The 54,913-nt window shown below is 73.4% G+C and carries 58 protein-coding genes and 1 riboswitch (2 of these 59 only partly in view); of the genes, 24 read left to right on the top strand and 34 right to left on the bottom strand.

Annotation, left to right across the window (positions count from 1 at the left end):
- On the top strand, nt 1–767 hold the 3' portion of the coding sequence (locus ABZW32_RS11075) for a tryptophan 2,3-dioxygenase family protein (protein ID WP_356214117.1). Its footprint begins 37 nt before the window's first position; only the last 767 of its 804 coding nucleotides appear in the window; its start codon lies beyond the left edge, outside the window; the stop codon is at nt 765–767.
- Nucleotides 768–833: 66 nt separating this feature from the next.
- Here ABZW32_RS11075 and ABZW32_RS11070 read toward each other — a convergent pair whose 3' ends face one another.
- The 4 genes from ABZW32_RS11070 to ABZW32_RS11055 form a co-directional block, all read right to left on the bottom strand.
- Nucleotides 834–1,355, bottom strand: a complete 522-nt coding sequence (locus ABZW32_RS11070) for a histidine phosphatase family protein (RefSeq protein ID WP_356214115.1) — start codon at nt 1,353–1,355, stop codon at nt 834–836.
- A gap of 89 nt (nt 1,356–1,444) precedes the next feature.
- The gene (locus ABZW32_RS11065; RefSeq protein ID WP_356214113.1) at nt 1,445–1,672 is read right to left on the bottom strand and encodes a hypothetical protein; all 228 of its coding nucleotides are present in this window, start codon (nt 1,670–1,672) and stop codon (nt 1,445–1,447) included.
- Nucleotides 1,673–1,840: 168 nt separating this feature from the next.
- Complete coding sequence (locus tag ABZW32_RS11060) at nt 1,841–1,960, bottom strand: SGM_5486 family transporter-associated protein (RefSeq protein WP_254719129.1); 120 nt, start codon at nt 1,958–1,960, stop codon at nt 1,841–1,843.
- Nucleotides 1,961–1,965: 5 nt separating this feature from the next.
- Nucleotides 1,966–3,255 carry an MFS transporter gene (locus ABZW32_RS11055; RefSeq protein ID WP_356214111.1) on the bottom strand — a complete coding sequence of 430 codons (1,290 nt, stop codon included), beginning with the start codon at nt 3,253–3,255 and terminating at the stop codon, nt 1,966–1,968.
- A gap of 63 nt (nt 3,256–3,318) precedes the next feature.
- On the opposite strand from ABZW32_RS11055, the gene ABZW32_RS11050 reads away from it, so the two are divergent.
- The gene (locus tag ABZW32_RS11050) at nt 3,319–3,996 is read left to right on the top strand and encodes a FadR/GntR family transcriptional regulator (RefSeq protein WP_356214109.1); all 678 of its coding nucleotides are present in this window, start codon (nt 3,319–3,321) and stop codon (nt 3,994–3,996) included.
- Between the two features lie 27 nt (nt 3,997–4,023).
- On the opposite strand, the gene ABZW32_RS11045 is transcribed toward ABZW32_RS11050, so the two are convergent.
- The 3 genes from ABZW32_RS11045 to fabG all read right to left on the bottom strand — a co-directional run bounded on the left by ABZW32_RS11045 (nt 4,024) and on the right by fabG (nt 6,161).
- Nucleotides 4,024–4,317 carry a hypothetical protein gene (locus tag ABZW32_RS11045; RefSeq protein WP_356214164.1) on the bottom strand — a complete coding sequence of 98 codons (294 nt, stop codon included), beginning with the start codon at nt 4,315–4,317 and terminating at the stop codon, nt 4,024–4,026.
- 348 nt (nt 4,318–4,665) lie between these two features.
- Nucleotides 4,666–5,436 carry an enoyl-ACP reductase FabI gene (gene fabI / locus ABZW32_RS11040; RefSeq protein ID WP_030233506.1) on the bottom strand — a complete coding sequence of 257 codons (771 nt, stop codon included), beginning with the start codon at nt 5,434–5,436 and terminating at the stop codon, nt 4,666–4,668.
- A 5-nt stretch (nt 5,437–5,441) separates the two neighbouring features.
- Entirely contained in the window at nt 5,442–6,161 is a 720-nt protein-coding gene (gene fabG, locus ABZW32_RS11035; protein ID WP_030233503.1) for a 3-oxoacyl-[acyl-carrier-protein] reductase, read from the bottom strand.
- Between the two features lie 184 nt (nt 6,162–6,345).
- On the opposite strand from fabG, the gene ABZW32_RS11030 reads away from it, so the two are divergent.
- From ABZW32_RS11030 to tyrS, 3 genes are all read left to right on the top strand, one after another.
- Complete coding sequence (locus ABZW32_RS11030) at nt 6,346–7,869, top strand: TldD/PmbA family protein (protein ID WP_356214106.1); 1,524 nt, start codon at nt 6,346–6,348, stop codon at nt 7,867–7,869.
- A gap of 88 nt (nt 7,870–7,957) precedes the next feature.
- Nucleotides 7,958–9,346, top strand: coding sequence for a metallopeptidase TldD-related protein (locus tag ABZW32_RS11025; protein WP_356214104.1), 1,389 nt, complete (start codon nt 7,958–7,960; stop codon nt 9,344–9,346).
- 51 nt (nt 9,347–9,397) lie between these two features.
- Nucleotides 9,398–10,696 carry a tyrosine--tRNA ligase gene (gene tyrS / locus ABZW32_RS11020; RefSeq protein WP_356214102.1) on the top strand — a complete coding sequence of 433 codons (1,299 nt, stop codon included), beginning with the start codon at nt 9,398–9,400 and terminating at the stop codon, nt 10,694–10,696.
- Nucleotides 10,697–10,775: 79 nt separating this feature from the next.
- Here the strand turns inward: tyrS and ABZW32_RS11015 are convergent, their stop codons facing one another.
- Nucleotides 10,776–11,054 (bottom strand): GlsB/YeaQ/YmgE family stress response membrane protein, encoded by a 279-nt coding sequence (locus ABZW32_RS11015; RefSeq protein ID WP_356214100.1) that lies wholly within the window; start codon nt 11,052–11,054, stop codon nt 10,776–10,778.
- Between the two features lie 180 nt (nt 11,055–11,234).
- Here ABZW32_RS11015 and ABZW32_RS11010 point away from each other — a divergent pair, with 180 nt between their 5' ends.
- Nucleotides 11,235–11,567 (top strand): DUF3099 domain-containing protein, encoded by a 333-nt coding sequence (locus tag ABZW32_RS11010; protein ID WP_356214098.1) that lies wholly within the window; start codon nt 11,235–11,237, stop codon nt 11,565–11,567.
- A gap of 138 nt (nt 11,568–11,705) precedes the next feature.
- Entirely contained in the window at nt 11,706–11,969 is a 264-nt protein-coding gene (locus tag ABZW32_RS11005) for a hypothetical protein (protein ID WP_356214096.1), read from the top strand.
- A 71-nt stretch (nt 11,970–12,040) separates the two neighbouring features.
- On the opposite strand, the gene moaA is transcribed toward ABZW32_RS11005, so the two are convergent.
- The 3 genes from moaA to ABZW32_RS10990 form a co-directional block, all read right to left on the bottom strand.
- Complete coding sequence (gene moaA / locus ABZW32_RS11000; protein WP_356214094.1) at nt 12,041–13,030, bottom strand: GTP 3',8-cyclase MoaA; 990 nt, start codon at nt 13,028–13,030, stop codon at nt 12,041–12,043.
- Between the two features lie 177 nt (nt 13,031–13,207).
- Nucleotides 13,208–14,857, bottom strand: coding sequence for a cation acetate symporter (locus ABZW32_RS10995; RefSeq protein ID WP_356214092.1), 1,650 nt, complete (start codon nt 14,855–14,857; stop codon nt 13,208–13,210).
- Nucleotides 14,854–15,219: a DUF485 domain-containing protein gene (locus ABZW32_RS10990; protein WP_030233482.1), complete on the bottom strand. Its 366-nt coding sequence runs from the start codon at nt 15,217–15,219 to the stop codon at nt 14,854–14,856. The genes ABZW32_RS10995 and ABZW32_RS10990 overlap by 4 nt, the downstream gene beginning before the upstream one ends.
- A gap of 257 nt (nt 15,220–15,476) precedes the next feature.
- On the opposite strand from ABZW32_RS10990, the gene ABZW32_RS10985 reads away from it, so the two are divergent.
- Nucleotides 15,477–17,024: a S8 family serine peptidase gene (locus ABZW32_RS10985; RefSeq protein ID WP_356214090.1), complete on the top strand. Its 1,548-nt coding sequence runs from the start codon at nt 15,477–15,479 to the stop codon at nt 17,022–17,024.
- 71 nt (nt 17,025–17,095) lie between these two features.
- Here ABZW32_RS10985 and ABZW32_RS10980 read toward each other — a convergent pair whose 3' ends face one another.
- The 7 genes from ABZW32_RS10980 to ABZW32_RS10950 all read right to left on the bottom strand — a co-directional run bounded on the left by ABZW32_RS10980 (nt 17,096) and on the right by ABZW32_RS10950 (nt 24,126).
- A complete protein-coding gene (locus tag ABZW32_RS10980) occupies nt 17,096–18,139 on the bottom strand; it encodes a zinc-dependent alcohol dehydrogenase family protein (protein ID WP_285537510.1) in 1,044 nt (347 codons plus the stop codon).
- A 28-nt stretch (nt 18,140–18,167) separates the two neighbouring features.
- Nucleotides 18,168–18,875, bottom strand: a complete 708-nt coding sequence (locus ABZW32_RS10975; protein ID WP_356214088.1) for a lysoplasmalogenase — start codon at nt 18,873–18,875, stop codon at nt 18,168–18,170.
- Nucleotides 18,872–19,762, bottom strand: a complete 891-nt coding sequence (locus ABZW32_RS10970) for a sterol desaturase family protein (RefSeq protein ID WP_356214086.1) — start codon at nt 19,760–19,762, stop codon at nt 18,872–18,874. Before ABZW32_RS10970 ends, ABZW32_RS10975 begins: the two co-directional genes overlap by 4 nt.
- 167 nt (nt 19,763–19,929) lie before the next feature.
- Nucleotides 19,930–21,153 carry an amidohydrolase family protein gene (locus ABZW32_RS10965; protein ID WP_356214084.1) on the bottom strand — a complete coding sequence of 408 codons (1,224 nt, stop codon included), beginning with the start codon at nt 21,151–21,153 and terminating at the stop codon, nt 19,930–19,932.
- Nucleotides 21,150–22,433, bottom strand: coding sequence for an amidohydrolase family protein (locus tag ABZW32_RS10960; RefSeq protein WP_356214082.1), 1,284 nt, complete (start codon nt 22,431–22,433; stop codon nt 21,150–21,152). The genes ABZW32_RS10965 and ABZW32_RS10960 overlap by 4 nt, the downstream gene beginning before the upstream one ends.
- Nucleotides 22,434–22,444: 11 nt before the next feature.
- Complete coding sequence (locus ABZW32_RS10955) at nt 22,445–23,329, bottom strand: SDR family NAD(P)-dependent oxidoreductase (protein WP_356214080.1); 885 nt, start codon at nt 23,327–23,329, stop codon at nt 22,445–22,447.
- Nucleotides 23,329–24,126: an acetoacetate decarboxylase family protein gene (locus ABZW32_RS10950; protein WP_356214078.1), complete on the bottom strand. Its 798-nt coding sequence runs from the start codon at nt 24,124–24,126 to the stop codon at nt 23,329–23,331. The genes ABZW32_RS10955 and ABZW32_RS10950 overlap by 1 nt, the downstream gene beginning before the upstream one ends.
- 111 nt (nt 24,127–24,237) lie before the next feature.
- On the opposite strand from ABZW32_RS10950, the gene ABZW32_RS10945 reads away from it, so the two are divergent.
- From ABZW32_RS10945 to ABZW32_RS10925, 5 genes are all read left to right on the top strand, one after another.
- A complete protein-coding gene (locus ABZW32_RS10945) occupies nt 24,238–24,879 on the top strand; it encodes a TetR family transcriptional regulator (protein WP_356214076.1) in 642 nt (213 codons plus the stop codon).
- A gap of 81 nt (nt 24,880–24,960) precedes the next feature.
- Nucleotides 24,961–25,938, top strand: a complete 978-nt coding sequence (locus ABZW32_RS10940; protein WP_356214074.1) for a DEDDh family exonuclease — start codon at nt 24,961–24,963, stop codon at nt 25,936–25,938.
- 87 nt (nt 25,939–26,025) lie between these two features.
- Nucleotides 26,026–26,259: a hypothetical protein gene (locus tag ABZW32_RS10935; protein ID WP_078950449.1), complete on the top strand. Its 234-nt coding sequence runs from the start codon at nt 26,026–26,028 to the stop codon at nt 26,257–26,259.
- A gap of 90 nt (nt 26,260–26,349) precedes the next feature.
- Nucleotides 26,350–27,135 (top strand): SURF1 family protein, encoded by a 786-nt coding sequence (locus ABZW32_RS10930; RefSeq protein ID WP_356214072.1) that lies wholly within the window; start codon nt 26,350–26,352, stop codon nt 27,133–27,135.
- A gap of 10 nt (nt 27,136–27,145) precedes the next feature.
- A complete protein-coding gene (locus ABZW32_RS10925) occupies nt 27,146–27,901 on the top strand; it encodes an SDR family oxidoreductase (protein ID WP_356214070.1) in 756 nt (251 codons plus the stop codon).
- A 23-nt stretch (nt 27,902–27,924) separates the two neighbouring features.
- On the opposite strand, the gene amaP is transcribed toward ABZW32_RS10925, so the two are convergent.
- The 8 genes from amaP to ABZW32_RS10885 form a co-directional block, all read right to left on the bottom strand.
- A complete protein-coding gene (gene amaP, locus ABZW32_RS10920; protein ID WP_356214068.1) occupies nt 27,925–28,482 on the bottom strand; it encodes an alkaline shock response membrane anchor protein AmaP in 558 nt (185 codons plus the stop codon).
- Between the two features lie 4 nt (nt 28,483–28,486).
- A complete protein-coding gene (locus ABZW32_RS10915) occupies nt 28,487–29,017 on the bottom strand; it encodes a DUF6286 domain-containing protein (protein WP_356214066.1) in 531 nt (176 codons plus the stop codon).
- Nucleotides 29,014–29,361 carry a hypothetical protein gene (locus tag ABZW32_RS10910; RefSeq protein WP_356214162.1) on the bottom strand — a complete coding sequence of 116 codons (348 nt, stop codon included), beginning with the start codon at nt 29,359–29,361 and terminating at the stop codon, nt 29,014–29,016. The genes ABZW32_RS10915 and ABZW32_RS10910 overlap by 4 nt, the downstream gene beginning before the upstream one ends.
- Nucleotides 29,362–29,549: 188 nt before the next feature.
- On the bottom strand, nt 29,550–29,747 hold the full coding sequence (locus ABZW32_RS10905) for a hypothetical protein (protein WP_356214064.1): 198 nt from the start codon (nt 29,745–29,747) through the stop codon (nt 29,550–29,552).
- An 18-nt stretch (nt 29,748–29,765) separates the two neighbouring features.
- A complete protein-coding gene (locus ABZW32_RS10900; RefSeq protein ID WP_356214062.1) occupies nt 29,766–30,197 on the bottom strand; it encodes an Asp23/Gls24 family envelope stress response protein in 432 nt (143 codons plus the stop codon).
- Nucleotides 30,198–30,395: 198 nt separating this feature from the next.
- Complete coding sequence (locus ABZW32_RS10895; RefSeq protein ID WP_356214061.1) at nt 30,396–31,175, bottom strand: enoyl-CoA hydratase/isomerase family protein; 780 nt, start codon at nt 31,173–31,175, stop codon at nt 30,396–30,398.
- Nucleotides 31,176–31,340: 165 nt separating this feature from the next.
- On the bottom strand, nt 31,341–31,562 hold the full coding sequence (locus ABZW32_RS10890) for a helix-turn-helix domain-containing protein (protein ID WP_007263382.1): 222 nt from the start codon (nt 31,560–31,562) through the stop codon (nt 31,341–31,343).
- Nucleotides 31,563–31,916: 354 nt separating this feature from the next.
- Nucleotides 31,917–33,515 carry an ABC-F family ATP-binding cassette domain-containing protein gene (locus tag ABZW32_RS10885; RefSeq protein WP_356214059.1) on the bottom strand — a complete coding sequence of 533 codons (1,599 nt, stop codon included), beginning with the start codon at nt 33,513–33,515 and terminating at the stop codon, nt 31,917–31,919.
- A gap of 239 nt (nt 33,516–33,754) precedes the next feature.
- Between ABZW32_RS10885 and ABZW32_RS10880 the strand changes: the two genes are divergently transcribed.
- Nucleotides 33,755–34,645, top strand: coding sequence for a neutral zinc metallopeptidase (locus tag ABZW32_RS10880; protein ID WP_356214057.1), 891 nt, complete (start codon nt 33,755–33,757; stop codon nt 34,643–34,645).
- A 68-nt stretch (nt 34,646–34,713) separates the two neighbouring features.
- The gene (locus tag ABZW32_RS10875) at nt 34,714–35,109 is read left to right on the top strand and encodes a VOC family protein (protein WP_356214055.1); all 396 of its coding nucleotides are present in this window, start codon (nt 34,714–34,716) and stop codon (nt 35,107–35,109) included.
- 24 nt (nt 35,110–35,133) lie between these two features.
- On the opposite strand, the gene ABZW32_RS10870 is transcribed toward ABZW32_RS10875, so the two are convergent.
- Nucleotides 35,134–36,459: a hypothetical protein gene (locus ABZW32_RS10870; RefSeq protein ID WP_356214160.1), complete on the bottom strand. Its 1,326-nt coding sequence runs from the start codon at nt 36,457–36,459 to the stop codon at nt 35,134–35,136.
- Between the two features lie 220 nt (nt 36,460–36,679).
- Nucleotides 36,680–37,810, bottom strand: coding sequence for a prolyl oligopeptidase family serine peptidase (locus tag ABZW32_RS10865; RefSeq protein WP_356214053.1), 1,131 nt, complete (start codon nt 37,808–37,810; stop codon nt 36,680–36,682).
- 321 nt (nt 37,811–38,131) lie between these two features.
- On the opposite strand from ABZW32_RS10865, the gene ABZW32_RS10860 reads away from it, so the two are divergent.
- The 7 genes from ABZW32_RS10860 (at nt 38,132) to ABZW32_RS10830 (ending at nt 46,840) form a co-directional block, all read left to right on the top strand.
- Nucleotides 38,132–39,412, top strand: coding sequence for an inorganic phosphate transporter (locus ABZW32_RS10860; protein ID WP_356214051.1), 1,281 nt, complete (start codon nt 38,132–38,134; stop codon nt 39,410–39,412).
- 28 nt (nt 39,413–39,440) lie between these two features.
- Nucleotides 39,441–39,662 (top strand): hypothetical protein, encoded by a 222-nt coding sequence (locus ABZW32_RS10855; RefSeq protein WP_356214049.1) that lies wholly within the window; start codon nt 39,441–39,443, stop codon nt 39,660–39,662.
- 162 nt (nt 39,663–39,824) lie between these two features.
- Nucleotides 39,825–39,914: riboswitch (cobalamin riboswitch) on the top strand.
- A gap of 58 nt (nt 39,915–39,972) precedes the next feature.
- Entirely contained in the window at nt 39,973–40,956 is a 984-nt protein-coding gene (locus ABZW32_RS10850; RefSeq protein ID WP_356214047.1) for a cobalamin biosynthesis protein, read from the top strand.
- On the top strand, nt 40,953–42,473 hold the full coding sequence (locus ABZW32_RS10845) for a cobyric acid synthase (protein ID WP_356214045.1): 1,521 nt from the start codon (nt 40,953–40,955) through the stop codon (nt 42,471–42,473). Before ABZW32_RS10850 ends, ABZW32_RS10845 begins: the two co-directional genes overlap by 4 nt.
- 169 nt (nt 42,474–42,642) lie before the next feature.
- The gene (locus ABZW32_RS10840) at nt 42,643–44,772 is read left to right on the top strand and encodes a putative cobaltochelatase (RefSeq protein WP_356214043.1); all 2,130 of its coding nucleotides are present in this window, start codon (nt 42,643–42,645) and stop codon (nt 44,770–44,772) included.
- Nucleotides 44,772–45,371: a cob(I)yrinic acid a,c-diamide adenosyltransferase gene (gene cobO / locus ABZW32_RS10835; RefSeq protein WP_030233409.1), complete on the top strand. Its 600-nt coding sequence runs from the start codon at nt 44,772–44,774 to the stop codon at nt 45,369–45,371. The genes ABZW32_RS10840 and cobO overlap by 1 nt, the downstream gene beginning before the upstream one ends.
- Entirely contained in the window at nt 45,365–46,840 is a 1,476-nt protein-coding gene (locus ABZW32_RS10830) for a cobyrinate a,c-diamide synthase (protein ID WP_356214041.1), read from the top strand. The genes cobO and ABZW32_RS10830 overlap by 7 nt, the downstream gene beginning before the upstream one ends.
- Before the next feature lie 13 nt (nt 46,841–46,853).
- On the opposite strand, the gene ABZW32_RS10825 is transcribed toward ABZW32_RS10830, so the two are convergent.
- The gene (locus ABZW32_RS10825) at nt 46,854–47,579 is read right to left on the bottom strand and encodes a ZIP family metal transporter (RefSeq protein WP_356214039.1); all 726 of its coding nucleotides are present in this window, start codon (nt 47,577–47,579) and stop codon (nt 46,854–46,856) included.
- Between the two features lie 122 nt (nt 47,580–47,701).
- On the opposite strand from ABZW32_RS10825, the gene cobC reads away from it, so the two are divergent.
- On the top strand, nt 47,702–49,111 hold the full coding sequence (gene cobC / locus ABZW32_RS10820; RefSeq protein WP_356214158.1) for an Rv2231c family pyridoxal phosphate-dependent protein CobC: 1,410 nt from the start codon (nt 47,702–47,704) through the stop codon (nt 49,109–49,111).
- Between the two features lie 65 nt (nt 49,112–49,176).
- Here cobC and ABZW32_RS10815 read toward each other — a convergent pair whose 3' ends face one another.
- Together ABZW32_RS10815 and ABZW32_RS10810 are read right to left on the bottom strand one after the other, a co-directional pair.
- Nucleotides 49,177–50,094, bottom strand: a complete 918-nt coding sequence (locus ABZW32_RS10815; RefSeq protein WP_356214037.1) for an SCO1860 family LAETG-anchored protein — start codon at nt 50,092–50,094, stop codon at nt 49,177–49,179.
- A 307-nt stretch (nt 50,095–50,401) separates the two neighbouring features.
- A complete protein-coding gene (locus tag ABZW32_RS10810; RefSeq protein ID WP_356214035.1) occupies nt 50,402–51,496 on the bottom strand; it encodes an amidohydrolase family protein in 1,095 nt (364 codons plus the stop codon).
- 64 nt (nt 51,497–51,560) lie between these two features.
- Here ABZW32_RS10810 and ABZW32_RS10805 point away from each other — a divergent pair, with 64 nt between their 5' ends.
- On the top strand, nt 51,561–52,631 hold the full coding sequence (locus ABZW32_RS10805; protein ID WP_356214033.1) for an aminotransferase class V-fold PLP-dependent enzyme: 1,071 nt from the start codon (nt 51,561–51,563) through the stop codon (nt 52,629–52,631).
- Nucleotides 52,632–52,701: 70 nt separating this feature from the next.
- Here ABZW32_RS10805 and ABZW32_RS10800 read toward each other — a convergent pair whose 3' ends face one another.
- From ABZW32_RS10800 to ABZW32_RS10790, 3 genes are all read right to left on the bottom strand, one after another.
- Nucleotides 52,702–53,769, bottom strand: a complete 1,068-nt coding sequence (locus ABZW32_RS10800; protein WP_356214031.1) for an aminotransferase class V-fold PLP-dependent enzyme — start codon at nt 53,767–53,769, stop codon at nt 52,702–52,704.
- A 137-nt stretch (nt 53,770–53,906) separates the two neighbouring features.
- Nucleotides 53,907–54,614, bottom strand: a complete 708-nt coding sequence (locus ABZW32_RS10795) for a DsbA family oxidoreductase (RefSeq protein WP_356214029.1) — start codon at nt 54,612–54,614, stop codon at nt 53,907–53,909.
- A gap of 69 nt (nt 54,615–54,683) precedes the next feature.
- Nucleotides 54,684–54,913 carry the 3' end of a GNAT family N-acetyltransferase gene (locus ABZW32_RS10790; protein WP_356214027.1) on the bottom strand. 262 nt of this gene lie beyond the right edge of the window, so only the last 230 of its 492 coding nucleotides appear in the window; its start codon lies beyond the right edge, outside the window; the stop codon is at nt 54,684–54,686.

Raw genomic sequence — 54,913 nt, 5'->3', positions numbered from 1 at the left:
TGCCGGAGCTGCTGACGCTCCAGGTGCCACTGGCCGACGGGGTGGACGACGAGCTGCTGTTCATCGCCGTCCACCAGGTGCAGGAGCTGTGGTTCGGACAGCTGCTGCGCGATCTGTCGGGGGCCCGCGACCGGATGCTGGAGGGTGATCCGCGGGCCGCGCGGGCCGGTCTGGTGCGGAGCACGGTGATCACTCGGGCGCTGATCGCGGGGATCCACCCGCTGCGCGGGATGCCGCCGCGGGAGTTCCACGCCTTCCGCGGGGTGCTCGGCGGCAGCAGCGGGGCGCAGTCGGCGCAGTACCTGGAGATAGCGGGGCTGTGCGGCGCGGAGTGGGTGCGCGGGGAGCACGGGGCGCGGGCCGTCGCCGGGCTGAGTCCGCGGGAACGGGAGCGGGCGCGCGGGCGGCTCGCGGAGCCGACCGTGTGGGAGGCGTTCGTGTCGTTGCTGGCCAAGGCCGGTTTCGCGGTGGGGACGGCGGCGGAGCGGCGGGAGGCGTTCGGGCGGCTCGCGGCGGCGCCCCGGGACGGTGACCCGGTGGAGTTCGCGGAGCTGTCGGAGCTGGTGGAGGCCCTGGTGGACCACGACGAGATCTGGACCGAGTGGCGGGCCTGCCACGCGCAGCTCGTGGAGCGGCAGATCGGCGGGCGGCCCGGGACCGGGGGCAGCAGCGGTGTGGCCCATCTGCGGGCGGCCGTCCACCGGCGCTTCTACCCGGAGCTGTGGGAGGCGCGGGACGCGGGCATCCCGCCGCTGCCCGCCCGGTGACCTTCCCGGACGTGCGGTGGGCCCGGGGCGTGGCGGCGCCGGGCCCTGGGGCTCAGGCTCTGGGGCTCAGTGCTCCTTGGGCGTCCAGTAGTCCAGCAGCGTGCCCACACCGTGCTCGACGGACTTCCACGATCCGGTGAAGGAGACGACGGCCAGCGCCGCGGTCGGGAAGCCCGTACGGGTCATCCGGTCGAGGGTGTCGCCCTCCGCGCGCCCGGAGAGGGCGTCGGCGAGGGCGTGCATGCCGGGGTTGTGGCCGATCACGAGGAGGTCGGCCACGTCCTCCGGGGTCTCGTTCAGCAGGGCGATGAGCTCGCCCAGCGAGGCGTCGTAGAGCCGCTCCTCGTAATGGGTCTTCGGCCGGTGCGGCAGTTCCTGGACGGCGAGCTTCCAGGTCTCCCGGGTACGGGCGGCGGTGGAGCAGAGGGCCAGGTCGAAGGTGATGCCGGTCTCGGCCAGCTTCAGTCCGACGGCCGGCGCGTCCTTTCGGCCGCGTTCCGCCAGCGGGCGGTCGTGGTCGGACACCTGGGGCCAGTCGGCCTTGGCGTGCCGGAGGAGGACGATCCTGCGGGGTGTGTCGGCGCTCATGGCTCCCAGCTTCGCACGAAACGCGCCACGGGGCGCAGGGTGTTGGGCGGCCTCCGCGAGGACGGGGGGCACGCCTCGGCGCGCGGGGGTCAGCCGACGGCGCGCAGCAGTTGCCGGCCGACCTGGAGCAGCCCGGAGGCGTCCGGGGTGGCGGCCTGGGCCTCGCCCGAGCCGGCGAGGAGGAGCAGCAGGAGTCCGAAGGCCAGCGCGGGCAGGGCGAGGGCCCACCAGTGCAGCCGGGTGCCCGCTCCCGCGTGCGCCGCGGGACGGCGGCGCCGGGCGGCGGGGAGGGACGGGATCTGCGTGGGGGCCGACATGGCCGCCTCCGGGGTGTGGGCTGGGACGGGCTCGCTGCTTCGAATCTACGGATCCGTGGCGGCGGTTCCCATCGGGGTCACACCCCATCCGACCCTGAGCCTGACCCCCTAGGGGATGGTGGGGACAACCCCACCATCGGGGTCCGGGGGCCGGGCCCGGGCGGGCTCTCAGGGGGAGGCGAGGCTGGCGATGACGGCGATGATCACGGTCACGAGCAGCATCGCGCCGAGCACGAGGCCGAGCTTCTTGTGACCGTTCTGGGGGTTCGGTTCGAGTACGGGCGACATGCCCGTCAGTCTCGCATGCCGCATTCGTCCTCGATCGTGCGGTCCCGTCCCGCGAGGACGCCGAGGACGAGCTGCGGGACGAGCAGTCCGGCCATCAGGGCGAGCGGCAGGTCCCAGCCGCCGCTGTGCTGGTAGAGGGTGCCGATGACCAGCGGGCCGGGGATGGAGATCAGGTATCCGGTGCTCTGGGCGAAGGCGGAGAGCTTGACGACCCCCGCGGGGGACTTGGCGCGCAGTCCGATCATGGTGATGACGAGCGGGAAGGCGCAGTTGGAGATGCCGAGCAGGAGGGCCCAGGCCCAGGCTCCGGCGGCGGGGGCGAGGTAGAGGCCGAGGTAGCCGGCGAAACCGAACAGGCTGAGGGTGACGGCGATGGGGCCCTGGTGGCGCATGCGTCCGGCGAGGCCGGGGATGACGAAGGCCAGCGGGACGCCCATGACCATGGTGACGGCGAGCAGCACGCCGGCGGTGGAGGCCGAGACGCCGGCGTCGCGGAAGATCTGCGGGAGCCAGCCCATGGTGACGTAGGCGCCGGTGGCCTGGAGGCCGAAGTAGCAGGCGAGCGCCCAGGCGGTGCGGCTGCGGACGACGGAGGGTCCCTTGTCCTCGCGCACGGCCGCTGCGGGGGCGGCCGCCTTCTCCCGGCGGCTCGCGGCGGCGATCGGCAGCCAGGGCAGGACGGCGACCGCGGCGAGGACGGCCCAGACGAGGAGTCCGGTGCGCCAGTTGCCGCCGAGGGCGGAGGTCAGGGGGACGGTCGCGGCGGCGGCGAGGGAGGTGCCGGCGGCCAGGGCCATGGAGTAGAGCCCGGTCATGGTGCCGACGCGGTCGGGGAACCAGCGCTTGACGATGACCGGGAGCAGCACGTTGGTGAGGGCTATGCCCGCCAGGGACAGGGCGCTGGCGGCGAGGAACGCGGCGGCGCTGTCCGCGAAGGGGCGGATCAGCAGGCCCGCGGCGACGGCCGCCATGCCGGCGCAGACGACGACGGCGGGGCCGAAGCGGCGGGAGAGGCGGGGCGCGGTGATGCCGAAGACCGCGAAGCACAGGGCGGGCACGGAGGTGATCAGTCCGGCGACGGCGCCGCTCATGTGGAGGCCGGTCCTGGCCTCCTCGAAGAGGGCGCCGAGGCTGGTGATGGCGGGCCGCAGGTTGAGGGCGGCCAGCACGATTCCGACGATGAGCACCGGGCCGAGCCACGTGGGGGCGACGTGCGCGGAGGCGGGGAGGGGCTCGTGCGCGGCGGTGCGCACGACCTCCGGGCGGTTCATGGTCTGGACTTCTTCGTCGGACATTGAACCATCATAGAATCATGGGATGATTGGTTGTCCAGTCGCCCCAGAGAGGACCTTGCCCACATGCCGCTGACCTCGCCCCGGCGATCCGCGCTCGTCGATCAGGTGATCGCCCAGCTCCGGAACCAGATCACCTCCGGTGAATGGCCGGTCGGGGGCCGGATCCCGACCGAGCCCGAGCTGGTGGAGCTGCTGGGCGTCGCCCGCAACACCGTGCGGGAGGCCGTCCGCGCGCTCGCGCACAACGGGCTGCTGGACATCCGTCAGGGTTCGGGCACCTACGTGATCGCCACCAGCGAGCTGGCCGGGGTGATGCACCGGCGTTTCGCCGGGGCCGACCCGCGGCACATCGCGGAGCTGCGTTCGACGCTGGAGTCCTCGGCGGCCCGGCTGGCGGCGGAGCGGCGGACCGACCGGGACCTGGTCCAGCTGGACGCGCTGCTGGCGCGGCGCGAGGAGGCGTGGGCGAGCGGGGAGGCGGAGCTGTTCGTGGCGGCGGACGTCGCCCTGCACATGGCGGTGGTGACGGCCTCGCACAACGACGTGCTGATCGAGCTGTACGCGGACCTGGGCGACCTGGTGGCGGACTGGCTGCGGACGGACGTCGGCACGGTGCTGGATCCGGCCGCCCACCTGGACCACGCCCGGCTGATCGAGGCGATCCGGCGCGGAGACGGGGACGCGGCGGCCTCGGAGGCGGCCGGCTACCCCTTCGTCTGCCTCGGCCGGGGCGGACGCTGAGCGCGACGGGCCGGGCCCGGGCCGCCCTCACGGGCGCTGGTGGCTCACCCAGGCCGTGCGGACCTCCTTCCAGCAGCGGCCGGTGAGCCGGACCCGGCCCGCCGGGTCCAGGGACACGGCGGCGCCGTCCCCGTCCAGGTCCCACCAGCGCTCGCACTCCACGTGGAGGCGGAGCAGGTCGGTCTCGGGGTAGCCGTTGTGGCAGTACGCGGTCACCTGCGAGCCGTCGATCTCGGTGTCGCAGTCGGCGCCGAAGAGCTCGGGGGTCGCGGCCGGCGCGGGCCGGACGGGGGGTTCGGCCGGGATGTCGGCGAGGTCCACGGCGGCCGGGGCGGCCGCTTCCGGCCCCGCTCCCGGCTCGGGGCCGCCGGGCTGCGCGGTGGCTCCGGGGATCAGGAGTCCGGTCAGGACAACGGAGGTGACCAGCAGCGATACCGCTCGGCTCGGCCTCGCGCGCACGCCCGTACCTCCTCCCCGAAGCAGCCGGGAAGATCCCGACGAGGTCAGTTTGCAGGCATCTGTCCCGGTTTTCGACTCGGGAAGATCCGGTCAGACGGCGAAAATCTGATCGAACGAATCCCCGCTCCCCGGTCCCGGACCGGGAAAACGGCGGTGGCCGTGCCCCCGGAGAGGGGGGCACGGCCACCGCCGTACGGATGCGGGTGCCGGTCAGGCGCCCATCGCGTGCAGGCCGCCGTCGACGTGGACGATCTCGCCCGTGGTCTTCGGGAACCAGTCCGACAGCAGGGCGACGACGCCCCGGCCCGTCGGCTCCGGGTCGCTCATGTCCCACGCCAGCATGGAACGCTGGTTCCAGGTGTCCGCCAGCTCGCCGAAGCCCGGGATGGACTTCGCGGCCATCGAGCCGATCGGGCCGGCCGAGACCAGGTTGCAGCGGATGTTCTCCTTGCCCAGGTCGCGGGCGAGGTAGCGGCTGGTGGCCTCCAGCGCGGCCTTGGCCGGGCCCATCCAGTCGTACTGCGGCCAGGCGAACTGCGCGTCGAAGGTGAGGCCGACGATGGCCGCGCCCTCCGCCGGGAACAGCGGCTTGCAGGCCATGGCCAGCGACTTCAGCGAGAACGCCGACACGTGCATGGCGGTGGCCACCGACTCGAACGGGGTGTTCAGGAAGTTGCCGCCGAGCGCGTCCTGCGGCGCGAAGCCGATGGAGTGCACGACGCCGTCGAGGCCGCCGAGCTCCTCGCGGACGAGGCCTTCGAGGCGGGCCAGGTGCTCGTCGTTGGTGACGTCGAGCTCGATGACCTTGACCGGCTTCGGCAGCTTCTTGGCGATCCGCTCGGTCAGCGAGGGGCGCGGCCACGCCGTGAGGATGACCTCGGCGCCCTGCTCCTGGGCCAGTCGGGCGGTGTGGAAGGCGATGGACGACTCCATCAGCACCCCGGTGATGAGGATGCGCTTGCCGTCGAGAATTCCGCTCATGGTGATCAGTGACCCATGCCCAATCCGCCGTCAACGGGAATGACGGCTCCGGTGATGTACGCGGCGTCATCGGACGCCAGGAAGCTCACGGCGGCCGCGATCTCCTCGGGCTGCGCGTAGCGGGCCAGCGGCACCTGCGACACGATGCCCGCACGCTGCTCGTCGGTGAGCACCTTCGTCATGTCGGTGTCCACGAAGCCCGGGGCCACGACGTTGAAGGTGATGTTGCGGCTGCCCAGCTCGCGGGCGAGGGAGCGGGCGAAGCCCACCAGCGCGGCCTTCGAGGCGGCGTAGTTGGCCTGACCCGCGGAACCCAGCAGGCCCACGACCGAGGAGATCAGGACCACACGGCCCTTCTTCGCCCGGAGCATGCCGCGGTTGGCGCGCTTGACCACGCGGAAGGTGCCCGTGAGGTTGGTGTCGACGACGGAGGCGAAGTCCTCCTCGGACATCCGCATCAGCAGCGTGTCCTTGGTGATGCCGGCGTTGGCCACCAGCACCTCCACGTTGCCGTGCTTGGCCTCGATCTCCTTGTAGGCCTGCTCCACCTGCTCGGAGTCGGTGATGTCGCAGCGCACCGACAGTACGCCGAGGTCGGTGAGCTCCTGCGGCGGCTCTCCCGAGCGGTACGTGATCGCGACCTTGTCGCCGGCCTGGGCGAAGGCTCGGGCGATGGCGAGGCCGATGCCCCGGTTACCTCCGGTGACGAGAACCGAGCGGCTCAACGGATCACCCTTTCGCTAGCTGTCTGAATACCAAAAACCTATAGGTCGGCTCCGGCATCCGGAGAATCGGGCTCCGACAGGGCCTCGCGACGGGGTATGTCGAGTCCCTACAGAAAGATGTAGGCACCAGAGCCCCGGGCGCGACATGATCGGGGCGACCTGCCCCGACCCCGGGAGGATTTCCGTGGCCCATTCCATCGACGCGGCCTTCACCGCGCTGCCCCTGCGGGCGCTCGCCGACGCGGCGCTCGCCCGGGCCCGCGCGCTGGGCGCCGACCATGCCGACTTCCGGCTGGAGCGGATCCGCAGCGCCTCCTGGCGCCTGCGCGACGCCAAGCCCTCCGGCGGCTCCGACACCACGGACCTCGGCTACGCGGTCCGGGTGGTGCACGGGGGCAGCTGGGGGTTCGCCTCCGGCGTGGACCTCACCATGGACGCCGCCGCCAAGGTGGCCTCCCAGGCCGTCGCCATGGCGAAGCTGTCCGCCCAGGTGATCAAGGCCGCCGGCTCCGACGAGCGCGTCGAACTCGCCGACGAGCCGGTGCACGCCGACAAGACCTGGATCTCCGCCTACGACGTGGACCCCTTCTCGGTGCCGGACGCCGAGAAGGCGGCCCTGCTCGCCGACTGGAGCACCCGGCTGCTGGCCGCCGACGGCGTCGCGCACGTGGACGCCTCGCTCCTCGCCGTGCACGAGAACAAGTTCTACGCCGACACCGCGGGCACCTCCACCACGCAGCAGCGCGTGCGGATCCACCCGCAGCTCACCGCCGTCGCCGTGAACGCCACCACCGGCGAGTTCGACTCCATGCGCACCATCGCCCCGCCCGCCGGGCGCGGATGGGAGTACCTGACGGGCACCGGCTGGGACTGGAACGCCGAGCTGGAGGAGATCCCCGCCCTGCTCGCCGAGAAGATGCGGGCCCCGAGCGTGGAGGCCGGGCGCTACGACCTGGTCGTGCACCCGTCCAACCTGTGGCTGACCATCCACGAGTCCATCGGCCACGCCACCGAGCTCGACCGGGCGCTGGGCTACGAGGCGGCGTACGCGGGGACCTCCTTCGCCACCTTCGACCAGCTGGGCAAGCTGAAGTACGGCTCCCCGATCATGAACGTGACGGGCGACCGCACCGCCGAGCACGGCCTGGCCACCATCGGCTACGACGACGAGGGCGTCGAGGCGCAGAGCTGGGACCTGGTCAAGGACGGCACCCTGACCGGGTACCAGACGGACCGGCGGATCGCGAGGCTCACGGGCCTCGGGCGCTCCAACGGCTGCGCCTACGCCGACTCCCCCGGGCACGTGCCCGTCCAGCGGATGGCGAACGTCTCGCTCCGGCCGGATCCGGGCGGTCTGTCCACCGAGGACCTGATCGGCGGGGTGGAGCGCGGGATCTACGTGGTCGGCGACCGTTCCTGGTCGATCGACATGCAGCGCTACAACTTCCAGTTCACCGGCCAGCGGTTCTTCCGCATCGAGAACGGCCGGCTCGCCGGGCAGCTGCGCGACGTCGCCTACCAGGCCACGACGACCGAGTTCTGGGGCTCGATGGAGAAGGTCGGCGGCCCGCAGACCTATGTACTGGGCGGCGCCTTCAACTGCGGCAAGGCCCAGCCGGGGCAGGTCGCGGCGGTCTCCCACGGCTGCCCGTCCGCCCTGTTCCGCGATGTGAACATCCTGAACACCACGCAGGAGGCCGGCCGATGACGATCCACGGTCACCACGCGATCCGCCGGGGGTCCGGGGGTCGTCCCCCGGGACAGCACAGTCTGAACACCACGCAGGAGGCCGGCCGATGAGCCGCACGAAGCCGCACGAGATCGTCGAGCGCGCCCTGGAGCTGTCCACGGCCGACGGCTGCGTCGTCATCGCCGACGAGGAGTCCAGCGCCAACCTGCGCTGGGCGGGCAACGCGCTCACCACCAACGGCGTCACCCGCGGCCGCACCCTGACGGTCATCGCCACCGTCGACGGCAAGGAGGGCACGGCCTCGGGGGTCGTCTCGCGCTCCGCCGTCACCGCCGCCGACCTGGAGCCGCTCGTACGCGCTGCCGAGGCGGCCGCCCGCGGGGCCGGTCCCGCCGAGGACGCCCAGCCGCTGGTGACCGGGACCCCGGCCTCGCCCGACTTCACCGACGCCCCCGCCGAGACCTCCTCGGCGGTGTTCGCGGACTTCGCCCCGGCCCTCGGTGAGGCCTTCGCCCGGGCCCGCGCGGGCGGGCGGGAGCTGTACGGGTTCGCGAACCACGAGCTGGTCACCACGTACGTCGGCACCTCCACGGGGCTGCGGCTGCGCCACGACCAGCCCAACGGGACGCTGGAGCTGAACGCGAAGTCCCCGGACCGCTCCCGCTCGGCCTGGGCCGGCCGCGCCACCCGGGACTTCAAGGACGTGGACCCGACCGTGCTGGACGCGGAGCTGGCCGTCCGCCTGGGCTGGGCGGAGCGCAAGGTCGAGCTGCCCGCCGGGCGGTACGAGACCCTGCTGCCGCCCACGGCCGTGGCGGACCTGCTGATCTACCAGATGTGGTCGGCGGCGGCCCGGGACGCGGTGGAGGGCCGTACGGTCTTCTCCAAGCCCGGCGGCGGCACCCGGATCGGCGAGGAGCTCTCACGGCTCCCGCTGACCCTGCGCAGCGACCCGCACGCGCCCGGCCTGGAGTCCGCGCCCTTCGTGATCGCGCACAGCTCCGGCGACGACGCCTCGGTGTTCGACAACGGCCTGCCGGTCCCGGCGACCGAGTGGATCAGCGGCGGCGAGCTGGCCCGGCTGACCACTACCCGGCACAGCGCGGACCTGACCGGCCTGCCGCTCTCCCCCTCCTTCGGGAACCTCATCCTGGACGGGGGCGGGGACAAGTCCCTGGAGGAGATGGTGGCGGGCACCGAGCGGGGCCTGCTGCTGACCTGCCTCTGGTACATCCGCGAGGTCGACCCGGCCACCCTGCTGCTCACCGGCCTGACCCGCGACGGCGTCTACCTGGTGGAGAACGGGCAGGTCACGGGCGAGGTCAACAACTTCCGGTTCAACGAGTCCCCGGTGGACCTGCTCTCGCGGGCCTCGGAGGCCGGCCGGACCGAGAAGACCCTGCCGCGCGAGTGGGGCGACTGGTTCACCCGGGCCGCGATGCCCGCGCTGCGCATCCCGGACTTCAACATGAGCTCGGTCAGCAAGGGCGTGTGACCCACCTAGACTGAGCACGGCATTTTCAGACATCGAAGGAGTCGAGAGACCGTGACGGACATCGTCGACGAACTGAAGTGGCGTGGGCTCTTCGCCCAGTCCACCGACGAAGAAGCGCTGCGCAAGGCGTTCGCGGACGGTCCCGTCACCTTCTATTGCGGCTTCGACCCGACCGCGGCCTCGCTGCACGTGGGGCACCTGGTGCAGGTGCTCACCGTGCGCCGGCTCCAGCAGGCCGGCCACCGGCCGCTGGCGCTGGTCGGCGGGGCCACCGGTCAGATCGGTGACCCGCGCCCGACCGCCGAGCGCACGCTGAACGACCCGGAGACCATCGCGAACTGGGTGAACCGGCTGCGCTCGCAGATCGAGCCGTTCCTGTCCTTCGAGGGCGAGAACGCGGCACTGATGGTGAACAACCTGGACTGGACGGCGGGCATGTCCGCCATCGAGTTCCTGCGGGACATCGGCAAGCACTTCCGCGTCAACAAGATGCTGACGAAGGACTCGGTCGCCAAGCGGCTGGAGTCCGACCAGGGCATCAGCTACACGGAGTTCAGCTACCAGCTGCTCCAGGGCATGGACTTCCTGGAGCTGTACCGCCGCTACGGCTGCACCCTCCAGCAGGGCGGCTCGGACCAGTGGGGCAACCTGACGGCCGGGCTCGACCTGATCCACCGGGTGGAGCCGCAGGCGCACGTCCACGCGATGGCGACCCCGCTGATGGTCAAGGCGGACGGCACCAAGTTCGGCAAGTCCGAGAGCGGGGCCGTCTGGCTGGACCCGGAGATGACCACCCCGTACGCGTTCTACCAGTTCTGGCTGAACGTGGACGACCGGGACATCTCGACCTACATGCGGATCCTGTCCTTCAAGTCCCGCGAGGAGCTGGAGGAGCTGGAGGCGCAGACCGCCGAGCGGCCGCAGGCGCGTGCCGCCCAGCGGGCGCTGGCCGAGGAGCTGACCACGCTGGTGCACGGCGCGGACCAGTGCGCCGCCGTGATCGCCGCGTCGAAGGCGCTGTTCGGCCAGGGCGAGCTCGCGGAGCTGGACGAGGCCACCCTGACCGCGGCCCTCTCCGAGCTGCCGCACGCCAAGGTCGCCGAGCCGGTGCAGGTCGTGGACCTGCTCGCGGAGACCGGGCTGGTCGCCAGCAAGTCCGCGGGCCGTCGGACCGTGAAGGAGGGCGGCGCCTACGTGAACAACGTGAAGGTCACCGCCGAGGACGCGGTCCCCGCCCCGGAGGACCTGCTGCACGGCCGCTGGCTCGTGCTGCGGCGCGGCAAGAAGAACCTGGCGGCGGTCGAGGTCACCGGCACCGAGGGCACCGGCACCGAGGCCGCGGGCGCCTGAGGCCGGCCGGCGGGCGGACGCGATGAGGGGCCGGTGCGGACAGGAATCGTCCGCATCGGCCCCTTCGTCATCGGCGGCGCTAGGCGGTCCCGCGTTTGCCGCCCCGCAGTGCCACGTAGGCCATATCGCCGAGCGCGACGATCAGCACCGCTCCGGCCAGCTGGAGCAGGTGCCGGGTCCAGTCGATGCCCGCCGTGTCCCCGACGCCGATCCACCCCGCGACGGCATTGCCGAGGAGGGCACCGAGGATGCCGAAGAGGGTGGTCAGCCACAGGGGCTGGTGCTGCTTGCCGGGCAGGATGGCCCGGGCTATGAGGCCCAGCACGAAACCGACGATGATCGCCCACAACCATTGCATGTCGAGCCTCCTCGCGGCGCGTTGTGCGCATGTGCGCCCAGTCTCGACCCGTGCGGCCCGGCACGCATGTCGGACGGCTCCATCGGAGGGACACCCCCTCTCCCCGGCTCGACGGGGGCGGCGTACGGTGGAAGGGTTGCGGGCCGGGGAGTGTCCGGCGGGTGGATCGGGTGGTGGAACGTGCAGCGGACGAAGCGGAACGGGGCCGAGGTCTTCCGGATCACCGGGGCCCGGATGGGCCTCGAAGAGGACGTGCGGGGACGGCAGCGCCGCTACGTGATCTCGATGGCGATCCGGACCCTGTCGGTGGTCGCCACCGTCCTCCTGTGGAACGTGGAACGCCATGTGGCGATCGTGACGCTCGCCGCGGGACTGCTGCTGCCCTACATCGCCGTGGTCATCGCCAACGCGGGGCGCGAGTCGACCCCCTCACTGCCCTCGCACTTCATGCCGGCCCCGGTGCGCCCCGCACTGGAGGCCGGAAACCTCAATAAAACCTCAGATCAATCATGAAGTTCCGGTGCACCCCACCCGGTCCTGCGTGACATACTGCCTACGCGCTCCGCATCCCCCGTCGGAGCGACGGACCGACGCCGGGCAGCTCCCCCCGTGGCTGCCCGGCGTCGCCCTTCCGTTTGTAGGGTTGAGGCCGTGAACTCCCCTGACTTCTTCTCCGGCTCCTCCGGCCCCGAAGCCGACGTCCCCACCTGCTCCGCCAAGGGCTGCCGTGACACGGCGGTCTGGGTCCTGGCGTGGAACAACCCGAAGCTGCACGCGCCGGAGCGGCGCAAGACGTGGCTGGCGTGCGAGGAGCACCGCGAACACCTCTCGCAGTTCCTGGGGGTGCGCGGTTTCCTCAAGGACGTCGTGAAGCTCGACGAGTGGGAACAGCCCGAGGGCTCGGAACGCCCCTGAGGACCCGCCGGGACCCGCTCGGAGCCGCCTGGAGGCGGGCTCCGGCGGACCGGGCGGTCACGGTGGCGGGCTCAGCCGCCGATCGCCGACATGGGGCGGTCGGGCTGGAGGAAGGACGGGTCGTCGAGGCCGGAGCCGGCCTTCTTCCCCCACATCGCCACCTGCCACAGGCGGGCGATCTCCTCGTCCGCGGCGCCCGAGCGCAGGGCGGCGCGCAGGTCCGACTCCTCGGTGGCGAACAGGCACGTGCGGACCTGGCCGTCGGCCGTGAGCCGGGTGCGGTCGCAGGCCCCGCAGAAGGGGCGGGTGACGGAGGCGATGACCCCGACGGTGGCCGGGCCGCCGTCGACCACCCAGCGCTCGGCGGGTGCGGAGCCGCGTTCGTCGGCGCCTTCCTCGGTGAGCGTGAAACGCGTGCGCAGGGACTCCAGGATGTCCCCGGCGGTGATCATGCCGTCGCGCTTCCAGCCGTGCTGGGCGTCCAGGGGCATCTGCTCGATGAAGCGGAGCTCGTATTCGTTCTCCACGGCCCAGGCCAGCAGGTCGGGGGCCTCGTCCTCGTTGAGCCCCGGCATCAGGACGGCGTTGACCTTGACCGGGGTCAGACCCGCCTCGCGGGCGGCCGCCATGCCGTCGATGACGTCGTGGTGGCGGTCACGGCGGGTGAGGGTCTTGAAGACCTCGGGGCGCAGGGTGTCCAGGGAAACGTTCACTCTGTCCAGGCCGGCGGCCTTGAGCGCCTGCGCGGTGCGCTTGAGACCGATGCCGTTGGTGGTCAGGGACATCCGGGGGCGGGGCTCCAGGGCCGCGCACCGCTCGACGATCCCGACCAGCCCGGGGCGCAGCAGGGGCTCGCCGCCGGTGAAGCGGACCTCGGTGATCCCGAGGTGGGTGACGGCGATGCGGACCAGCCGGACGATCTCCTCGTCGCTCAGCAGATCGGACTTCCCGAGCCACTGGAGGCCTTCTTCGGGCATGCAGTACGTACAGCGCAGGTTGCACCGGTCGGTGAGTGAGACGCGCAGGTCAGTGGCCACGCGGCCGTAGGTGTCGAGAAGCACTGATGGCCCCCTCCCCTGTCCGGATCGGTAGAGCTTGGCGCAGTCGCAGGTGGGCGGAAGCGCTGCTTTCGAGCCTACGCGACGGTTGTTACCGGGAGGGAGGCCCAAAGGAACGAGACGTGGCGTGGCCGCGTCGTACGGAACTACGACGCGGCCACGCTGGGTGTTCGTCGGATCTCAGTGAGCCCCTGTTCCGGTGAGGGAGCGGACCTCCAGTTCGGCGAACTTGCGGGGGTCCGCCTCCTCCTTGGACAGTACGGTCCCCAGCCAGCCGAGGAGGAAGCCGAGGGGGATGGAGATGATCCCGGGGTTCTCCAGGGGGAACCAGTAGAAGTCGGCGTCCTTGAACATCGAGGTGGGCTTGCCGGAGACGACCGGCGAGAACAGCACCAGGCCGACCGCCGAGATCAGGCCGCCGTAGATGGACCACAGCGCGCCCTGGGTGGTGAAGCGCTTCCAGAAGAGGCTGTAGAGGATGGTCGGGAGGTTGGCGGAGGCGGCGACCGCGAAGGCGAGCGCGACCAGGCCGGCGACGTTCATGTCGCGGGCGAGGGCTCCGAGGGCGATGGCGACGGCGCCGATGACCACGGTGGACCAGCGGGCGGCGCGCATCTCCTCCTTCTCGGTGGCCCGGCCCTTGCGGATGACGTTGACGTAGATGTCGTGCGCGAAGGACGAGGACGAGGCCAGGGTGAGGCCGGCGACCACCGCGAGGATGGTGGCGAAGGCGACGGCGGAGATGACCGCGAGCAGGACCGCGCCGCCGGTGGATCCGGCGCCGCCGCCGATCTCCTGGGCGAGCAGCGGGGCGGCGGTGTTGCCGGCCTTGTTGGAGGCCAGGATGTCGGCCCGCTTGAGGAGGGCTGCGGCGCCGAAGCCGAGGGCGATGGTCATCAGGTAGAAGGCGCCGATGATGCCGATGGCCCAGTTCACGGACTTGCGGGCGGCCTTGGCCGTGGGGACGGTGTAGAAGCGGATCAGGATGTGCGGCAGGCCGGCGGTGCCGAGGACCAGGGCCAGGCCCAGCGAGATGAAGTCGAGCTTGGTGAGCCCGTCCTTGCCGTACTTGAGGCCGGGTTCCAGGAACTTCGATCCCTGGCCGCTGTTCTCGGCGGCCTGGCCGAGCAGGGCGGAGATGTTGAAGTCGAACTTCAGCAGCACCAGGAAGGTGATCAGCAGGGCGCCCGCGATGAGCAGGACCGCCTTGACCATCTGGACCCAGGTGGTCCCCTTCATGCCGCCGACGGTCACGTAGACGATCATCAGCAGGCCGACCAGGGCGACCACGGCGACCTTGCCGCCGTCGCTGGTGATGCCCAGGAGCAACGAGACGAGGACGCCCGCGCCGGCCATCTGGGCGAGCAGGTAGAAGATCGAGACCACGATGGTGGAGGTGCCGGCGGCGGTGCGGACGGGCCGCTGGCGCATCCGGTACGCGAGGACGTCGCCCATCGTGTAGCGGCCGGAGTTGCGCAGCGGCTCGGCGACCAGGAGCAGGGCCACCAGCCAGGCGACGAGGAAGCCGATGGAGTAGAGGAAGCCGTCGTAGCCGAAGAGGGCGATGGCTCCGGCGATGCCCAGGAAGGACGCGGCGGACATGTAGTCGCCGGAGATGGCCAGGCCGTTCTGGAAGCCGGTGAACTGGCGGCCGCCCGCGTAGAAGTCGGCGGCGTCCTTGGTCTGGCGGCCGGCCCAGACGGTGATGACGAGGGTCGCGACGACGAACAGGCCGAAGAGGGTGATGATCAGCGGACGGTGCTCGCTCGCGCCCGCGGCGAGGGTCAGGTGCGGGGCCAGCTCCGGGGCCGGCTGCGGGAGGGTGCTCATGCCCCGGCCTCCATCTCCTGCTTGATGGCGCGGGCCTTGGGGTCGAGCTTCGCGGCGGCGTGCCGCGAGTAGAGCCAGGCGATCAGGAAGGTCGTCGCGAACTGGGCGAGGCCGAGGACGAGGGCGACGTTGATGTTGCCGAAGAGCTTGGTCCCCATGAAGCCGCCCGCGTAGTTGGACAGCAGCACGTAGAGCAGGTACCAGGCGATGAAGGCCACGGTCAGCGGGAAGGCGAAGGACCGGTAGGAGCTGCGCAGTTCGGCGAATTCGGGGCTCTGCTGGACGCGCGTGAACTCTTCTGCCGAGGGGTGGGCCGGGGCCGGTCCCGCGCCGCCGTGGGGCGGCGCTGCTTCGGTGGTCACGGGGGGTTCTCCTTGTGACGCGGGTGCGGTGGGGACGACGGACAAAACAACCTCCGTGTGGGGGGACGGTGGTGCTGATCCCCCCTGTCAACGGCACGGCCGGCGTGTCGCGACGGTTCAACACCCGCAGATTCTTTGAAAACTGATTCCTCGAACTGATGGCGCGGAAGGGAACGTCGACGCTAGGTTCGCGTGTCATGTACCCGTCCGACGCGACCGCGTGCGGACGGCTTTTTCACGGATGATGTGGAGAACCCATGGCTCATCTGGGACACGGCCGCCGGCGAGCACTCGCCGTTCCGGTCGGCCTGGCGCTCACCGCCTCGCTCGCCTTCCTGCCCTCGGTCGCGGCCTCGGCCGCACCGCTGAGCGACACGGCGGGCCCGGCCGCGGCCGCGAAGCCCGCCTCCACCACCGGCCCGAAGCTGTCGTACGTGGCGAACCTGACCGCGTACGGGACGGTCAAGCAGGCCAAGAAGGCCATCGAGCAGGCCGGTGGAACGGTGGTGACGTCGTATGAGCAGATCGGCGTCGTCGTCGCACACTCCCAGAACCCCGACTTCGCCAAGCAGCTGCGCGCCCAGCGCAGCCTCTTCGTGTCGGTGGGCGCCACCCGGACGGCCCCCCTCCAGACGGTGCAGACCACCGAGGAGGGCACGACCCAGAAGCTGAGCGCGGCGGACGCCGCCAAGGCGGCCGCGCAGGCCGAGCCGGGGCAGGAGCCCCTGGAGTCCAACCAGTGGGACCTGCGCGCGATCAAGGCGGACCAGGCTCACAAGATCAACGATGGCAGCCCGGACGTCACCGTGGGCGTCATCGACACGGGTGTCGACGACACCCACCCCGATCTGGCCGCCAACTTCTCCAAGAGCCAGTCCGCCAACTGCGTGGGCGGCGTCGCGGACACCACGGACGGCGCCTGGCGCCCGTACCCCGACGGCAGTGACCACGGCACGCACGTAGCGGGCACCATCGCCGCCCCGCGCAACGGCATCGGCGTCAGCGGCGTCGCGCCGGGCGTGAAGGTCGCCGGCATCAAGGTGAGCGAGCCCGGAACCAGCCTGTTCTTCACCGAGGCGGTCGTGTGCGGCTTCATGTTCGCCGCCGAGAAGGGGATCGAGGTGACGAACAACAGCTACTACGTCGACCCGTGGATGTTCAACTGCAAGACGGACGACGACCAGAAGGCGCTGGTGGAGTCCCTCACCCGGGCCACCAGGTACGCCGAGCGCAAGGGCGTCCTCAACGTGGCCGCGGCGGGCAACGAGAACTTCGACCTGGCCGCCGACTCGATCCTCGACGACACCAGCCCGGACGACGCCACCCCCGGGCCCCGCACCATCGACCCGAAGGTCTGCCTGGACCTGCCCGCGCAGCTGCCCGGCGTGGTCACGGTCAGCGCGACCGGCGACAAGGGCCTGCGCTCGTACTACTCCAGCTACGGCCTCGGCGTCGTCGACGTCGCCGCCCCCGGCGGCGACAAGTGGCAGATCCCGGCCACCCCCGACGCCAATGGCCGGGTGCTGTCCACCCTGCCGGGCGGCGGCTACGGCTACAAGCAGGGCACCTCGATGGCCACCCCGCACGTCGCGGGCGTCGCGGCCCTGATCAAGAGCGCGCACCCGTGGGCCACGCCCGCGCAGATACAGGCGATGCTCAAGGGCCAGGCCACGAAGACGGCCTGCCCGGACAAGATCTACGACGGCACCGGCAACCTGATCGACGCCGCCACCTGCAAGGCCAAGTGGGGCCAGACCGGCTACTACGGCGCGGGCGTGGTCGACGCGCTCAAGGCCGTCAAGTAACGACCGCCGCGGGCGGGCCGGACGGGGTGCTCCCCCGCCCGGCCCGCCCGCAGCTCAGCGTCACGGCGTGATCAGGGCTTGATCAGGACCTTGAGGGCGCTGCGGTCGTCCATCGCGCGGTAGCCGTCCGGGACCTCGTCCAGGGACACGGCGCGGTCGAAGACCGGCGCCGGGTCGATGGCCCCGCTCAGCACGTCCTCCAGCAGCTCCGGGATGTACGCGCGGACCGGCGCCACACCGCCGCGCAGGGTGATGTTGCGGTCGAACATCACGCCGAGGTCCAGGCCGGTGCCGCTGCCGTGCGGGACGCCCACGTAGCCGATGGCGCCGCCGTCGCGGGTGATGTTCACGGCGGTCCGCATGGACTGCTCGGTGCCGACCGCCTCGATCACGGCGTGCGCGCCCTGCCCGCCGGTCAGCTCGCGGACGGCCGCCTCGGCGGCCTCGCCGCGCTCGGCGACCACGTCGGTGGCGCCGAAGAGCTTGGCTATGTCGGTACGGACGGTGTGCCGGCCGAGGGCGATGATCCGCTCGGCGCCGAGCCGCTTGGCGGCCAGGACGCCGCACAGCCCGACGGCGCCGTCGCCGACCACGGCGACGGTGGAGCCCTTGCGGACCCCCGCGCCCAGGGCGGCGTGGTGGCCGGTGCCCATGACGTCGGAGAGCGCCAGCAGGCCGGTCAGCAGGTGGTCGTCGGAGACGGCCTCGGCCGGCAGCTTCACCAGGGTGCCCTCGGCGTGCGGGACGCGGACGGCCTCGCCCTGGCCGCCGTCGTGGCCGACCGAGCCCCAGAAACCGCCGTGCACGCAGGAGGTGTACAGGCCCTCGGAGCAGTAGTCACACGTGCCGTCGGACCACATGAAGGGGGCCACGACCAGGTCCCCGGCGCGCAGGCCGGAGACGGCGGAGCCGGTCTCCTCGACGATGCCCAGGAACTCGTGCCCGATCCGCTGGCCGGGCTGGCGCTCGGCCTCGCCGCGGTAGGCCCAGAGGTCGCTGCCGCAGATGCAGGCGCGCAGGACGCGGACGACGGCGTCCTCGGGGCGCTGGATCGCAGCGTCGGGCACCTCCTCCACGCGGATGTCGTGCGGGGCGTGGATGACGGTGGCGCGCATGGTGGTGCAGCCCTCCGGATCAGTTGGTTCAGTCTTGTATGACTTCCCTACGGTACGCCTGCGCCGGTGCGATCGCTCCCATGGCCAGCAGGTACTGGGCCGCCAGGTAGGTGGCCATGATCCAGAAGTCGGGGCGGGGCGGCTGGGGCCACTCGGCGACGCCGGTCGCGATGAGGGTGTCGGAGAGCAGGAACAGCGCGCCGCCGATGCCCGCGGTACGGCCGAGTGCGCTGGAGCGGTAGGCCATGGCGGTGAGCAGCAGGCTGTACCCGGCGACGGGGACGCGCAGGCCGGCCGGCAGGTCCCCCCAGAGCAGCGCGACGGTCCCGACGAGCGCGAGGGCGTACGCGCCCCCGAGCACGGGGCCCGTCCGGCCGCGGCCGAAGAGCACGAGGTAGCAGACGTGCCCGGCGGCGAAGGAGCCCATGCCGACGAGGAAGGCGGGCTCGGCGTCGAAGAGCAGGGCGAGGTCGCCGCCCCAGCCGAACAGCAGGGCGGCGATCAGCAGGCGGGGGGCGCCACGGGTGATGACGTGGGCCACCAGCAGCGGCATCAGCAGTGGCTTGGCGATCACGTGCCCGAGGTGCCAGCCGGCCAGCAGCGCGCCGAGGTCGACGGCGGCGGCCACGCCGAAGGCGACGAGCAGCGCCCGCCCGGCGGCGCCGGCCGCGGGCCGGTGTCCGACGCTCGCGCGGCGGTCCGCCCAGGACGGCGTACGGGACCCGGTGGCGCTCACGCGGCACGCTCCGGCTCCGGCGCGGCGGCGGGCGCTCCCCCGGCCGGGACCCGCTGGGCGACGGGCTGCCAGCCCGGCCCGCGGAAGACCCGCCCGGCGCGCTCGCGCCAGCTGCCGGCGGCCCGTACGTCGCGGGCGATGGCGGCGTACTCGTGGGTGGCCACGCGCAGCGGGTTGTGGGTGCCGATGTTCTTGGTCAGCCCGTAGACGGGCCGCTCGGTCTCCCCGACCCAGGACCCGAACATCCGGTCCCAGACGATCAGGATGCCGCCGAAGTTGCGGTCGAGGTAGCCGCCCTGGGAGGCGTGGTGGACGCGGTGGTGCGAGGGGGTGTTGAAGACGTACTCGTACGGCCGCGGCAGCTTTCCGATGCGCTCGGTGTGGACCCAGAACTGGTAGAGGAGGTTGATCCCGTAGCAGAAGGGGATCGCGGCCGGGTGCACGCCGAGGGCGACCATGGGCAGGTAGAACCACCAGGTGGTGGCGCTGGTCCAGGGCTGGCGCAGGGCGGTGGTGAGGTTGAACCTGCGGCTGCTGTGGTGGACCACGTGGCAGGCCCACAGGATGCGGATGACGTGGTGCAGCCGGTGCTGCCAGTAGTAGAGGAAGTCCTGCGCGAGCAGCATCAGCAGGGCGGTCCACCACAGGAACGGCACGCGCAGCGGGGTCAGTTCGTAGACGGCCGTGAAGACGGCGACGACCGGGATCTTCCAGAGCAGGTCGAACCCGATGCTGCCGATGCCCATGGTGACGCTCGTGACCGCGTCCTTGGCGTCGTACCCGGCGGCGTCCTCGTCGGGATGCAGCCGGTAGCTCACCACCTCGATGACGGTGAGCAGGACGAACGCGGGTATGGACCACAGCACGACATCGGGCAGGTTCGGCATGCCCGCACCATAGAGGCGCCCCGGGGGGCTCCGCTAGAGGTTGTTACCGATCGGTATCCGACTAAGTTACCGACGGTACCCCCAGGGTGGTAGGGGCTTCGGGCGCAGCCCCGCCGGAGCGGCTCACGCGGTTGCCGCGAGCCGCTCCGGCGGGGTCCCGGACGCTGTCACCAGACGCGGACCGAGGCGCCGAGGGCGAAGGCCGGGCTGGTGGCTTCCGGGGGGATGCGGGTCAGGGGTTCGGCCACCTCCGAGACCAGGGGGCCGTGTTTGGCGGCCAGGGCGTCCAGGAGGGGGAGGTCGAAGCCGTAGACGCGGGCGGCGTTGCCGCCGACCATCGCCGCGACCTCCTCGCGCGGGAGGCCCGCGTAGGCGATGCGCAGGCCCTCGCGGGAGAAGGGGGTGGTGCCCTCGTCGTGGGGGTAGTCGCTGCCCCACATGATCTTGTCGAGGCCGATCCGGTCCCGCAGCGGGACCTCGTGGGGGCGCATGAAGCTCGCCCCCACGAAGCAGTTGTCCCGCCAGACCTCGCTGGGGCCCCGGCCCATGGCGTCGGCCAGGCCCGCCCCGAACTTGGCCTCCGCCGTGGCCGAGGCCGTGACGAGGCGGCCGTGGTAGTAGTCCAGCATCTCCAGGACGCCCGGGATCCAGCCCGAGCCCTGCTCCGTCAGGACCAGCTTCAGGCCGGGGTGGCGACGGAAGGCCCCGCCGAAGATCAGGTGCCACAGGGCGCGGTGGGAGAACCAGGTGGTCTCCACCATGAAGACGGCGCGGGCCGCCGGTTCGTCCCCGAGCGGGGGCGAGGCCGAGCCGCCGTGGTGGTTGACGGGGACGTCGAGTTCGGCGCAGACGGCCCAGATCGGGTCGTAGGCGGCGGAGTAGAGCTCCGGGACGGGTGAGCCCGGAGGGACTCCGGGCAGGAGGATGCCGCCCGTCAGGCCCGCCTCCTTCGTGCGGCGGATCTCCCGGACCGCCTCGTCCACGTCGTTGAGGAGGATCTGCGCCACCCCGGCCCGCCGGCCCGGCGCGTCCGCGCAGAAGTCGGCCAGCCAGCGGTTGTGCGCCTGCAGGCCCGCCCAGCGCAGCTCGTACTCCGCGGCCGTGGGCGGCTGCGTCATCAAGGAGGCCGCGGGGAAGAACGGCGGGATCGTGTTCGGGAAGAGGACCTCCGCGACGATGCCGTCCGCTTCGAGCTCGGCCAGCCGGCGGGCCGAGTTCCAGTTGCGGTCGGCGGTGTCGGCGAGGAGGTCCTCGTACGGGTTGACGTAGCCGGCGGCCCAGGCGTCGAAGGCCTCGTGGTGCCGCTTGGCCAGGTACGGCCGGTAGTCCGGCAGGTCGGCGCCCGCGTGGCAGTCGGCCGAGATGACCGTGTAGCGGTCCCCGGTGGTCACGAGACCCCCAGGACGGGGAAGTCGCCGCCCGTCAGCCAGTGCCGGCCCGTCTCGCGGGAGCGGGCCCAGGAGGCCTCCACCGCCGCCTGGTCCGGGGACTGCCCGAGCTCGTCCGGGGTGGGGCCGATCCGGCGGGCGACCGGGGCGAGCTTCGCGGTGTCGAAGCCGAAGACCTCGGCCGCGGCCAGACCCAGCATCCGGCGGGTCTCGGCCACCGGGACGTCGTGGAAGGTGCTGCGCAGCCAGTTGCGGGTGTCGGGCCAGGTGCCCTCGGGGTGCGGGAAGTCCGAGCCCCACAGGATGTTGTCCACGCCGATCTCGTAGCGCTGGGCGAGTTCGCGCCGCTTGGTGTTCGTGGCGCAGATGAACACCTGGCGGTCCAGGTACTCGCTCGGCGGGCGCTTCAGCTCCGCGAACGGGGAGAGCTTCTTGCCCCCGTGCGCCCCGAGGTAGAGCCGGTCCATGAACCAGAGCTGGTTCGGCAGCCACCAGCAGCCCGACTCGGCGATGCCGAACCTCAGGCCCGGGTGCCGCTCGAAGACCCCGGACCAGAGCAGGAACCACAGCGGGCGGGCCGGCCACCAGGTGACCTCGGAGACGTAGATGCCGAGGTGGTGCCCGTACTCGTGGCGGGGCGCGGCCCCCGAGTGGGTGACGATCGGCATCGCGGTCTCGGCGGCCGCCGCCCACACGGGGTCGTAACGGCGGTCGTGGTAGGGCGCCTGGTCCACCCACATGGACGGGATCATCAGGGCGCCGAGCCCGGACTCCTTGGCCCGGTGGATCTCCGCCACCACCTTGGCGGGCTCCGCGGTGATGGGCAGCAGGGCGACCCCGCAGTGGCGTTCGGGGTTCTGCGACACGAACTCCGCGAGCCAGCGGTTGTGCGCCTGCGCGCCCGCCATGCCCAGCTCGGGGTCCTGGTCGCCGGAGAGGCCGAGGCCGACGCCGAAGGGCGCGGCGGTCTGGCTGTCGACCGCGTCGGCGTCGGGGAAGACCACCTCGGCGGCGACTCCGTCACCGTCGAGTTCCTTGAGCCGCTGGGTGGCGTCCCAGCCGCCCTTGAGGCCCTCCTCGTTCTCGTGGAACCACTTCTGGGCGAAGGCCTCGTTGCGGATGCCCAGGCGGGTGGCCTCCTCGCGGCGGGCGTCGCGCTGGCCGAGGAACTCGTCGAACCGGGGGTGGAAGCGGGAGTCGAGGTAGGGGCGGTACCGCTCGGTCGGCAGGCCCGCGTGGCAGTCGGAGGAGATGATCAGGTACGGGTCTTCGTACGCGTTCACTGCACGGCCCCTCAGTCGAGGATGAAGCTTTCCAGGTAGGCGGGGTTGGCGCGGTCGAGCATCGACCGCGACCGGGCGCGGATCTGCCGGTCGCTGTGCTCGCTCGCCGGGAGCATCCAGAAGCGGTCGGCGCGGATGCCGTCGACGACGTGCTCGGCGACCTCCTCCACGGGGGTGAAGGCCACCTCGTGACCGGCCTGCTTCATCGCGGCCTCGTACTGGTCGAGGCTGCGGTACGGGGTCCTGCGCGGCCGCTGCTTCGCGTAGCGCTCGGGCCGGTTGCGGTGGGACTCCCACAGGCCGGTGCGCAGCATGTGCGGTCCGGGGAAGAGGACGGAGGCGCCGACGGCCGCGCCCTCGGCCCTGAGGTGGGCGTACAGGGACTCGGTCATGGTGACCACGGCCGCCTTGGTGACGGCGTAGACGGAGGCGGTGGGCAGGGGGGCGATGCCGCCGTCGCCGGAGGAGGTGTTGACGACGTGCCCGGGGCCGCCGGCCTCGATCATGCGGGGGACGAAGGCCTGGATGCCGTGGAAGACGCCCCAGACGTTGACGGAGAAGGCCCACTTCCAGTCGTTGGGCTCGTGTTCCCACATCCGGCCCTCGGCGCCCGAGCCGACGCCCGCGTTGTTGCACAGCACGTGGACGGCGCCGAAGGCCTCGTAGGCGGCGTCGGCCAGGGCGAGCACGGAGTCGCGCTCGCTGACGTCGACGACGCGGGCCAGGACCTCGGCCCCCTCGGCGGCCAGTTCCCCGGCGGCCCCGCGCAGGGCGTCCTCCTCCACGTCGGCGAGGACCACCTTCAGTCCCTCGGCGGCGAAGCGGCGGGCCATGGCGAGGCCGATTCCGCTCGCGGCGCCGGTGACGACGGCCACCTGTCCGGGCTCCAGGCGCATCAGACGCTCCCCTCGGGCGGCCCGTCGAGGATCTGCATCGGGTCGTCGTAGCGCTGGTGGACGTACGGGAGCAGGGCCTGGGCGCTGACGCGCTCGACGGCCCGGCCCTTCTGGTCGGTGGTCTTCTCGCCGATGGTGATCTCGACGACACGGCGTACGGGGAGATCGGCCACCGGGTCGTACATCGACTCGCGGAGCACCACGTCACCGGTGATGTGCTCCAGCTTGCGGACCTTCTCGTTGCGCGTGCAGTGGACCAGCACCGGGTCGGACTCGAAGCCCGAACCGTCCACCGCGGGCAGGAACTTGAAGTAGAAGTCGGTCTTCTGGACGGGCTCGGGCAGCGGCAGCGGGCGGTCCACCGCCCCGCGCACCTCGACGAAGGCGATCCCGTGCCGGGCGAGGGCGGCCCGCACGACCAGGCCCTCGCGTTCGACGGTCACCTCGCCCAGCTTCTTGGGCTCGCCGAACACCTCGCGGCCACCGGTCAGTGCGCGCTCGTGCGTCATCGGCATGACCAGCGGGTACCAGCCCTCGACGCCGCCGTGCCGGGCGGCGACGGCCACCGAGCCGGCGCCGAGCGGGTAGCCGGGGAGGTCGACCTTGCTGATGTTGGCCCGCACCAGGGGCCGCTCGGCGGGCTTCAGCGGCGGCGGCAGCACCGCCGCCACCACGTCCGGATCGCTCTCCCAGACGGCCACGACCCCGGTGGACCAGATGTCGGGGAGCTTCGAACTCTTCTCGCGCGACGCCGCGATCTCGGCCTCGGTGCGCGCTCCGTACCGTACGCGTGCCATGAATCGCACCCTCCTTCGGTCGGTCTGTAACACAGTTACACCGCCGCCGATGAAGGGTAAAGACCCCCGCACGCACCAGAACTGACGGATCGACAGATTGGCGGCCGGCCCATGGCGAGGAACCCGCTGACCCGTGAGGAGGTACTGGGGGCGGCCGCCTCGCTGGTCAGGCGGCACGGTCCGGCGGCCCTGACCATGCGCGGGCTCGCCGCCGACCTGGGCACGGCGGTGACCTCCATCTACTGGCACGTCGGCAACCGCGAGTCCCTCCTCGACGCCCTCGTGGAACGCACCGTCCAGGAGATGGGCGCCGTCCGCCCCGTCGGCCGCACCCCGGCCGACCGGATCCTGTCGGTGGCCCGGATCCTGCGCCGCGAACTGCGCGGACGCCCGCACCTGATCGCCATGGTCCACGAACGCGGCCTCACCGAGCGGATGTTCCTGCCCGCCCAGCGTGCCCTGGTCCACGAGGTGCACGCCGCCGGGCTGCGCGGCGCGCGGGCCGCCGACGCCGTACGCGCGATCCAGTTCCAGATCGTCGGCTTCCTGCTCGTCGAGCGCAACCGCGAACGCTCCCCCGCCCAGTCCCCCGCCGAGGGCGACCTCTGGGACCGCGCCACGGCCCCCGACGACCCTGCCCTGGCCCGCGCCCTGTCCCGCCCGGCCGACCCGGAACGGCTGTTCCTGCTGTCGGTGCGGGCGCTGACGGAGGCCCTGCTCGCACCGGAGCGGCCGGATCCCTCACCCCGGTGAGCGCCGGGAACCTCGTGGCCGAGCCGCAATGAAGGGCCATCGGGCCACGGCTGTCGGTCGGGGCCGATATCCTCTGTGACCATGCTCGACGACCGTACGACCGCAGACACGACGTGGCCGACCGCGTACCCCGAGGGGTACGCGGTCGTCGACGTGGAGACCACCGGGCTCGCTCGTGACGACCGGATCGTGTCCGCGGCCGTCTACCGGCTCGACGCGCGGGGCGAGGTGGAGGACCACTGGTACACCCTGGTCAACCCGCGCCGGGACCCGGGGCCGGTCTGGATCCACGGGCTCACCAGCGAGATGCTCGCCGACGCGCCCCTCTTCGAGGACATCGCCGAGGAGTTCGCCGAGCGGCTCGCGAACCGGGTGCTCGTCGCGCACAACGCCATCTTCGACTGGCAGATGATCGCCCGGGAGTACGCGCGGGCCTCCCGGACCGCGCCGGTGCGCCAGCGGCTGTGCACCATCGCCCTGTCGAAGGAACTGGACCTGCCGCTGCCCAACCACAAGCTGGAATCGCTCGCCGCGCACTACGGCGTGGTCCAGCAGCGCGCCCACCACGCGCTGGACGACGCCCGGGTGCTGGCGGAGGCCTTCCGTCCGTCGCTGCACACCGCCGCGCGGGGCGGCGTACGGCTGCCCCTGCTGGAGTGCCGGGCGCTGACGGAGTGGTCGGACTCCCCCGCCACGCCCCGGATCGGCTACCAGGCCTCGTACGGCGGCTCCGGCACCTGGCGGGCCTCGCGCAAGCGGCCGCCGTGCCCGTACCCCAACCCGGGGCGCTTCGAGGACGGCACGCCGCTCAAGCAGGGCATGCGGGTCGCCTTCTCGGGTGACACCTCGGTGGACCGGGAGCTGCTGGAGGACCGGGCGGTGGAGGCGGGCCTGCACATCGCGACGAGCGTGTCGCGGCTCACCAGCCTGCTGGTGACCAACGACCCCGACTCGGCGACCTCCAAGACGGTCAAGGCGAAGGCCTTCGGCACCCCGGTGGTGGACGAGGCGGCGTTCACCCAGCTGCTGCGGGACGTCGCACCCGCGCAGGAGTGCTAGAAGGGCGTTGCTCCGGCCGGGTGCAGGGGCCGCGACTCACCCCGGTTGATCTTGTTCCGGCCGTCCGTCGTGCGCAGCATGCGGCGCATGGCACGTTGTGAGGTCTGCGGAAACGATTACGGCATGTCCTTCGAGGTGCACGCGCAGGGCGCGGTGCACGTCTTCGACTGCTTCTCCTGCGCCATCCACCGCATGGCACCCATCTGCGAGCACTGCCGGGTCCAGATCATCGGGCAGGGCGTCGAGGTCCAGGGACAGTGGTTCTGCGGCGCGCACTGCGCCCGCGCGGAGGGGAAGGTGGGCATCACCGACCGCGTCTGACCCCGGCTTCCCCCGCTTCCCCCCGTCGTCCCGACCCCGGATGGCCACCCGGCCACCGGGGTCCCCGTCGCTGCGGGTACCGTCGTGGGCGTGTACCGCTTCGTCCTGACCCGGCAGTGGGTGTGCCTCACCCTCATCGCCCTCGTCCTCATCCCCGCGATGATCAAGCTGGGGTTCTGGCAGTTCCACCGCCACGAGCACCGCGTCGCGCAGAACGAGCTGATCGCGAAGAACCTGTACGCGAAGCCGGTGCCGATGACCGGGGTCACCTCGCCCGGCCACACCGTCCCGAGGGCCGACTACTGGCGCGCCGTCACCGCCACCGGCACCTACGACCCGGCGCACGAGGTGGTCGTACGGATGCGCACCTCCAACAACGACAAGGTCGGTTTCCAGGTCGTCACCCCGCTGGTGCTGGCCGACGGCCGGGCGGTGCTGGTCAACCGGGGCTGGGTCGCGGGCGGCGACGACCCGCGCGCCTACCCGCCGGTGCCGGCCGCGCCCGCGGGCGAGGTCACGGTCACCGGGCGGCTGAAGGCCGACGAGACCAGCGGCGACAGCGGGATCAAGGACCGCAAGGGCCTGCCCGACCGCCAGGTGATGCTGATCGACAGCGGGCAGCAGGCGGCCGCCCAGGGCCGGCCCGTCCTCGGCGGCTACCTGGAACTCACCTCCCCGCTCCCGGCGGGCGGCAGCCCGGAGGCGGTGGCCGAGCCCGACCACGACTCGATCGGCCCGCACATGGCGTACGCGGTCCAGTGGTGGCTGTTCGCGGCGGCGGTACCGGTGGGCTGGGTGGTCCTGGTGCGCCGGGAGAAGCGCGACCGCGAGGAGGCCGCGGCGAAGGCCGTACCACTGGAGCCCGCTCCGGCGTAGCGTGGCCCGCATGGATCTTGGACTGAAGGACCGTGTCTATGTCGTCACCGGAGCCACCCGCGGGCTCGGCTTCGCCTCCGCGCGGGAACTGACCGCCGACGGGGCGAAGGTCGTACTGACCGGCCGGGACGAGAAGCGGGCGGCGGACGCCGCCGCCGAACTCGGCCCGAACGCGCTGGGCCTGGCGGCGGACAACTCCGACCCGCGGGCGGCGGCCCGGCTGGTGGCCACCGCCAGGGAACGTTTCGGCCGCTTCGACGGCATCCTCATCAGCGTCGGCGGACCGCCGGCCGGCAGTGCGGCGGACAACACCGACGAGCAGTGGACGGCGGCCTTCGAGTCGGTGTTCCTGGGCGCGGTCCGCCTCGCCCGCGCGGCGGCGGACGCCCTGGGCGAGGGCGGGGTCGTCGGTTTCGTGCTGTCGGGTTCCGTCCACGAGCCGATCCCCGGCCTGACCATCTCGAACGGCCTGCGCCCCGGGCTCGCGGGCTTCGCGAAGTCCCTGTCGGTGGAACTGGGCCCGCGCGGGATCCGCGTGGTCGGGCTGCTGCCGGCCCGGATCGACACCGACCGGGTCCGTGAGCTGGACGCGCTGTCCGGGGACGTGGACGCCGCCCGCGCGGGGAACGAGTCCCGGATCCCGCTGCGGCGGTACGGGACGCCGGAGGAGTTCGGGCGTACGGCGGCCTTCCTGCTGTCCCCGGCGGCGTCCTACCTCACCGGGGTGATGCTCCCGGTGGACGGCGGCTCGCGCCACGGCTTCTGAGGCACGCTCCGGCGGGCACCCCCTCAGGTCACGCGCCGCGCGTGGTGGGAGGAGACCTCCAGGCGGGCCTCGGCGGGCAGTTCCGCGAGGCCCGCCGAGGTCCGGGCGTGCGTGAGGACGGGGCCCGCGAGCCCGGCGAGGGCGTCGGCGGGCACGGCGTGGGGCTCCAGCTGCAGGGCGATGCGCAGGGCCGGGGAGCCCCGTCGGCCCCGGAGGGCGACCTTGCACCCGGCGACCCCGTCGAGCGCTCCCGCCTCGGCGGCCACCGCCGCTTCCAGGGTGCGGCCCCGCAGCTGGGCGTACGCCCCGTCGCCGGTGTCCAGGGACAGCGCCGGGAGGCGGGAGCGCCGCAGCTGCGCCAGCAGCCACCACAGCGCCAGCAGGACGCACACCGCCAGGGCGGCGAGGAGCGCCCACCACCACCAGCCCTCCGGATGCCCGTACCGGCGGCGGGCCTCGGCCGTGAGCAGGGGGGCGTGCCGGCCGCCGAGCGGCCGGGAGCCGGTCAGCAGGCAGACCCCGGCCGCCAGCAGGACCAGCCCGGCCAGTCCCAGCAGGATCCGGTTCACCGCTCCGAGCATCCGCTCACCTCCTGACCCTGACCCGGGGCCTCGGCGGGTGCGCGAGGCCCAGCTCCTCGATGCCGGTGGCGAGCACCGCGTCGAGGTCGGCGCGTACGTCGTCCAGTTCGCGGAAGTGCGAGGTGGCCTTGATCCCGACGCGGCCGCGGCCCATCCGCACCCGGACCGACCGCACCCCGGACACCTCCATGGCCCGGTCCCGCAGCACCAGGGCGGCGGCCTTGCGCCGGATCCCCGCCCGCACGCCCGGCTCGGCCCGCATCGGCAGCAGCCCGCGCACTCCGGGGGCGAGGGCCAGCACCAGGAGGACGGCCCCGGCCAGCGCGAGGAGCGCGCCGGCCACCAGGACCCCGGTGTCGGCCGGGGTGTGCCGTTCCAGCTGTCCGGCGAGTTCGCGGCGCCAGCGCATCGCGGGCCGCCCGGACCGTACGGCGGCCAGGTCGTAGAGGAACAGCCCGGCGGCCACGAGCACCACCAGCGCGGTGAGCCCGGCGGGGATCCGCCGGGCGGATCGGAAGCGGCGCGGGGTCGTCACCTCAGCCGCCGGTCCCGTCCGGCGGAGGCCGGCCCGAGCTGCGCGGGGTGCAGGTGCTCGATGTCGATGTCGACCTCGGGGACGGTCATGCCGGCGCACTCCTCGACCCGGAGGGCGACCCGGCGGCGGACGTCCGCGCACTGGGTGGCGAGGTCGGAGGGGTAGGCCAGCTCCAGGCTGACCCGTACCCGGGCGATGTCGTGGTGGACGGTGACGGCCGCGTGCGGGACCTGTCCGGGCAGGACGTCGAGGGCTTCCCGGGCGGCCTGGGCGGCGATCTTGGCGACGACCCGGTCGGCGATGCGGGTGGCCCCCCGCTCGGCGGGCGGCACCCGCGGCGGCACGGCCCGGGGCGCGGGGGTGCCGGGCCGGTTACCCGGCGGGATGCCCGGCGGGGTGCCCGGCGGGGTGCCCGGATCGGTGCGCTCCATCGCGCCGGAATCGCTGCCGGGATCGCTGCCGGGCACGGTGCCGGAATCGCTGCCGGGCCCGGTGCCCGGATCGCTGCCGGGCCCGGTGCCCGGATCGTCGCTCATCGGGGTCCGCGCCGGTCGTCGCGGCCGCGCGGGCGGAACAGGTCGCCCGCGTCCAGGTCCCCGTCGAGGAACCGGCCGACGACGAAGCCGACGGCGCCGAGCGCCGCCACCAGCAGGAAGGCCCCGAAGCCACCGAAGTAGCCGGCGAAGCCGAGTGCCATGCCGGCCAGCAGGCCGGCGACCGCCATGCTCATCTGCGTCGCCCCTCCCGTCTAGTGGATCCGGGACTCCGGTTCCTCGTCTTCCTCGTCGGGCAGTTTGACGTCGCCGACCGCGATGTTGACCTCGACGACCTCCAGGCCGGTCATCCGCTCGACCGCCGAGATGACGTTCTCACGGACCGCCCGGGCGACGTCACGGATCGACACGCCGTAGTCGACGACGATCTCCAGGTCGAGGGCCGTCTGGACCTCGCCGACCTCGGCCTTCACCCCGCGGCTGACGGCGGACTTGGCCCCGCCGGGCACCCGGTCGCGGACCGCCCCGAACGTACGGGAGAGGCCGCTGCCGCTGCCGAGGGCGTGGACGCCGAGCACCTCGCGGGCGGCGAGCCCGGCGATCTTCTCGACCACTCCGTCGGCGATGGTGGTGCGGCCCCGGTCGGCGGGGGCCCTGCCGGAACCCCCTGATGCGGATTCGGTCATCGCTGGTCCTTTCGCGCCGTACGGACTGCGGACTCCAGTCCACCGTAAGCGCCCGTGCGCGCGAACGCGCCGGGGACTACGCCGGTCGGCGGGAACCGCGTGTGCGGTTCCCGCCGACCGGGTGGTCCCGGCGCGCGGTGACGTGCGGTGGGGCGGAGCGGCGGGAGGGCCGCCCGGCCGGTACGGGGTTCGCGAGGGTCAGTCGGAGAGGCCCGCCAGGTCGCGCAGCCGGCGCGCCTGCGCGGCCCGCTCGGCGGTGCGCTGGTCGTCGTAGGGGCGGGAGGTGGCCGCGCGGAGCAGGGCCTTGGTCTCGATCACCGCGTCGCGCGGCGGTGCGAGCAGCGCGGCGCCGAGGTCCCGGACGGCGGCGTCGAGCTCGTCGGCCGGTACCACCAGGTTGGCGAGGCCGACCCGCTCGGCCTCCTCCGCGTGCACGAAGCGGCCGGTCGCGCAGATTTCGAGCGCGCGGGCGTAGCCGACCAGTGCGGTCAGCGGCTGGGTGCCCGCGAGGTCGGGGACCAGGCCCAGGCTGGTCTCGCGCATGGCGAACTGCACGTCGTCCGCGACCACGCGCAGGTCGCACGCGAGCGCGAGCTGGAAGCCGGCGCCGATCGCGTGCCCCTGCACGGCGGCGATGGAGACGATGTCATTGCGCCGCCACCAGGTGAAAGCCTCCTGGTACTCGGCGATCGTGGAGTCGAGGGTCTCGTCGGAACCACGTGCCAGATCGAGGAAGGACGGCTCGCCCTCGAAGCCTTCGGGGGTGAACGCCTGCCGGTCGAGCCCTGCGGAGAAGGACTTGCCCTCGCCGCGCAGCACGACGACCCGGACGGTGCCCGGCAACGACCGTCCGGCCTCCGCCAACGCCCGCCAGAGCGCGGGGGACTGGGCGTTTCGCTTGGCCGGATTGGTCAGGGTCACCGTGGCGAGCGTGTCGTCGATGGTGAGCCGTACGCCGTCCTTGTCGAGCAGAGCCATCTGGTGCCTCCGGTGTGCAGTCGTGGCCGCGTACTCGGCCTAAGTGACTGCACAGTAACCACCCAGTCGGCCACGGGGCCGACCGGGGGTCACCGAAGAACCGTTCGTGGAGCCGTACGAAGCTGTCGCGCGCCTCCGGCGCCGGCCTCGGCCTGACGGCCAGGGTCAGGCCGCAGCCGCCTTCTTGCCGCGCGTCGCGCCACCGCGACCACGCAGCGTGACTCCGGACTCACTGAGCATCCGGTGGACGAATCCGTAGGACCGGCCGGTCTCTTCGGCCAGCGCCCGGATACTCGCACCGGAGTCGTACTTCTTCTTCAGGTCTGCCGCGAGCTTGTCGCGCGCGGCGCCGGTTACCCGGCTGCCCTTCTTCAGAGTCTCGGCCACCCGTGCCTCCTCGTGGGAAGTGCGCTCTGGACTTCTCATGATCACCCCTCCCCGGCTTCCTGGCCACCCATTCAGCAAGGTCGGTACGACGGCATTTCCCGACGGGTGGACGCCCGAGCAGAACGGAATCTTCTCTTCCGCTGCATGACCTCCGTCACATTCCTCCGCCGCCGAGGGGAATCACCAGGTCAGGGGCAGGGCGCGGGAAAAGGAGCGGCCCCGGCCGCGCCTCGGGGAGGCTGCGGCAGGGGCCGTCGAACGGGGCGCGACGGTACGAGACCGTCTCACTCAGATGATGGATCACGCCTGAGCCGAATGATCCATAAGGAACTGGATCAGCGGGCCGGGGACCCGTCAGGCGAGGGCGACCAGGTCCCGGTAGTCCGGGCCCCACAGGTCCTCGACCCCGTCCGGCAGCAGGATGATCCGCTCCGGCTCCAGGGCCTCGACCGCGCCCTCGTCGTGCGTGACCAGGATGACCGCGCCCTTGTACGTGCGCAGCGCCCCGAGGATCTCCTCGCGGCTGGCCGGGTCGAGGTTGTTGGTGGGCTCGTCGAGCAGCAGCACGTTGGCCGAGGAGACGACCAGCGTGGCCAGGGCCAGCCGGGTCTTCTCGCCACCGGAGAGCACGCCCGCGGGCTTGTCCACGTCGTCGCCGGAGAACAGGAAGGAACCGAGGGTCTTGCGGACGTCGACCAGGTCCAGGTCGGGCGCCGAGGAGCGCATGTTCTCCAGGACGGTGCGCTCCGGGTCCAGGGTCTCGTGCTCCTGGGCGTAGTAGCCGAGCTTGAGGCCGTGGCCGGGGACGACCGTGCCGGTGTCCGGCTTCTCGGTGCCCGAGAGCAGGCGCAGCAGCGTGGTCTTGCCGGCGCCGTTGAGGCCGAGGATGACCACGCGGGAGCCCTTGTCGATGGCCAGGTCGACGTCGGTGAAGATCTCCAGGGAGCCGTACGACTTCGACAGGCCCTCGGCGGTCAGCGGGGTCTTGCCGCAGGGCGCCGGGTCCGGGAAGCGGAGCTTGGCGACCTTGTCGGAGACGCGGACGGCCTCCAGGCCGGAGAGCAGCCGCTCGGCTCGCTTGGCCATGTTCTGCGCGGCGACCGTCTTGGTGGCCTTGGCGCGCATCTTGTCGGCCTGCGAGTTCAGGGCCGCGGCCTTCTTCTCGGCGTTCTGGCGCTCGCGCTTGCGGCGCTTCTCGTCGGCCTCGCGCTGCTGCTGGTAGAGCTTCCAGCCCATGTTGTAGACGTCGATCTGGGCGCGGTTGGCGTCCAGGTAGAACACCTTGTTGACCACGGTCTCCACGAGGTCGACGTCGTGGGAGATCACGATGAAGCCGCCGCGGTAGTTCTTGAGGTAGTCGCGCAGCCAGACGATCGAGTCGGCGTCCAGGTGGTTCGTCGGCTCGTCGAGGAGCAGGGTGTCGGCGTCCGAGAAGAGGATCCGGGCGAGCTCGACGCGGCGGCGCTGACCGCCGGAGAGGGTGTGCAGGGGCTGGCCCAGGACGCGGTCGGGCAGACCGAGGGCGGCCGAGATGGTGGCGGCCTCCGCCTCTGCGGCATACCCGCCCTTGGTCAGGAACTCCGTCTCCTGGCGCTCGTACTGCTTCATCGCCTTGTCGCGGGTGCCGCCGGTGCCGGTGGCGATGCGCTCCTCGTTCGCGCGCATCTTCTTGATCAGCACGTCGAGGCCGCGGGCGGAGAGGATCCGGTCGCGGGCGAGCACGTCGAGGTCGCCGGTGCGCGGGTCCTGCGGCAGGTAGCCGACCTCACCTGAGCGGGCGATGGCGCCCGCCGCGGGCTGGCCCTCGCCGGCGAGGCACTTGGTGAGCGTGGTCTTGCCCGCTCCGTTGCGGCCGACCAGACCGATGCGGTCGCCCTTGGCGACGCGGAAGGAGGCGGACTCGATGAGGATGCGGGCGCCGGCGCGCAGCTCGATGCCGGTGGCGGTGATCACGGAAATACTCCAGGGCGGTGGGGACGGCGGAAGGGGGGCAGGACGCGCGTTGCTTCGACGCCGCTAATCCGCGAGGAGATTTGCCATGGGTTCATTCTACCGGGGGTGCGCAACCACTTTTCGGGGCCTCCCGTCGCCCGTTCGGCCCCGGGACGCCACCGGGGCGCCCGGGCGCGTATCAGGATGAAGGGGTTGATTCTCGCCGCAGGGGCGGCCACGGGACGCGAGGGCGGTGCGGTATGCAGTTCGACGACGACGCCAATCTGGACACTTCCGAGGTCAAGGACGTGCGCGGGGGCCGCATCCCGGGCGGGAAGGCCACGGTCGGCGGCGGGATCGTCGGGTTGATCGCCCTGGTGCTGGGGCTGCTCTTCGGGGTGGGTCCGGACCAGCTGGGGCTGTCGGACGGCAGCCCGCAGCCGGTGGCGACCTCGTCCTCGGCTGCCCAGGTGCAGCAGGCGTGCCGGACCGGGCACGACGCGAACACCCGGGAGGACTGCCGGCTGGTCGCGGTGGTGAACAGCACCCAGGACTTCTGGAAGCAGGAGTTCACCCGGCGCGGCGGGCAGTACAGCCCGGCGTCCACGGTCTTCTTCACCGGCCGGGTGAACACCGCGTGCGGCGCGGCCACCTCGGCGGTCGGCCCCTTCTACTGCCCCGCCGACCGGCAGGTCTATCTGGACCTGGGCTTCTTCGACGAGCTGCGGACGAAGTTCGGCGCGAGCGGCGGCCCCTTCGCCCAGGCGTACGTCGTCGCCCACGAGTACGGCCACCACATCCAGAACCTGACCGGAACGCTCCAGCGGGCCCAGGACGGGCGGCAGGGGGCGAACAGCAACGCGGTCAAGGTCGAGCTCCAGGCCGACTGCTACGCCGGGGTGTGGGCGCGCAACGCGACGAGGACCCCGGACAAGTCGACGGGGCGGCCGCTGATCACCAGCCTCACCGACCAGGACATCAGGGACGGCCTGGACGCGGCGGCCGCGGTGGGCGACGACCGGATCCAGGAGAAGTTCCAGGGCCGCGTCACCCCGGAGTCCTGGACGCACGGCTCGGCCGAGCAGCGCCAGCAGTGGTTCTACCAGGGCTACCGCACGGGCGACATGGCGCAGTGCAACACCTTCCGCTGACTGTCGGTGGCGCCTGCCATGCTGTGGTGCGAGTCACACGCGCACGTTCCTGAGAGGGAGTGATCGTCATGGCAGGCGTTCCGACCGTCTTTCCGACCCTGCTCTACCGCGACGCCGGGGCGGCGATCCGGCAGCTGACCGAAGCGTTCGGATTCACCCGGGTGGCGGTGTACGAGGGCGACGACGGCGCCGTGATGCACGCGGAGCTGGCGTACGGGAACGGCGCGGTGATGCTCGGCAGCAAGGGGCGCGGCGGCGCGTTCGACAAGGCCATGGAGGGCGCCGGTCCGTCGGGGGTCTACCTGGTGGTCGACGACGTGGACGCCCATCACCGCCGGGCCGTGGAGCACGGGGTGGAGATCCTGATGGAGCCCACCGACCAGGACTACGGCTCGCGGGACTACATGGCGCGGGACGCCGAGGGCAACGTCTGGAGCTTCGGGACGTACGCGCCGCAGGTCTGAAGCCCGCGGCGCGTACGCACGCCGCTACGCGCCGCCGGTGTGGACCTGGAAGGCGGCCCGGCGGACGGCCTTGGCCAGGGCGGGGTCGGGGTGGGCGGCCGCGAGGGCGACCAGCACCTGCACGGTGCGGGGGTGGCCGACCGCGCGGACCTCGTCCAGGAGCCGGGGCACGGTGGTGCGCACGGCCGAGTCGAGGTGGCGGGCGAGCAGGTCGGCCTCGCCGTGGTCGGCGATGGCCGCGGCCGTGTCCACCCAGAGCCAGGTCGACTCCTCGGGGGTCAGGACGTCCTGGGCCTCGTCGGGGTCGACCCCGTCGTGCTCGGCGAGCCAGAGCAGGGCGTAGGGGCGCAGCGCCGGTTCCCGTACGGCCGCGCGAACCTCGGGCTCGGCGGGGGCGCCGACCACGCGCAGGGCCTCGAAGGCCAGGCCGCGCAGCAGGGCGTCCTCGCCGCGGGCGGCGTGCAGCAGCTCGCTGACGGCGTGGCCCACGGGCCGGGCGGCGAGCCAGGCCTGGTACTCGGCGCGAGCCGGTCCGGGGGTGAGCCGGGCGCAGCCGTGCAGCATGGCGGCGGCGGACTGCTCGATGTTCCCGGCCGGGCTCTGCGCGGCGACGCAGATCTGCTCCAGCTTGACCCAGACGGCCCAGCTCCCCAGCGGGGTGAGGGTGGCGCGGGCGGGTCCGAGGGTGACGGCGTCCACGGCGGCGAGGCCGCCGAGCGCCCAGCGCAGCAGCCGGGCGAGCGGGAGCGGCCGGGTCTGCGGGGCGGCGCCGGAGTCGGGGGCGGGCCCCGGTCCGCAGGGGACCTCGCAGCGCTCGTCGCGCAGTTCGGTGACCCGCTGCCCGAGGAGGTCCAGCAGGTCCGGGACGGTCACGGGGCCGGCCGAGAGCTGGAGCAGCGACAGGAGCTGGGGCATCGCCTCGACCACCTCGGCGACGGCCGAGGCGGCGATGTCGGCGGGGGCCGGGTGGACGAGCGACCAGGCGTCGAAGAGGGCGACCCAGCCGCGCAGCACCGCGCTGTCGTCGCGGTCCCAGGCGCGCAGTCGCCAGCCGGGCCGGGCGTGGTCCCCGTGCACCTCGACGAGGCCCGAGAGGCGGGCGCGGTCCCAGCCGACCCGGATCTGGCCGTGCGTCAGGCGCAGCTCCGCGGCGGCCCGTTCGACGTCGGCGGCGGGCAGTGCGCCCGTCGGGGCGGGCCGGCCGCCGTCGCCCGCTCCGAGGTTCAGCTCGGCCCAGCGGGCCAGCCGTACCGCGTCGGCGAGGGAGGCGCGGGCCCGGTTCGCCAGGTCCGCCGTTGCGGGGGTGCCCGCGGGCGGGCGGGGGGCCGTCCGGGTTCGCCGGTCGGTCACCGCCTTGCGCGCCGTGGCGACGGAGCGCGGGGAGACGAGTCGGAGTCTGGAGTCGCGAGCCAACTGCTCATCAGGCTTTCGGGACGTCACGGAAGCAGTCTCGCCCGTCACCGGCCGAAAGCCCAAACGGAACCGGTCGTTTCCACAGGTCAGCGAGTGGACGAACCGGGGCAATCCCCCCTCCCTGCCCCCTCCGCCACAGCCCCTTCACATATAGGGGTCACATCAGGGGGACGAGGAAGCGGCGCAGTGCCTCCTCGTAGCGGGCCGGATCGGCGTTCCACATCGCCCCGTGCGCCGCGTTCCTGACGGTGTGCAGGGTGACGAGGTCGGGCCGGGCGGCGGCGAGCCGGCGGGAGGGTTCCCAGGGGGCGAGGGTGTCGTCGGGCCCGTGGAAGATCAGGACGGGGACGCGCAGGGCGCCGGGGTCGGAGCCCGGGGGCCGCCGGTCGGCGCGCAGTCCCGCGCGGCCCTCGGCGGCCCGGACCGCGAGCGGGATCAGCGGGGCCGGGGTGCGGCGGGCGGCGGCGAGCGCGCGCAGGGTGGTGTGCCAGTCCAGGACGGGCGAGTCGAGCACGACTCCGGAGATCCGGCCGGCCAGGGCGGAGCGCTCGACGGCGTGCAGGGCCATGGCGCCCCCGGTGGACCAGCCGTGCAGGACCACGCGCCGGGCTCCGTAGCGCACGGCGTAGCGGATGGCGGCGTCCAGGTCCCGCCACTCCGACTCCCCGAGGTGGCCGATGCCGTCCGGGGAGGCGGGGGCGCCGAGGTCGCCGCGGTAGGCGAGGTCGAGCACCGGGAGGCGCTGGCGCCACAGGAAGGGCATGACCACCATCGGGTGCTCCCGCCCGGCCCCCAGCCCGTGCACGGTGATCACCCAGGTGTCGCGGGCCCCGGGCACGAACCAGGCGGGGAGGGGCCCCAGCTCCCCGGGGACGTCCACGTCGGCGTGGTCGAGCCCGAGGGCGGTGCGCGGGTTGCCCAGGTGGACCTGGGGGGTGAGGGTGACGCGGGTGCCGGGGTCGAGGCTGCCGTGGGTGACGGCGGTCAGGCGGCGCACGACGGTGTCCGGGGCGGCCGGATCCTCGTCGAGGACGGGGCCGACCACGGCGTGCACCCCGGGCGCGGTCAGTCCGTAGGCCCCCGGGCGCAGGGAGGCCAGGGAGCGGGTGAGCACCACGCGGCCGTCGGCGACGGAGTGGACGCTGAGCCGGGGGCTGCCGGGCAGGGGGCGGCCGGGCTCGTTGCGCAGGGCGGCGTCGGCGGCGTACCGGCCGGCCGCGACGGCGGCCGCTCCGGCACCGATCAGGGTGGTGGTGACGGCCGCTGCCGTCGCTGTGGCGGTACGCACGGCTCCAGTGTCGGCGCGCGGGGGCGGACGGGCCACCGGAGGGGGTCCCGGCCGCGCGGACGGTGCCGCGATGGAACCGGAGTGATCTACCTCTCTTTCCCGGCGCCACCAGGGGGGCCGTACAGGCCGGAAGGCCCGTCCGGAGGAGTCCGTTCACCCGGCTCTGACATGCATCAATCGATATATCTACGACAGAATCGGGACCAAGGGCCCGATCGCGGGTCGGGGCGGGACACCATCCGTCCCGAGTCAGTTCATCTTCCGTTCACCCAGGTTGCCTACGGTCGCCGAGCCACTGACGTCAAACAGAAGCCTGGGTAAATGGAGCACATAACGCTTCTCCTCGGGATCGTGATCATCACCGCTCTCGTGTTCGACTTCACGAACGGTTTCCACGACACGGCCAACGCGATGGCCACCACCATCTCGACCGGCGCCCTCAAGCCCAAGACGGCGGTGGCCATGTCCGCCGTGCTCAACCTCGTCGGCGCGTTCATGTCCGTGGAGGTCGCCAAGACGATCTCCAAGGGCCTGGTCAACGAAGAGGGCATCCAGCCGGAAGTGATCTTCGCCGCCCTGGTCGGCGCGATCCTCTGGAACCTCGTCACCTGGCTGGTCGGCCTGCCGTCCAGCTCCTCGCACGCCCTGATGGGCGGCCTGATCGGTGCCGCGGTCGCCTCCGCCGGACTGGGTGCGGTCAACGGCGACGTCGTCGTCACCAAGGTGCTGATCCCCGCGGTCGCCGCGCCGATCGTGGCCGGTGTGGCCTCGATGCTGGCCGCCAGACTCACGTACAGGCTCGGTGGCAAGGTCGGCGAGAAGACCGCCACCAAGGGCTACCGCGCCGGTCAGATCGCCTCGGCCGGCCTGGTCTCCCTCGCGCACGGCACCAACGACGCGCAGAAGACCATGGGCATCATCACCCTCGCCCTCGTCGCAGGCGGTGCGCTCGCGCCCGGCTCGAACCCGCCGGTCTGGGTCATCGTCTCCGCCGGTCTGGCCATCGCCCTGGGCACCTCCATCGGTGGCTGGCGCATCATCCGGACCATGGGCAGCGGCCTGACCGACCTGCAGCCGCAGCAGGGCTTCGCCGCCCAGACCTCGGCCGCCAGCGTCATCCTGGCCTCCTCCAGCCTCGGCTTCTCCCTCTCCACCACCCACGCCTGCTCCGGCGCGGTCATGGGTGCGGGCCTGGGCCGCAAGGGCGGCGTGGTCCGCTGGTCCACCGCCACCCGCATGTTCGTCGCGTGGGGCCTGACCCTGCCGGCCGCCGCCCTGGTGGCCTCCGGCGCCGAGCTGGTCATGCGGACCGGTGACGTCGGCGTGGCCGCCGTCGCGGTCTTCCTGGTCGCCTCCTGCGTCGCCATCTGGGTCATCTCCCGCCGCCAGGTCGTCGACCACACCAACGTCAACGAGGTCGACGCCGCCTCCACCGGGGCCGGCGCCGAGCAGCCCGGCGTCGTCACCACCGCCATCGCGGCCGTCGCCGTCCCGCCGACCGCGGGTACGACGGCCGCCGTGACCGACGAGGACCTCAAGGCCACCATCCCGGCCGCGACGGCGAACCCGGCGACCCCCGCGGCTCCGGCCGCCGCGGTCTGACCCCGAGAACGACAGAGGAAACGGCAGTATGAAGATCGACTGGGCAGCACTCGGCTCCGTCTTCGGGGTCAGTCTCTCCGCCACCGTCGCCCTCGTGGCCCTGTTCACCCTGGGCCTGATGGGCCTCTCCAGGCACGAGGCCGCCACCGAGCAGGGCGGGACCGCCACCCTGGCCCGTAGCGGCGCCTACGCCTGCTTCGCGCTCTGCGCGGCGGCCGTCACCTACGCGATCTACCTGATCGTCAGCTGAGGGTCCCCCGAAGCTCCTCGAAGGCTCCCCCCGGACTTCTCCCGGGGGGAGCTTTCGCATGTCCCCGCCTCCCCTTCGCCCTCCGTCCCACCGCAGGTCAACAGCGAGTTGACGGGCGTTCGCGGGGCGTGGTGGACTGCCCGAGCCATCACGGCGGCATGGAGAGGAAGTCCGGTGCGAATCCGGCGCGGTCCCGCCACTGTCACCGGGGGCCCCACGCGGCGCGTGCGGGACCCCGGGAGCCAGGAACTCTCGCCGCCGGACACGTCGAACCAGGGCGCGGACCCTGAGTGAGGACATACCTGCCACCATGCGTGCCGACCGCGTCTTCGCGTACGGCGCCACGGCGGGCCTGATCGGCGACCGGATCCTCGGGGATCCGCGCCGTGGGCACCCCGTGGCCGCCTTCGGACGAACCGCCGCCGCCGTCGAGGGCGCCCTGTGGCGCGACGACCGCGCCCGGGGCGCCCTGCACACCCTCCTCTGCGCCGGGGGCGCGGCCGCCGTCGGCGCGCTCGGCGCCCGCGCCGTGCGCTCCCGGCCCGCGGCCGCCCGTATCGCCCTGACCGCCGCGGCCACCTGGGCCGTGGTCGGCGGCACCTCCCTCGGCCGCGAGGCCCGCGCCATCGGCGGGGCGCTCGCCGTCGGGGACGCGGAGGTCGCCCGGGAACGGCTCCCCCACCTGTGCGGTCGGGACCCGCACGCGCTGGACGAGCAGCAGATGGCCCGCGCCGTCGTGGAGTCCGTCGCCGAGAACACCTCCGACGCGGTCGTCGGGGCCCTGGTGTGGGGCGCCGTCGCCGGGATCCCCGGGCTGCTGGCCTTCCGCGCCGTCAACACCCTCGACGCGATGGTGGGCCACAGGTCGCCCCGCTACCTGCGCTACGGCTGGGCCTCCGCCCGGCTCGACGACCTGGCCGGCTGGCCCGGGGCCCGGCTGACCGCCCTCGCCGCCGTGGCGGCCGGACCGGACCGGCGCGGAGCCGTACGGGCCTGGCGCGCCGACGCCGCCGCCCATCCGAGTCCCAACGCCGGCCCGGTGGAAGCCTCCTTCGCCGGCGCCCTCGGCGTCCGCCTCGGCGGGACCCTGTCCTACGGTGGCCGGGTCGAACACCGGGCGGTGCTCAACGGAGCGGCCGGGCGGCCGGTGGAGGTCGCCGACATCGACCGCGCGGTACGGCTGTCGCGGCGGGTCACCTGGCTGGCGCTGGGGGCCTGCGTGGCGGGCCGGACCCTGGCCTCCCGCGCACTGCGGAGCGCCCGCACCACCTCGACAAGGAAGGGACGCGCATGAGCGGCGCGCGGCGCGGCGGCGGACTGCTGGTCGCCGGTACGACCTCGGACGCGGGCAAGAGCGTGGTCACGGCGGGCATCTGCCGCTGGCTCGCCCGGCAGGGCGTGAAGGTGGCCCCGTTCAAGGCCCAGAACATGTCCCTCAACTCCTTCGTGACCCGGGAGGGCGCCGAGATCGGCCGCGCCCAGGCCATGCAGGCGCAGGCCGCGCGGGTGGAGCCGACGGCCCTGATGAACCCCGTCCTGCTCAAGCCCGGCAGCGACCGCAGCAGCCAGGTGGTGCTGCTGGGCAAGCCGGTGGGCGAGATGAGCGCGCGCGGCTACCACGGAGGACGGCAGGAACAGCTGCTCGGCATCGTCACGGACTGCCTGGAGCAGCTGCGGGGCACGTATGACGCCGTGATCTGCGAGGGGGCGGGCAGTCCGGCCGAGATCAACCTGCGCCGGACCGACATCGTGAACATGGGCATCGCGCGGGCCGCGCGCTTCCCGGTGGTCGTGGTCGGCGACATCGACCGGGGCGGGGTCTTCGCCTCCTTCTTCGGGACGACGGCGCTGCTCTCCCCCGAGGACCAGTCGCTGATCGCGGGCTACATGGTCAACAAGTTCCGGGGCGACGTCACCCTCCTGGAGCCCGGCATGGAGATGCTGCGCGGACTGACGGGACGGGCCACGTACGGGGTGCTGCCGTTCCGGCACGGTCTGGGCATCGACGAGGAGGACGGCCTGCGGGTCTCCCTGCGGGGCGCCGTGCGCGAATCGGTCGTGGCCCCGCCGGTCGGCGAGGACGTGCTGCGGGTCGCGGTGTGCGCGGTGCCGCTGATGTCGAACTTCACCGACGTCGACGCGCTCGCGGCCGAGCCGGGCGTGGTGGTGCGGTTCGTGGACCGGGCCGAGGAACTGGCCGACGCGGACCTGGTCGTCGTACCGGGCACGCGCGGCACCGTGAAGGCACTGGAGTGGCTGCGCGAGCGCGGGCTCGCGGACGCCCTGGCCCGGCGGGCCGCCGAGGGCCGCCCGGTGCTGGGCATCTGCGGCGGCTTCCAGCTGCTCGGCGAGCACATCGAGGACGAGGTCGAGTCGAAGGCCGGCGCGGTCGCGGGCCTCGGGCTGCTGCCGGTCCGCGTCCGCTTCGAACGGGAGAAGACCCTGGCCCGGCCGGTGGGCACGGCGCTCGGCGAGCCGGTGGAGGGGTACGAGATCCACCACGGCGTGGCCGAGGTCCTCGGCGGCACCCCCTTCCTCGACGGCTGCCGGGTCGGCGCCGTGTGGGGCACCCACTGGCACGGCTCGCTGGAGTCCGACGGATTCCGCCGGGCGTTCCTGCGGGAGGTCGCCTCGGCGGCGGGGCGCCGGTTCGTCCCGGCCCCGGACACCTCCTTCGGCGCGCTGCGCGAGGAGCAGCTCGACCTGCTGGGCGACCTGATCGCCGAGCACGCCGACACCGGTGCGCTGCTGCGGCTGATCGAGGGGGGCGCCCCCGCGGGCCTCCCGTTCCTCCCCCCGGGCGCCCCGTGAGGGGCCGGGGCATCCCCGTGACAGCGGGGAGCAGAGCAGCAGTTCGATCACGTGCTCGTGGGGGAGCGGGCCGTCCCCGTCACCACGGGGAGCAGATGACCAGCACGGCCGGGGGCCGCACCCGCTCGACGCGGAGCGGACGCGGCCCACTCGAAGGAGTGATCAACCGATGAGCACGAGCACCACTCACTTCCCGTTCACCGCGGTGGTCGGGCAGGACGACCTGCGGCTGGCGCTGCTCCTCAACGCCGTGAGCCCGGCGGTCGGCGGCGTGCTCGTGCGCGGTGAGAAGGGAACCGCCAAGTCCACCGCCGTCCGCGCGCTGTCCGCGCTGCTGCCGCAGGTGGACGTCGTTCCCGGCTGCCGCTTCTCGTGCGCCCCCGCCGCTCCGGACCCGGGCTGTCCGGACGGGCCGCACGAGGCGGGCGCGGGCACGGCCCGTCCCGCCCGCATGGTGGAGCTGCCCGTCGGCGCCTCCGAGGACCGCCTCGTCGGTGCCCTCGACATCGAGCGGGCACTGGCCGAGGGCGTGAAGGCCTTCGAGCCGGGGCTCCTCGCCGACGCGCACCGCGGGATCCTCTACGTCGACGAGGTGAACCTCCTCCACGACCACCTGGTGGACGTCCTCCTCGACGCCGCCGCGATGGGGGCCTCCTACGTGGAGCGCGAGGGCGTCTCCGTACGCCACGCCGCCCGCTTCCTGCTCGTCGGCACCATGAACCCCGAGGAGGGCGAGCTGCGCCCGCAGCTCCTGGACCGGTTCGGGCTGACCGTCGAGGTGGCGGCCTCCCGCGAGCCCGCCCAGCGCGTCGAGGTGGTCCGCCGCCGGCTGGCCTACGAGGACGACCCCGCGGCCTTCGCGGTCCGCTGGGCCGACGAGGAGCACGGGGTGCGCGCCCGGGTCGTGGCCGCCCGCGCGCTGCTGCCGCAGGTGTCGCTCGGGGACACCGCGCTGCTGCAGATCGCGGCCGCCTGCGCCGGCTTCGAGGTCGACGGGATGCGCGCCGACATCGTGATGGCCCGGACGGCGACGGCCCTGGCGGCCTGGGCGGGGCGGACCGCGGTGCGCAAGGAGGACGTGCGGCAGGCGGCCCTGCTGGCGCTCCCCCACCGGCGCCGCCGCAACCCGTTCGACGCCCCCGGGCTGGACGAGGAGATGCTGGACCGGATCCTCGACGGGTTCCCGGACGAGGAGCCGGAGCCGGAGCCCGACCCGGAGCCCCAGGGCCCGGACGACGGCGGCGACGGGGACGGCGGCGGCCCGGACGGGGACGGCGGCGGGGTCCCCCCGCAGCACGACGGGCCCCCCGCCCGGGAAGCGGACTCCCCCGAGGCCGCTCCGGACGCCCCGGACACCGGCCGCGAGGACGCCCCGCAGCCCTCCCCGCAGGGCTCCGGCGCCGCCGAGCAGGCCCCCGTGGCGGCCACCGAGCCGTTCCGCACCAAGGTGCTCAGCGTGCCCGGCCTCGGCGAGGGCGCGGCGGGGCGGCGTTCCCGCGCCCGTACCTCCCACGGCCGCACCACCGGTTCCCAGCGCCCCCGCGGCCACCTGACGAAGCTGCACCTGGCGGCCACCGTCCACGCCGCCGCCCCGCACCAGAAGGCACGCGGGCGCGACGGGCGCGGGCTGGTCATCCGCAAGGACGACCTGCGCCAGGCCACCCGCGAGGGCCGCGAGGGCAACCTCGTGCTGTTCGTGGTCGACGCCTCCGGGTCGATGGCCGCCCGGCAGCGGATGAGCGCCGTCAAGGGCGCCGTCATGTCGCTGCTCCTCGACGCCTACCAGCGCCGCGACAAGGTCGGCCTGATCACCTTCCGCGGGTCCGGGGCCGAGCTGGCGCTGCCGCCCACCTCCTCGGTGGACGCCGCGGCCGTCCGTCTGGAACGGCTGCCGACCGGTGGGCGCACCCCGCTCGCCGCCGGGCTGCTCAAGGCCCACGAGGTGCTGCGCGTCGAACGGCTGCGGGACCCTTCGAGGCGCCCGCTGCTCGTGGTCGTGACCGACGGGCGGGCCACCTCGGCCGGTGTCCCGGGCGGCCGGACGGGCGACACGCCGCGTGAGCTGTCGGGCCGCAGCGCCCGGCTGCTGGCCGCCGAGGGGATCGCCTCGGTGGTCGTGGACTGCGAGTCCGGGCCGGTCCGGCTGGGGCTGGCCGGGGTGCTCGCCGCCGATCTGGGGGCGCCGGCCGTGACCCTCGACGGGCTGCGGGCCGACTCGCTGGCCGGGCTCGTGAAGAACGTACGTACCGCGGTGACCCACACCGCGTCACCCAACAGCGTCTCCAGGAGGGCCGCGTAATGCCGCAGGGACAGCCGTCCGTCGTTCCCGACGACGGACTCACGACGCGTCAGCGCCGCAACCGTCCGCTCGTCTTCGTCCACACCGGCCCGGGCAAGGGCAAGTCGACGGCCGCCTTCGGGCTGGCGCTGCGCGCCTGGAACCAGGGCTGGTCGATCGGGGTGTTCCAGTTCGTCAAGTCGGCGAAGTGGAAGGTCGGCGAGGAGAACGCGCTGAAGGTGCTGGGCGCTTCCGGCGAGGGCGGCCCGGTCGTGTGGCACAAGATGGGCGAGGGCTGGTCCTGGGTCCAGCGCGACGCGCAGCTCGACAACGAGCAGGCGGCGAAGGAGGGCTGGGAGCAGGTCAAGCGCGACCTGGCCGCCGAGACGCACCGCCTCTACGTGCTCGACGAGTTCGCGTACCCGATGCACTGGGGCTGGATCGACGTGAACGAGGTCATCGAGGTGCTGCGGGACCGTCCCGGCACCCAGCACGTGGTCATCACGGGCCGCAACGCGCCGCAGGAGCTGCTGGAGTTCGCGGACCTGGTCACGGAGATGACCAAGGTCAAGCACCCGATGGACGCGGGCCAGAAGGGCCAGAAGGGCATCGAGTGGTGACGTCCGTGAACGTGCCCCGGCTGGTGATCGCCGCGCCGTCCTCCGGCAGCGGCAAGACCACCGTGGCGACGGGCCTGATGGCGGCCTTCGCGGAGCGCGGCCTCGCCGTGTCCCCGCACAAGGCCGGGCCCGACTACATAGACCCCGGCTACCACGCGCTCGCCACGGGCCGGCCGGGGCGCAACCTGGACGCCTTCATGTGCGGGCCGGAGCTGGTGGCGCCGCTGTTCGCGCACGGCTCCGCCGGCTGCGACCTCGCCGTGGTCGAGGGCGTGATGGGGCTCTACGACGGGGCCGCGGGGCGGGGCGAGCTGGCGTCGACGGCGCAGGTCGCGAAGCTGCTGCGGGCGCCGGTGGTGCTCGTGGTGGACGCCTCCTCGCAGTCGCGGTCGGTGGCGGCGCTGGTGCACGGCTTCGCCTCCTTCGACCCGCAGGTGCGCCTGGGCGGGGTCATCCTCAACAAGGTGGGCTCCGACCGGCACGAGGTCATGCTGCGCGAGGCGCTGGAGGAGGCCGGGATGCCGGTCCTCGGCGTGCTGCGGCGGGCTCCGCAGGTGGCGACCCCGTCGCGGCACCTGGGGCTGGTCCCGGTGGCGGAGCGGCGGGCCGACGCGCTGGCCTCCGTGGCGGCGCTCGCCGAGCAGGTGCGGGCGGGCTGCGATCTGGAGGCCCTGCTGGCGCTGGCCCGTACGGCGCCCCCGCTGGACTGCGCGGTGTGGTCGCCCCGGGAGGCGCTGGCCGGGGCGGCGGAGGGGTCCCCGGACGGAACGTCCGCCACGTCCCCTGTGTCCTCCGCTTCCCCCGTGTCCTCCGTGCCTGCCGGGCCGCGGCCGGTGGTGGCCGTCGCCGGCGGGCCCGCCTTCACCTTCTCCTACGCCGAGCACGCGGAGCTGCTCACGGCCGCTGGGGCGCAGGTGGTCGCCTTCGACCCGCTGCGGGACGAGGCGCTGCCGGACGGGACGTCGGGCCTGGTGATCGGGGGCGGGTTCCCCGAGGTGTACGCGCCCGAGCTGTCCGCGAACGAGCCGCTGCGGGCGGCCGTGGCCGCCTTCGCGGAGGCCGGCGGGCCGGTGGCGGCGGAGTGCGCCGGGCTGCTCTACCTGGCCGGTTCGCTGGACGGGAAGCCGATGTGCGGGGTGCTCGACGCCGACGCGCGGATGTCGGAGCGGCTCACGCTCGGGTACCGGGAGGCGGTGGCGGTGGCGGACAGCTCGCTCGCCGCCAACGGGACCCGGCTGCGCGGCCACGAGTTCCACCGGACGGTGATCGAGCCGGGCGCCGGCACCACGCCGGCCTGGGGGTTCACCCATCCGGAGCGGCGGGTCGAGGGCTTCGTGAAGGGCGGGGTGCACGCCAGCTACCTGCACACCCACTGGGCGGCGCGGCCCTCCGTGGCCGCCCGCTTCACGGCGGCGGCGCGGGCCGCCGCGGAATCCGGGGCCGTCGGGGGCGCCCGGGACGGCGGGTGATCCCCGGGTGAGGTCAGTCCGCGACGCCGACCACGAGCCAGATCCCGGCCACTCCGCCCAGCGTGCACATCAGGGTGGAGAGGGCGGGGTGTTCGTGGTGCGCCTCGGGCAGGATCTCGGCCGCCGCCAGGTACAGCAGGACACCTCCGAAGAAGCCGAGGTAGGCCCCGAGGGGTTCCTCCGGAAGGGTGAACAGCAGAGTGGACGCGGCGCCCACGACCGGTGCCACCGCGTCCGCGAAGAGCATCTTCAGGGCCTTGCCGCGGTCGTTCCCGTAGAGGGTCGTGAGGGTGTACGTGTTGAAGCCGTCGGCGAAGTCGTGCGTGAGGACGGCCAGGGCCACGGCGAGGCCCATCCCCCCGCCGACCTGGAAGGCGGCGCCCAGCGCCACCCCGTCGGCGAGGCTGTGGCCGACCATGGCCGCGGCGGCCGTGAGCCCGACCTGGGGGACCCGGCCGCCGTTCTCGGCGCCGTGCGACGCCTGGCGGACCGCCAGTACCCGCTCCACCACGTGGGCGACGAGGAACCCGCCCACGAAGAGCAGCAGGGCGAGCGGGACGCCGAAGACCTCGTCGCCGGCGGCGTGCATCGCCTCCGGGAGCAGGTCGAGTCCCACCACGCCGAGCATCAGCCCGCCGGCCAGCCCCAGCACGAGGTGGCGGCGGTCGGTGACGCGTTGCGCCGTCCATCCGCCCGCCAGCGTCATCAGGAACGCGCCCAACGCCACGATCACCGCCATGTGCCCCTGGATACCGACTGTCGGCCGGGCGCGCACTTCCGCGCGCGGGTGGCGGGCGACACCGTGTTGACGACAGACAGACGCAAGTGACTACGGAGGGGAGGACCCCGGTGGGCGAGTACGTGACCAAGCTGGTGGTCGGGGTCGGCGGACGGGCGGGGGTCTCCGTGGCGGAGGTCTGCGCGCTCGTCGAGGAGACGCTGCGGGGCGCCGGGCTGTCCGCGGGGGCGGTGACGGCGCTGGCCACGGTGGAGTCCAAGACCCTGGAGGCGGGGATCGCCGGGGCGGCGGAACGTTTCGGTGTGCCGCTGGTCGGCTATCCCGCCGAGGAGCTCGCGCGGATCTCCGTACCGCATCCCTCGGGGGCCGTGCGCGAGGCCGCCGGGACGGCGTCGGTGGCGGAGGCGGCGGCGCTGGCGGGCGGCGGGGAGCTCCTGGTGCCCAAGCGCCGGTCGGTGGCGGCGACCTGCGCGGTGGCCACCGTGCAGGAGCACGACCTGCGCCACCACGGGGACGCGGAGGTGGTGGACGCGGGCGGCGCGCTGGTGGACCTGGCGGTCAACGTACGGGCGGACACGCCGCCCCAGTGGCTGAGGCGCCGCATCGCGGACAGCCTCGGCTCCCTGGCCGCGTACCCGGACGGCCGGGCCGCGCGGGCGGCGGTGGCGGCCCGGCACGGGCTGCCGGTGGAGCGGGTGCTGCTGACGGCGGGGGCGGCGGAGGCGTTCGTCCTGGTCGCGCGGGCCCTGGGTGCCGTACGGCCGGTGGTGGTGCACCCGCAGTTCACCGAGCCGGAGGCGGCCCTGCGGGACGCCGGGCACCGGGTGGAACGGGTGGTGCTGCGCGCTGCGGACGGGTTCCGGCTGGACCCGGCGGCGGTGCCGGAGGACGCCGACCTGGTGGTCGTCGGGAACCCCACCAACCCCACCTCCGTGCTGCACCCGGCCGCAACGCTGGCGGCGTTGGCCCGGCCGGGGCGGACCCTGGTGGTGGACGAGGCCTTCATGGACGCCGTCCCGGGCGAACGGGAGGCCCTGGCGGGGCGGATGGACGTACCGGGGCTGGTGGTGCTCCGGAGCCTCACCAAGACGTGGGGGCTGGCCGGGCTGCGGATCGGCTACGTGCTGGCGGAGCCGGAGGTGATCGCGAAGCTGGCGGCCGCGCAGCCGCTGTGGCCGGTGTCTACGCCGGCGCTGGTGGCGGCCGAGGCCTGTGTGGCTCCGGCGGCGCTGGCCGAGGCGGAGGAGGCGGCCCGGCGGATCGCGGTGGACCGGGCGCACCTGCTGGCCGGGCTCGCGGAGTTCGAGGAGATCTCGGTGGCCGGGGTCGCGGAGGGACCGTTCGTGCTGGTCCGGGTGGCGGGGGCGGCGGAGGTCCGCACCCGGCTGCGCGCCCTCGGCTTCGCGGTCCGCCGCGGCGACACCTTCCCCGGCCTGGACTCTTCCTGGCTGCGCCTGGCGGTCCGGGACCGCGCGACGACCGGCCGCCTCCTCCAGGCCCTGGACCACGCCCTGACGCTGGCCTCCCGGTAGCACCGGGGGCGCGGCCGGCCGGGCCCGGGGAGCGCGCCACCCGCCGGGCGGCGCGGCCGCGAACGCTACGAGGTCCTGCCGCGCCGGGTCACCACGAGCGCGCCCGCGCCGATGCCGAGGAGGAGCAGCGCGCCGCCCGCGACGTACGGGGTCACGGAAGCGGCTCCGGTCTCGGCGAGGTCGGCGTGGGTGACGGCCGTTCCCGTTCCGGTGGCGGCCTGTGCCTTGATGTCGGGCTTCGCCGACGGGCCCGTCGAGGGGGCGGGGCCCTCGGGGGCGGTGCAGTGCGCCTCGGCGAGCACGACCTCGCCGTCGACCTCGGCCACGTTCAGGTTCAGCGGGTTCACGGACACCTTCAGCCGGAGCGCGGACGCGGCGGCGGTGGTGGAGGTGGTCTGGGTTCCGGACAGTTCCAGGCTGACGAGGCCCACGCCAGGGACCTCGACCTTGGTGGGACCGCCCGCCGTCAGGGTGATCTTCTTGCCGAGCGCGGTGACGGAACCGAGGACGTTCGAGCTCGCGACCGGCTTCCTGCCCGCCTCGCAGACGGCCTTGGAGGTGACCTTCTCCACCTCGATCAGGGAGAGCGCCGGCAGTCCGGGGACGTGCACCTTGGCGTGGGCGAGGTTCGCCTCCGCCTGGGCGCGGCTCTGGTCGGCGGTGGCCTTGGCGGTGGCGACCTCCGCCTTCAGGACGCTCACCGGCTGGCCCTGTTCGGCTCCGTCGAGGGTGACGGCCAGGGCGGTCTTCTCGGCGGTGGCGGGGGCGCTGACCTCGTTGAGGGTGGCCTTCAGCGGTACGTGCACGGCCTTGTTGAGCAGGCCGACGTCCAGTCCGGCCCGCAGGACGACGGCGCCGGAGCTGCCCGTGCCCGCACCGCCGCCGGGGCCGTCCGTGGCGAGGGCGGGCGGCGCGGAGAGCAGGGCCACCGCCCCCGTGGCGAGCAGAACGGCCGCGGGCAGGCGGAAGGTGTTGCTGTTCAAGATGGTGGAACCCCCGGGGAGATGGGAGCCGTCGCGGCGGCGCCAATGGGGGACATTGCGCGCGCCGACGGCTTCGACGCTCGAAATCTTTACGCACTGTGAGTGAACGGGCAGGCACCTGAGGTGAGTTCACCCCAACGGGTGGTTTTCATGCGCACATTCGATTTGTGGCGCCCCATTCGGCACGCGCGTTCCCTCCAGCCCCACCACCACGGCCGCCGGACTGCGGGCCGGGCGTAGTGAACGACCGACGGGGCGCGGACGTCACGCCCCGTCAACCGGCGTCCGTCAGGGTCCGGCGCGGAGGCTAGGCGCGGACCTCGCCGTTCACGATCACCCGCTCCGGCCGGGCCAGGGCCCGCACGTCGGCCCGCGGGTCGGAGGCGTACACCACGAGGTCGGCCGGGGCCCCTTCGGTCAGTCCGGGCCGGCCCAGCCACTCGCGGGCCGCCCAGGCCGTCGCCGAGAGGGCGTCCAGGGCCGGGATCCCGGCCTTGACGAGCTCCGCGACCTCGGCGGCGACCAGGCCGTGCGGCAGGGAACCCCCCGCGTCGGTGCCGACGTACACGGGCACGCCCGCGTCCCAGGCCGCCCGCACCGTGTCGTAGCGCCGCTCGTGGAGCCTGCGCATGTGCGCCGACCAGCGCGGGAACTTCGTCTCTCCGCCCGCCGCCAGCTTCGGGAACGTCGCGATGTTCACCAGGGTCGGCACGATCGCCACACCGCGCTCCGCGAACAGCGGGATGGTGTCCTCGGTGAGGCCCGTGGCGTGCTCCACGCAGTCGATGCCCGCCTCGACGAGGTCGCGCAGCGAGTCCTCGGCGAAGCAGTGGGCCGTGACCCGGGCACCGAGCCGGTGCGCCTCGGCGATGGCGGCCTCCACCTCGGCGCGCGGCCAGCAGGCCGTCAGGTCGCCGGCGTCGCGGTCGATCCAGTCGCCGACCAGCTTCACCCAGCCGTCCCCGCGCAGCGCCTCGCGGCCGACGTACTCGACCAGGTCGGCGGGCTCGATCTCGTGGGCGTAGTTGCGGATGTAGCGGCGGGTCCGGGCGATGTGCCGGCCCGCACGGATGATCTTCGGAAGGTCGGCGCGGTCGTCGATCCAGCGCGTGTCGGAGGGGGAACCGGCGTCGCGGATCAGGAGGGTGCCCGCGTCCCGGTCGGTCAGGGCCTGTTCCTCGGCGGTCCCCGCGTCGACCGGACCGTGGGCGTCCAGGCCCACGTGGCAGTGCGCGTCGACCAGACCGGGCAGGGCCCAGCCGGTGACGGTGGTGATCTCGCGGGCGGCGCGCGGCCGCTCCCAGGAGATCCGGCCGCCGACGATCCACAGCTCGTCGCGCACCTCGTGGGGCCCGACCAGGACCCGTCCCTTCACATGGAGCACACCGCTCTGATCACTCATGTCGGCACCCTACGCGCGCGCTGGGTACGCTCACCCGGTAACCCCGGACGAAGAGAGCACCGCCGTGACCCACCCCCTCCTGGACCTTCCGCCGCTCACCCCCGAGCGCTTCGCGACGATCGAGCGGGGAGTGGCCGAACTGCTCGGCACCCGGCAGGACGCGGTGATCACCCAGGGCGAGGCGCTGCTGCCGCTGGAGGGCTGCATCCGCTCGGGCGCGCGGCCCGGTTCGACGGCGCTCAACATCGTCACCGGGCCCTACGGGACCACCTTCGGCAACTGGCTGCGCGACGCCGGGGCCGAAGTGGTCGACCTGGCGGTGCCGTTCGACACGGCCGTCGACGGCGAGCAGGTGGCGCGCGCGCTGGCCGCGCACCCGGAGATCGACTTCGTCTCGCTGGTGCACGCCGAGGCGGCCACCGGCAACACCAACCCGGTGGCGGAGATCGGCGAGGCGGTACGGGCCCACGGGGCGCTGTTCATGCTGGACGCGGTGGCCTCGGTGGGCGCCGAACCGCTGCTGCCGGACGCGTGGGGCGTGGACCTGTGCGTGATCGGCGCCCAGAAGGCGATGGGCGGCCCGGCCGGGGTCTCGGCGGTGTCGGTGTCGGACCGCGCGTGGGAGCGGTTCGCGCGGAACCCGGCGGCGCCGCGCCGCTCGTACCTCTCCCTCCTGGACTGGAAGGAGCGCTGGATCGACGGCGGGCGCAAGACCCTGCTGCACGCGCCCGCGCAGCTGGAGATGCTGGCCCTGGAGGCCTGCCTGGACCGCATCGCGGCCGAGGGCCTGGACGGGGTGCTGGCCCGCCACGAGGCCGCCGCCCGCGCCACCCGGGCGGGCGCGGCGGCACTCGGCATCGCCCCGTGGGTCACGGACCCGGCGCAGGCGGCGCCGGTGGCGACGACGCTGCGGGTCGCCGACGCCTCCCTGGTGGTGGCGAAGGCCCTCTCGGCGGACCCGTCGGCCCCGCTCGCGGCGGGCGGCGGGGCCCTGGCCCAGGAGATGGTCCGGGTCAACCACTACGGCCCGGCGGCCTCGCCCGATGCGGTGGCCGCCGCGCTGAACGCCCTGGCCTCGGCACTGTCCGCGGACCCGGCCCCGGCGCTGGCGGCGGCGACGGCGGCCTGGCGGTAGGACCTCGGGGCCACCGGGGCCTCGGGGCGCGGGGCCCTCGGGGCGGCGGCGGGGCGGCGGGGCGGCGGGGTCAGCCGGCCAGCACGTCCAGCAGCCGGTCGACGTCCGCCTCCGTGTTGTACAGGTGGAACGAGGCCCGCAGCGCCCCGGCCCGGGCCGCGGTGGACACCCCGGCTTCGAGGAGCCGCGCCTGGTGGCCGGCGAGGCCCGGGACGGAAACGATCGGGGCCCCGCCCGGCACGGGTTCGTGGCCGAGGCGGGCGAGGCCGGCCCGGTATCGGGCGGCCAGTGCGGTGTCGTGCGCGTGCACGGCCTCGATGCCGACCCGCTCCAGCAGCGCGAGCGAGGGCTCGGCGGCGTGGTAGGCGAGGAAGGCGGGGGACTCGTCGAAGCGGCGCGCGTCCCGGGCCAGTCGGCGCATCGGGCCGTAGGTGGCGTCCCACATCGACTCGGCGGCCACCCAGCCGGCGTGCAGCGGGACCAGGCCGGGCTGGGCCTCCTCCGAGACCGTGAGGTACGAGGCTCCACGGCCGCCCAGCAGCCACTTGTACCCGGCGGTGACCGTGTACGCGTAGGGCGAGGCGTCGAAGGGCAGCCAGCCCGCGGCGTGGGTCGCGTCGACGAGCATCCGTGCGCCGTGCGCGGCGCTCGCCGCGCGGATCGCGGCGAGGTCGGCGGTGCGTCCGTCGGCGGACTGGACGGCGCTCAGCGCGACCAGCTCGGTGTCCGCGTCCACGGCCTCGGCGAGGGACTCCAGCGGGGCGAAGCGGACCCTGAGGTCTCCGCGCACCACGAAGGGGTTCATGACGGAGGCGAAGTCGCCCTCGGGGACCAGGACTTCGGCGCCGGCCGGCAGGGAGGCCGAGATCACTCCGACGTGCGCGGCGACGGAGGAGCCGACGGCCACCCGTCCGGCATCGACCCCGACCAGGCGGGCGAAGGCCGCACGGACCCGGTCCACGCGTTCGAAGTCGCCGAATCCGGCGGGCAGTCCGGCCCCGGCGGCGTCGGCGAGCGCGCGCACCTCGGCCACGGCCGCGCGCGGGAGGATCCCGCTGGTGGCCGTGTTGAGGTAGGTGGTGGAGTGCGCGAACTCGGCGCGGCACAGGTCGGCGAGGGGAACGTCGATGGTGTCCATGGCGTCAACTCTGCGCCAGGGACACCTCAAAGTCCATTGTCTTTTTATGCAGGTCATCCCAAAGGATGCCTTATGAGGTGGCATCGGGGGTGGGACTCCGGCGGCGGGCGCCCGGACCCCCACCCCTGCCGCCGGAATCAGGCCTGGGGAACGGCGCAGGCTCCGTCCGGTTCGCAGGCCTCGGCGGCGGCGTCCGCCCCGACCGGCTCGCGCCCGGCCCAGGCCTCCTCCAGCGCCTGGGTGAACACCTCGGCCGGCTGGCCGCCGGAGATGCCGTAGCGGCGGTCGAACACGAAGAACGGCACGGCGTTGGCGCCGAGTTCGGCCGCCTCCCGCTCGTCGGCCCGGACCCCGTCGGCGTAGGCGGACTCGTCGGCGAGGACCTCCCGGGCCTCCGCCTCGTCCAGCCCCGCCTCGACGGCGAGCGCGACCAGCACCTCGGGGTCGAAGACCGACCGCTCCTCGGCGAAGTTGGCCCGGTAGGCGAGGTCGAGCAGCTCCTCCTGGCGGCCGCGGGCGGCGGCCAGGTGCAGCAGGCGGTGGACGTCGAAGGTGTTGCCGTGGTCGCGGCCCTCGGTCCGGTACGTCAGCCCTTCGGCGCGGGCGCTCGCCGCGACGTGCTCCTCCATGCCGCGCGCCTCGTCGAGGGTGCGGCCGTACTTGCGGGCCAGCATCTCCAGCACGGGGGCGGTGACGCCCTTGGCGCTGCCCGGGTCGAGCTCGAAGGACCGGAAGACGACCTCCACCTCGTCGCGGTGCGCGAAGGCGGCCAGACCCTTGGTGAAACGGGCCTTTCCGATGTAGCACCAGGGGCAGGCGATGTCGCTCCAGATCTCGACGCGCATGATCCTTCTTCTCTCCGGGTTCTGAGGGGGGATGAAACGGTTTCCGCTTCAACCATCCCTCGGCCCGCCTCATTCCCCGGACGCCCGGGGCACCCGGAGCCAGAGGGTGCGATGGGTGCCGGAGGGGGTGTCCGCCGGGTCGGGGCGCCAGCCGTGGGAGGCGTAGAAGGCCTGGGCCCGCAGGTTGTGCCCGTAGACCTCCAGGCGGACCCGCTCGATCCCGGCCCGGCGCCAGGCGTCGAGGCAGGCGGCGTGCAGGGCGGCCCCGGTGCCCCGGCGCCAGTGGGCGGGGTCGACGT

This window comes from Streptomyces sp. NPDC004667, assembly GCF_040609475.1.
Taxonomy (GTDB): domain Bacteria; phylum Actinomycetota; class Actinomycetes; order Streptomycetales; family Streptomycetaceae; genus Streptomyces.
The sequence above is the reverse complement of the archived record's forward strand: the minus strand, read 5'-3'. Positions and strand labels throughout refer to the sequence as shown.

Bases quoted from the DNA above. Each gene is read 5' to 3' on its own strand.
- ABZW32_RS11070 (WP_356214115.1), bottom strand. From the start codon at position 1,355: ATGAGCGCCGACACACCCCGCAGGATCGTCCTCCTCCGGCACGCCAAG.
- ABZW32_RS11065 (WP_356214113.1), bottom strand. From the start codon at position 1,672: ATGTCGGCCCCCACGCAGATCCCGTCCCTCCCCGCCGCCCGGCGCCGC.
- ABZW32_RS11060 (WP_254719129.1), bottom strand. From the start codon at position 1,960: ATGTCGCCCGTACTCGAACCGAACCCCCAGAACGGTCACAAGAAGCTC.
- ABZW32_RS11055 (WP_356214111.1), bottom strand. From the start codon at position 3,255: ATGTCCGACGAAGAAGTCCAGACCATGAACCGCCCGGAGGTCGTGCGC.
- ABZW32_RS11050 (WP_356214109.1), top strand. From the start codon at position 3,319: ATGCCGCTGACCTCGCCCCGGCGATCCGCGCTCGTCGATCAGGTGATC.
- fabI (WP_030233506.1), bottom strand. From the start codon at position 5,436: ATGAGCGGAATTCTCGACGGCAAGCGCATCCTCATCACCGGGGTGCTG.
- ABZW32_RS11025 (WP_356214104.1), top strand. From the start codon at position 7,958: ATGAGCCGCACGAAGCCGCACGAGATCGTCGAGCGCGCCCTGGAGCTG.
- ABZW32_RS11015 (WP_356214100.1), bottom strand. From the start codon at position 11,054: ATGCAATGGTTGTGGGCGATCATCGTCGGTTTCGTGCTGGGCCTCATA.
- ABZW32_RS10995 (WP_356214092.1), bottom strand. From the start codon at position 14,857: ATGAGCACCCTCCCGCAGCCGGCCCCGGAGCTGGCCCCGCACCTGACC.
- ABZW32_RS10985 (WP_356214090.1), top strand. From the start codon at position 15,477: ATGGCTCATCTGGGACACGGCCGCCGGCGAGCACTCGCCGTTCCGGTC.
- ABZW32_RS10980 (WP_285537510.1), bottom strand. From the start codon at position 18,139: ATGCGCGCCACCGTCATCCACGCCCCGCACGACATCCGCGTGGAGGAG.
- ABZW32_RS10970 (WP_356214086.1), bottom strand. From the start codon at position 19,762: ATGCCGAACCTGCCCGATGTCGTGCTGTGGTCCATACCCGCGTTCGTC.
- ABZW32_RS10955 (WP_356214080.1), bottom strand. From the start codon at position 23,329: ATGCGCCTGGAGCCCGGACAGGTGGCCGTCGTCACCGGCGCCGCGAGC.
- ABZW32_RS10950 (WP_356214078.1), bottom strand. From the start codon at position 24,126: ATGGCACGCGTACGGTACGGAGCGCGCACCGAGGCCGAGATCGCGGCG.
- ABZW32_RS10945 (WP_356214076.1), top strand. From the start codon at position 24,238: ATGGCGAGGAACCCGCTGACCCGTGAGGAGGTACTGGGGGCGGCCGCC.
- ABZW32_RS10940 (WP_356214074.1), top strand. From the start codon at position 24,961: ATGCTCGACGACCGTACGACCGCAGACACGACGTGGCCGACCGCGTAC.
- ABZW32_RS10935 (WP_078950449.1), top strand. From the start codon at position 26,026: ATGGCACGTTGTGAGGTCTGCGGAAACGATTACGGCATGTCCTTCGAG.
- ABZW32_RS10925 (WP_356214070.1), top strand. From the start codon at position 27,146: ATGGATCTTGGACTGAAGGACCGTGTCTATGTCGTCACCGGAGCCACC.
- amaP (WP_356214068.1), bottom strand. From the start codon at position 28,482: ATGCTCGGAGCGGTGAACCGGATCCTGCTGGGACTGGCCGGGCTGGTC.
- ABZW32_RS10905 (WP_356214064.1), bottom strand. From the start codon at position 29,747: ATGAGCATGGCGGTCGCCGGCCTGCTGGCCGGCATGGCACTCGGCTTC.
- ABZW32_RS10900 (WP_356214062.1), bottom strand. From the start codon at position 30,197: ATGACCGAATCCGCATCAGGGGGTTCCGGCAGGGCCCCCGCCGACCGG.
- ABZW32_RS10895 (WP_356214061.1), bottom strand. From the start codon at position 31,175: ATGGCTCTGCTCGACAAGGACGGCGTACGGCTCACCATCGACGACACG.
- ABZW32_RS10880 (WP_356214057.1), top strand. From the start codon at position 33,755: ATGCAGTTCGACGACGACGCCAATCTGGACACTTCCGAGGTCAAGGAC.
- ABZW32_RS10875 (WP_356214055.1), top strand. From the start codon at position 34,714: ATGGCAGGCGTTCCGACCGTCTTTCCGACCCTGCTCTACCGCGACGCC.
- ABZW32_RS10860 (WP_356214051.1), top strand. From the start codon at position 38,132: ATGGAGCACATAACGCTTCTCCTCGGGATCGTGATCATCACCGCTCTC.
- ABZW32_RS10855 (WP_356214049.1), top strand. From the start codon at position 39,441: ATGAAGATCGACTGGGCAGCACTCGGCTCCGTCTTCGGGGTCAGTCTC.
- ABZW32_RS10850 (WP_356214047.1), top strand. From the start codon at position 39,973: ATGCGTGCCGACCGCGTCTTCGCGTACGGCGCCACGGCGGGCCTGATC.
- ABZW32_RS10845 (WP_356214045.1), top strand. From the start codon at position 40,953: ATGAGCGGCGCGCGGCGCGGCGGCGGACTGCTGGTCGCCGGTACGACC.
- ABZW32_RS10840 (WP_356214043.1), top strand. From the start codon at position 42,643: ATGAGCACGAGCACCACTCACTTCCCGTTCACCGCGGTGGTCGGGCAG.
- cobO (WP_030233409.1), top strand. From the start codon at position 44,772: ATGCCGCAGGGACAGCCGTCCGTCGTTCCCGACGACGGACTCACGACG.
- ABZW32_RS10825 (WP_356214039.1), bottom strand. From the start codon at position 47,579: ATGGCGGTGATCGTGGCGTTGGGCGCGTTCCTGATGACGCTGGCGGGC.
- ABZW32_RS10810 (WP_356214035.1), bottom strand. From the start codon at position 51,496: ATGAGTGATCAGAGCGGTGTGCTCCATGTGAAGGGACGGGTCCTGGTC.
- ABZW32_RS10800 (WP_356214031.1), bottom strand. From the start codon at position 53,769: ATGGACACCATCGACGTTCCCCTCGCCGACCTGTGCCGCGCCGAGTTC.
- ABZW32_RS10795 (WP_356214029.1), bottom strand. From the start codon at position 54,614: ATGCGCGTCGAGATCTGGAGCGACATCGCCTGCCCCTGGTGCTACATC.